The 55,309-nt window shown below is 71.5% G+C and carries 57 protein-coding genes and 1 riboswitch (2 of these 58 cut by a window edge); of the genes, 18 read left to right on the forward strand and 39 right to left on the reverse strand.

Annotated features, from left to right (window positions below; genetic code table 11):
* Positions 1–551 carry the 5' portion of a glutamine amidotransferase gene (locus LQF12_RS10970; RefSeq protein WP_231052972.1) on the reverse strand. Its footprint begins 235 nt before the window's first position, so 551 of the gene's 786 nt are visible here — the first part of the coding sequence; its start codon is at positions 549–551; its stop codon lies off the left edge, out of view.
* A 103-nt stretch (positions 552–654) separates the two neighbouring features.
* Between LQF12_RS10970 and LQF12_RS10975 the strand changes: the two genes are divergently transcribed.
* The 3 genes from LQF12_RS10975 to ybaK are packed head-to-tail and all read left to right on the forward strand — an operon-like array spanning position 655 to position 4,816.
* Complete coding sequence (locus LQF12_RS10975) at positions 655–3,198, forward strand: DEAD/DEAH box helicase (protein ID WP_231052973.1); 2,544 nt, start codon at positions 655–657, stop codon at positions 3,196–3,198.
* The gene (locus tag LQF12_RS10980) at positions 3,195–4,274 is read left to right on the forward strand and encodes a DUF2510 domain-containing protein (RefSeq protein WP_231052974.1); all 1,080 of its coding nucleotides are present in this window, start codon (positions 3,195–3,197) and stop codon (positions 4,272–4,274) included. Before LQF12_RS10975 ends, LQF12_RS10980 begins: the two co-directional genes overlap by 4 nt.
* Positions 4,271–4,816 (forward strand): Cys-tRNA(Pro) deacylase, encoded by a 546-nt coding sequence (gene ybaK / locus LQF12_RS10985; protein WP_231052975.1) that lies wholly within the window; start codon positions 4,271–4,273, stop codon positions 4,814–4,816. Before LQF12_RS10980 ends, ybaK begins: the two co-directional genes overlap by 4 nt.
* Here ybaK and LQF12_RS10990 read toward each other — a convergent pair.
* On the reverse strand, positions 4,760–5,149 hold the full coding sequence (locus LQF12_RS10990) for a YccF domain-containing protein (protein ID WP_231052976.1): 390 nt from the start codon (positions 5,147–5,149) through the stop codon (positions 4,760–4,762). The genes ybaK and LQF12_RS10990 overlap by 57 nt on opposite strands.
* A gap of 32 nt (positions 5,150–5,181) precedes the next feature.
* Here LQF12_RS10990 and LQF12_RS10995 point away from each other — a divergent pair, with 32 nt between their 5' ends.
* From LQF12_RS10995 to trxA, 3 genes are read left to right on the forward strand one after another with little or no spacing between them, the layout of a single operon-like run.
* On the forward strand, positions 5,182–5,781 hold the full coding sequence (locus tag LQF12_RS10995) for a pentapeptide repeat-containing protein (protein WP_231052977.1): 600 nt from the start codon (positions 5,182–5,184) through the stop codon (positions 5,779–5,781).
* Positions 5,778–6,476, forward strand: a complete 699-nt coding sequence (locus tag LQF12_RS11000) for a YggS family pyridoxal phosphate-dependent enzyme (protein ID WP_231052978.1) — start codon at positions 5,778–5,780, stop codon at positions 6,474–6,476. The genes LQF12_RS10995 and LQF12_RS11000 overlap by 4 nt, the downstream gene beginning before the upstream one ends.
* A gap of 52 nt (positions 6,477–6,528) precedes the next feature.
* Complete coding sequence (gene trxA / locus LQF12_RS11005; RefSeq protein WP_231052979.1) at positions 6,529–6,909, forward strand: thioredoxin; 381 nt, start codon at positions 6,529–6,531, stop codon at positions 6,907–6,909.
* Between the two features lie 12 nt (positions 6,910–6,921).
* Here trxA and lplAB read toward each other — a convergent pair whose 3' ends face one another.
* Together lplAB and cimA are read right to left on the reverse strand one after the other, a co-directional pair.
* A complete protein-coding gene (gene lplAB, locus LQF12_RS11010; protein ID WP_231052980.1) occupies positions 6,922–7,971 on the reverse strand; it encodes a lipoate-protein ligase LplAB in 1,050 nt (349 codons plus the stop codon).
* A gap of 17 nt (positions 7,972–7,988) precedes the next feature.
* Positions 7,989–9,632 carry a citramalate synthase gene (cimA, locus tag LQF12_RS11015; RefSeq protein ID WP_231052981.1) on the reverse strand — a complete coding sequence of 548 codons (1,644 nt, stop codon included), beginning with the start codon at positions 9,630–9,632 and terminating at the stop codon, positions 7,989–7,991.
* 155 nt (positions 9,633–9,787) lie between these two features.
* Here cimA and LQF12_RS11020 point away from each other — a divergent pair, with 155 nt between their 5' ends.
* On the forward strand, positions 9,788–11,413 hold the full coding sequence (locus LQF12_RS11020) for a bifunctional 3'-5' exonuclease/DNA polymerase (RefSeq protein WP_231052982.1): 1,626 nt from the start codon (positions 9,788–9,790) through the stop codon (positions 11,411–11,413).
* A gap of 1 nt (position 11,414) precedes the next feature.
* Here LQF12_RS11020 and LQF12_RS11025 read toward each other — a convergent pair whose 3' ends face one another.
* From LQF12_RS11025 to LQF12_RS11040, 4 genes are all read right to left on the reverse strand, one after another.
* Complete coding sequence (locus LQF12_RS11025) at positions 11,415–12,527, reverse strand: branched-chain amino acid aminotransferase (protein WP_231052983.1); 1,113 nt, start codon at positions 12,525–12,527, stop codon at positions 11,415–11,417.
* A 99-nt stretch (positions 12,528–12,626) separates the two neighbouring features.
* A complete protein-coding gene (locus LQF12_RS11030) occupies positions 12,627–13,730 on the reverse strand; it encodes a branched-chain amino acid aminotransferase (RefSeq protein WP_435531183.1) in 1,104 nt (367 codons plus the stop codon).
* 100 nt (positions 13,731–13,830) lie between these two features.
* The gene (locus LQF12_RS11035) at positions 13,831–14,871 is read right to left on the reverse strand and encodes a 3-isopropylmalate dehydrogenase (RefSeq protein WP_231052984.1); all 1,041 of its coding nucleotides are present in this window, start codon (positions 14,869–14,871) and stop codon (positions 13,831–13,833) included.
* A 44-nt stretch (positions 14,872–14,915) separates the two neighbouring features.
* Positions 14,916–15,404 (reverse strand): ASCH domain-containing protein, encoded by a 489-nt coding sequence (locus LQF12_RS11040; RefSeq protein ID WP_231052985.1) that lies wholly within the window; start codon positions 15,402–15,404, stop codon positions 14,916–14,918.
* A gap of 58 nt (positions 15,405–15,462) precedes the next feature.
* Here LQF12_RS11040 and LQF12_RS11045 point away from each other — a divergent pair, with 58 nt between their 5' ends.
* Positions 15,463–15,843, forward strand: a complete 381-nt coding sequence (locus LQF12_RS11045) for a DUF4870 domain-containing protein (RefSeq protein ID WP_231052986.1) — start codon at positions 15,463–15,465, stop codon at positions 15,841–15,843.
* Here the strand turns inward: LQF12_RS11045 and LQF12_RS11050 are convergent, their stop codons facing one another.
* The 9 genes from LQF12_RS11050 to ilvD (LQF12_RS11090) form a co-directional block, all read right to left on the reverse strand.
* Positions 15,844–16,461 (reverse strand): hypothetical protein, encoded by a 618-nt coding sequence (locus LQF12_RS11050; RefSeq protein WP_231052987.1) that lies wholly within the window; start codon positions 16,459–16,461, stop codon positions 15,844–15,846.
* A gap of 99 nt (positions 16,462–16,560) precedes the next feature.
* The gene (gene ilvC / locus LQF12_RS11055) at positions 16,561–17,589 is read right to left on the reverse strand and encodes a ketol-acid reductoisomerase (protein ID WP_231052988.1); all 1,029 of its coding nucleotides are present in this window, start codon (positions 17,587–17,589) and stop codon (positions 16,561–16,563) included.
* 42 nt (positions 17,590–17,631) lie between these two features.
* Positions 17,632–18,156, reverse strand: coding sequence for an acetolactate synthase small subunit (gene ilvN / locus LQF12_RS11060; protein WP_231052989.1), 525 nt, complete (start codon positions 18,154–18,156; stop codon positions 17,632–17,634).
* Between the two features lie 11 nt (positions 18,157–18,167).
* Positions 18,168–20,003: an acetolactate synthase large subunit gene (locus LQF12_RS11065; RefSeq protein WP_231052990.1), complete on the reverse strand. Its 1,836-nt coding sequence runs from the start codon at positions 20,001–20,003 to the stop codon at positions 18,168–18,170.
* A 250-nt stretch (positions 20,004–20,253) separates the two neighbouring features.
* Positions 20,254–20,916, reverse strand: a complete 663-nt coding sequence (locus LQF12_RS11070) for a 4a-hydroxytetrahydrobiopterin dehydratase (RefSeq protein WP_231052991.1) — start codon at positions 20,914–20,916, stop codon at positions 20,254–20,256.
* Between the two features lie 49 nt (positions 20,917–20,965).
* The gene (locus LQF12_RS11075) at positions 20,966–21,403 is read right to left on the reverse strand and encodes an SRPBCC domain-containing protein (RefSeq protein ID WP_231052992.1); all 438 of its coding nucleotides are present in this window, start codon (positions 21,401–21,403) and stop codon (positions 20,966–20,968) included.
* 91 nt (positions 21,404–21,494) lie between these two features.
* Positions 21,495–21,905, reverse strand: coding sequence for an SdpI family protein (locus LQF12_RS11080; protein WP_231052993.1), 411 nt, complete (start codon positions 21,903–21,905; stop codon positions 21,495–21,497).
* Positions 21,902–23,620 (reverse strand): dihydroxy-acid dehydratase, encoded by a 1,719-nt coding sequence (gene ilvD / locus LQF12_RS11085; RefSeq protein ID WP_231052994.1) that lies wholly within the window; start codon positions 23,618–23,620, stop codon positions 21,902–21,904. The genes LQF12_RS11080 and ilvD (LQF12_RS11085) overlap by 4 nt, the downstream gene beginning before the upstream one ends.
* Positions 23,617–25,476: a dihydroxy-acid dehydratase gene (gene ilvD, locus LQF12_RS11090; protein ID WP_231052995.1), complete on the reverse strand. Its 1,860-nt coding sequence runs from the start codon at positions 25,474–25,476 to the stop codon at positions 23,617–23,619. Before ilvD (LQF12_RS11090) ends, ilvD (LQF12_RS11085) begins: the two co-directional genes overlap by 4 nt.
* Before the next feature lie 181 nt (positions 25,477–25,657).
* Here ilvD (LQF12_RS11090) and LQF12_RS11095 point away from each other — a divergent pair, with 181 nt between their 5' ends.
* Together LQF12_RS11095 and LQF12_RS11100 are read left to right on the forward strand one after the other, a co-directional pair.
* Positions 25,658–26,131 carry an aromatic ring-opening dioxygenase LigA gene (locus LQF12_RS11095; RefSeq protein WP_231052996.1) on the forward strand — a complete coding sequence of 158 codons (474 nt, stop codon included), beginning with the start codon at positions 25,658–25,660 and terminating at the stop codon, positions 26,129–26,131.
* On the forward strand, positions 26,128–26,781 hold the full coding sequence (locus LQF12_RS11100) for an alpha/beta hydrolase family protein (protein ID WP_231052997.1): 654 nt from the start codon (positions 26,128–26,130) through the stop codon (positions 26,779–26,781). Before LQF12_RS11095 ends, LQF12_RS11100 begins: the two co-directional genes overlap by 4 nt.
* On the opposite strand, the gene LQF12_RS11105 is transcribed toward LQF12_RS11100, so the two are convergent.
* Genes LQF12_RS11105 through gatC form a run of 9 tightly spaced genes read right to left on the reverse strand, consistent with a single transcriptional unit; the run spans position 26,762 to position 33,856 of the window.
* The gene (locus LQF12_RS11105) at positions 26,762–27,541 is read right to left on the reverse strand and encodes a DUF4097 family beta strand repeat-containing protein (protein ID WP_231052998.1); all 780 of its coding nucleotides are present in this window, start codon (positions 27,539–27,541) and stop codon (positions 26,762–26,764) included. The two genes, LQF12_RS11100 and LQF12_RS11105, sit on opposite strands and share 20 nt — an antisense overlap.
* Position 27,542: 1 nt before the next feature.
* Positions 27,543–27,698, reverse strand: a complete 156-nt coding sequence (locus tag LQF12_RS11110) for a hypothetical protein (RefSeq protein WP_231052999.1) — start codon at positions 27,696–27,698, stop codon at positions 27,543–27,545.
* Positions 27,699–27,709: 11 nt separating this feature from the next.
* Complete coding sequence (locus LQF12_RS11115; RefSeq protein ID WP_231053000.1) at positions 27,710–28,195, reverse strand: toxin-antitoxin system HicB family antitoxin; 486 nt, start codon at positions 28,193–28,195, stop codon at positions 27,710–27,712.
* Positions 28,196–28,248: 53 nt separating this feature from the next.
* Positions 28,249–28,827 carry a hypothetical protein gene (locus LQF12_RS11120; RefSeq protein ID WP_231053001.1) on the reverse strand — a complete coding sequence of 193 codons (579 nt, stop codon included), beginning with the start codon at positions 28,825–28,827 and terminating at the stop codon, positions 28,249–28,251.
* A complete protein-coding gene (locus tag LQF12_RS11125) occupies positions 28,824–29,954 on the reverse strand; it encodes a glycerate kinase (RefSeq protein ID WP_231053002.1) in 1,131 nt (376 codons plus the stop codon). Before LQF12_RS11125 ends, LQF12_RS11120 begins: the two co-directional genes overlap by 4 nt.
* Positions 29,951–30,520, reverse strand: a complete 570-nt coding sequence (locus LQF12_RS11130; RefSeq protein ID WP_231053003.1) for a GNAT family N-acetyltransferase — start codon at positions 30,518–30,520, stop codon at positions 29,951–29,953. Before LQF12_RS11130 ends, LQF12_RS11125 begins: the two co-directional genes overlap by 4 nt.
* Before the next feature lie 20 nt (positions 30,521–30,540).
* Positions 30,541–32,031, reverse strand: coding sequence for an Asp-tRNA(Asn)/Glu-tRNA(Gln) amidotransferase subunit GatB (gene gatB / locus LQF12_RS11135; RefSeq protein WP_231053004.1), 1,491 nt, complete (start codon positions 32,029–32,031; stop codon positions 30,541–30,543).
* Entirely contained in the window at positions 32,028–33,560 is a 1,533-nt protein-coding gene (gene gatA, locus LQF12_RS11140; RefSeq protein WP_231053005.1) for an Asp-tRNA(Asn)/Glu-tRNA(Gln) amidotransferase subunit GatA, read from the reverse strand. Before gatA ends, gatB begins: the two co-directional genes overlap by 4 nt.
* Entirely contained in the window at positions 33,557–33,856 is a 300-nt protein-coding gene (gatC, locus tag LQF12_RS11145; RefSeq protein WP_231053006.1) for an Asp-tRNA(Asn)/Glu-tRNA(Gln) amidotransferase subunit GatC, read from the reverse strand. The genes gatA and gatC overlap by 4 nt, the downstream gene beginning before the upstream one ends.
* A gap of 38 nt (positions 33,857–33,894) precedes the next feature.
* Here gatC and LQF12_RS11150 point away from each other — a divergent pair, with 38 nt between their 5' ends.
* Complete coding sequence (locus tag LQF12_RS11150; RefSeq protein ID WP_231053007.1) at positions 33,895–34,740, forward strand: DinB family protein; 846 nt, start codon at positions 33,895–33,897, stop codon at positions 34,738–34,740.
* Here the strand turns inward: LQF12_RS11150 and LQF12_RS11155 are convergent.
* The gene (locus tag LQF12_RS11155; protein ID WP_231053008.1) at positions 34,737–35,624 is read right to left on the reverse strand and encodes an AraC family transcriptional regulator; all 888 of its coding nucleotides are present in this window, start codon (positions 35,622–35,624) and stop codon (positions 34,737–34,739) included. The two genes, LQF12_RS11150 and LQF12_RS11155, sit on opposite strands and share 4 nt — an antisense overlap.
* A gap of 105 nt (positions 35,625–35,729) precedes the next feature.
* On the opposite strand from LQF12_RS11155, the gene LQF12_RS11160 reads away from it, so the two are divergent.
* The 5 genes from LQF12_RS11160 to LQF12_RS11180 are packed head-to-tail and all read left to right on the forward strand — an operon-like array spanning position 35,730 to position 44,349.
* Positions 35,730–39,098 carry a DUF5107 domain-containing protein gene (locus tag LQF12_RS11160; protein WP_231053009.1) on the forward strand — a complete coding sequence of 1,123 codons (3,369 nt, stop codon included), beginning with the start codon at positions 35,730–35,732 and terminating at the stop codon, positions 39,096–39,098.
* A 49-nt stretch (positions 39,099–39,147) separates the two neighbouring features.
* The gene (locus LQF12_RS11165) at positions 39,148–40,470 is read left to right on the forward strand and encodes an ABC transporter substrate-binding protein (protein ID WP_231053010.1); all 1,323 of its coding nucleotides are present in this window, start codon (positions 39,148–39,150) and stop codon (positions 40,468–40,470) included.
* Entirely contained in the window at positions 40,467–41,411 is a 945-nt protein-coding gene (locus LQF12_RS11170) for a carbohydrate ABC transporter permease (RefSeq protein ID WP_231053011.1), read from the forward strand. Before LQF12_RS11165 ends, LQF12_RS11170 begins: the two co-directional genes overlap by 4 nt.
* Positions 41,408–42,283, forward strand: a complete 876-nt coding sequence (locus LQF12_RS11175; RefSeq protein ID WP_231053012.1) for a carbohydrate ABC transporter permease — start codon at positions 41,408–41,410, stop codon at positions 42,281–42,283. Before LQF12_RS11170 ends, LQF12_RS11175 begins: the two co-directional genes overlap by 4 nt.
* Complete coding sequence (locus tag LQF12_RS11180) at positions 42,280–44,349, forward strand: alpha-galactosidase (protein ID WP_231053013.1); 2,070 nt, start codon at positions 42,280–42,282, stop codon at positions 44,347–44,349. The genes LQF12_RS11175 and LQF12_RS11180 overlap by 4 nt, the downstream gene beginning before the upstream one ends.
* Here the strand turns inward: LQF12_RS11180 and LQF12_RS11185 are convergent.
* The 10 genes from LQF12_RS11185 to LQF12_RS11230 form a co-directional block, all read right to left on the reverse strand.
* The gene (locus LQF12_RS11185; protein WP_231053014.1) at positions 44,306–44,572 is read right to left on the reverse strand and encodes a type II toxin-antitoxin system RelE family toxin; all 267 of its coding nucleotides are present in this window, start codon (positions 44,570–44,572) and stop codon (positions 44,306–44,308) included. The genes LQF12_RS11180 and LQF12_RS11185 overlap by 44 nt on opposite strands.
* A complete protein-coding gene (locus LQF12_RS11190) occupies positions 44,569–44,844 on the reverse strand; it encodes a type II toxin-antitoxin system Phd/YefM family antitoxin (protein WP_231053015.1) in 276 nt (91 codons plus the stop codon). Before LQF12_RS11190 ends, LQF12_RS11185 begins: the two co-directional genes overlap by 4 nt.
* A 67-nt stretch (positions 44,845–44,911) precedes the next feature.
* Positions 44,912–45,763 carry a 5-oxoprolinase subunit C family protein gene (locus tag LQF12_RS11195; protein WP_231053016.1) on the reverse strand — a complete coding sequence of 284 codons (852 nt, stop codon included), beginning with the start codon at positions 45,761–45,763 and terminating at the stop codon, positions 44,912–44,914.
* Positions 45,763–46,359: a 5-oxoprolinase subunit B family protein gene (locus LQF12_RS11200; RefSeq protein WP_231053017.1), complete on the reverse strand. Its 597-nt coding sequence runs from the start codon at positions 46,357–46,359 to the stop codon at positions 45,763–45,765. Before LQF12_RS11200 ends, LQF12_RS11195 begins: the two co-directional genes overlap by 1 nt.
* Positions 46,356–47,093, reverse strand: coding sequence for a 5-oxoprolinase subunit PxpA (locus LQF12_RS11205; RefSeq protein ID WP_231053018.1), 738 nt, complete (start codon positions 47,091–47,093; stop codon positions 46,356–46,358). The genes LQF12_RS11200 and LQF12_RS11205 overlap by 4 nt, the downstream gene beginning before the upstream one ends.
* Positions 47,090–47,989 carry a hypothetical protein gene (locus LQF12_RS11210; RefSeq protein ID WP_231053019.1) on the reverse strand — a complete coding sequence of 300 codons (900 nt, stop codon included), beginning with the start codon at positions 47,987–47,989 and terminating at the stop codon, positions 47,090–47,092. Before LQF12_RS11210 ends, LQF12_RS11205 begins: the two co-directional genes overlap by 4 nt.
* 31 nt (positions 47,990–48,020) lie before the next feature.
* On the reverse strand, positions 48,021–48,812 hold the full coding sequence (locus LQF12_RS11215) for an ECF transporter S component (protein WP_231053020.1): 792 nt from the start codon (positions 48,810–48,812) through the stop codon (positions 48,021–48,023).
* On the reverse strand, positions 48,809–50,365 hold the full coding sequence (locus LQF12_RS11220) for an ABC transporter ATP-binding protein (RefSeq protein ID WP_231053021.1): 1,557 nt from the start codon (positions 50,363–50,365) through the stop codon (positions 48,809–48,811). The genes LQF12_RS11215 and LQF12_RS11220 overlap by 4 nt, the downstream gene beginning before the upstream one ends.
* The gene (locus LQF12_RS11225) at positions 50,362–51,378 is read right to left on the reverse strand and encodes a CbiQ family ECF transporter T component (protein ID WP_231053022.1); all 1,017 of its coding nucleotides are present in this window, start codon (positions 51,376–51,378) and stop codon (positions 50,362–50,364) included. The genes LQF12_RS11220 and LQF12_RS11225 overlap by 4 nt, the downstream gene beginning before the upstream one ends.
* On the reverse strand, positions 51,378–52,013 hold the full coding sequence (locus LQF12_RS11230; RefSeq protein ID WP_231053023.1) for a hypothetical protein: 636 nt from the start codon (positions 52,011–52,013) through the stop codon (positions 51,378–51,380). Before LQF12_RS11230 ends, LQF12_RS11225 begins: the two co-directional genes overlap by 1 nt.
* An 88-nt stretch (positions 52,014–52,101) precedes the next feature.
* A riboswitch (adenosylcobalamin-variant (AdoCbl-variant) riboswitch) is annotated at positions 52,102–52,175 on the reverse strand.
* A gap of 72 nt (positions 52,176–52,247) precedes the next feature.
* Here LQF12_RS11230 and LQF12_RS11235 point away from each other — a divergent pair.
* Entirely contained in the window at positions 52,248–52,802 is a 555-nt protein-coding gene (locus tag LQF12_RS11235; protein ID WP_231053024.1) for a cob(I)yrinic acid a,c-diamide adenosyltransferase, read from the forward strand.
* Between the two features lie 19 nt (positions 52,803–52,821).
* On the opposite strand, the gene LQF12_RS11240 is transcribed toward LQF12_RS11235, so the two are convergent.
* Both LQF12_RS11240 and LQF12_RS11245 read right to left on the reverse strand, forming a co-directional pair.
* A complete protein-coding gene (locus LQF12_RS11240) occupies positions 52,822–53,829 on the reverse strand; it encodes a sugar phosphate isomerase/epimerase family protein (protein ID WP_231053025.1) in 1,008 nt (335 codons plus the stop codon).
* A gap of 27 nt (positions 53,830–53,856) precedes the next feature.
* Complete coding sequence (locus LQF12_RS11245) at positions 53,857–55,032, reverse strand: Gfo/Idh/MocA family protein (RefSeq protein WP_231053026.1); 1,176 nt, start codon at positions 55,030–55,032, stop codon at positions 53,857–53,859.
* 109 nt (positions 55,033–55,141) lie between these two features.
* Between LQF12_RS11245 and LQF12_RS11250 the strand changes: the two genes are divergently transcribed.
* Positions 55,142–55,309, forward strand: partial view of an ROK family transcriptional regulator gene (locus tag LQF12_RS11250; protein ID WP_231053027.1) — the 5' portion only. The gene runs 996 nt beyond the window's last position; 168 of the gene's 1,164 nt are visible here — the first part of the coding sequence; the start codon lies at positions 55,142–55,144; the stop codon falls past the right edge of the window.

Below are 55,309 nucleotides of genomic sequence, written 5' to 3' on the forward strand. Positions count from 1 at the left end.
TACTGACCGGGTCCGAAGCGGTACATCTGCACCGGGCACGCCGGTGAGGTGGCCAGCACGACGGCGCCCGGCGGCAGGGTCGTGCACGCCTCCTTGTGCCCCACGTAGGCACGGAAACGCTCGGGCAGCCCCGCCAGCAGCGGGTCCTGCCGACCGGCCCCGGTGAGGGAGATCTCGACTGCGGCGGTGTCCTCGGCGTAGGTCGCATCGACCAGGCCGCCGGCCCAGCGACCCACGATTCCCACGCCGTAGCACAGGCCGAGGAACGGGATCTCGTAGCGCGCGACGTCCTCCAGCACCTCCAGCAGGGTCGCCTCCACGCTGCGCTGCACCGGGGACTTCTCGTGCTCGGGGGTGCTCACCGTGAACGGGCTGCCGCCGAGGATGATCCCGGCGAAGCGGCGCACGTCGCCGACCGGCTCGCCCCGGTCGAGCCGGATCCGCACCAGCTCGGCCTCGCTCAGCCCGGTATGGGCCAGCACGCTCGCGTACTCGGCATCCGCCGCCACCTCGTGGGTGCGCGACGCCAGGAAGCACAGCGGACGGGTCATGGTGGCAGTATCCCCCAGCGTCCGCCTCCGGGGCATGCCGCCGGATGCGATGTTCAGCACCCGGACACCCTGAGACACCGGACACCCTGAGACAATCAAGCCGATGACACTCACCCTGCCCCCGGACCCCGCCGACGACGACGCACTCGTCGAGGCCTTCACCGACTGGGCGGCCGGGCGAGGGCTGAGCCTGTACCCGCACCAGGAGGAGGCGCTGCTGGAGCTGGTGACCGGCTCGCACGTCATCTGCTCCACCCCCACCGGGTCGGGCAAGTCCCTGATCGCCGTCGCGGCCCACTACGTCGCACTGGCCCGCGGGCTGCGCACCGTGTACACCGCACCCCTCAAGGCCCTGGTGAGCGAGAAGTTCTTCGACCTGGTGGACATCTTCGGCGCCGACCAGGTCGGCATGGTCACCGGGGACTCCTCGATCAACGCCGACGCGCCGATCCTGTGCTGCACCGCCGAGATCCTCGCCAACCGCGCCCTACGTGCCGGCAGCGAGACCGATGCCGGCCAGGTGGTGATGGACGAGTTCCACTTCTACGCCGACCCCCAGCGCGGGTGGGCCTGGCAGGTGCCGCTGCTCGAGCTCACCGGCACCCAGTTCCTGCTGATGAGCGCCACGCTCGGCGATGTCAGCTACTTCGCCGAGGATCTCACCCGCCGCACCGACCTGCCCGTCGCGGTGATCGCCAACACCGAACGCCCGGTGCCGCTGACCTACACCTACTCCACCGAACCGATCACCGAGATCATCACCGAACTGCTCGGCACCCACCGCACCCCGGCCTATCTGGTGCACTTCACCCAGGCCGCCGCCGTCACCCAGGCCCAGGCGCTCACCTCGGTGCAGGTGGCCTCCAAGGCACAGAAGGCACGCATCGCCGAGGCCCTGGGGGATGTCACCTTCGCCAAGGGCTTCGGCTCCACGCTCTCGCGGCTGCTACGCAGCGGCATCGGGGTCCACCACGCGGGGATGCTGCCCCGCTACCGCCGACTGGTCGAGCGCCTGGCCCAGGCCGGGCTGCTGCCGGTGATCTGCGGCACCGACACCCTCGGGGTGGGGATCAATGTCCCCATCCGCACGGTGGTGCTGACCGGGCTGACGAAGTACGACGGCGTGAAGTCCCGCCACCTGAGCGCCCGGGAGCTGCACCAGATCGCCGGGCGAGCGGGCCGGGCGGGCTACGACACCGTCGGCGAGGTGATCGTGCAGGCACCCGAGCACGTGATCGAGAACGCCAAGGCGCTCAAGAAGGCCGGCGACGACGAGAAGAAGAAGCGCAAGATCGTCCGCAAGAAGGCCCCCACCGGGGTGGTGAACTGGACGGACAAGACCTTCGAGCGGTTGCGTGACTCCGAGCCGGAGCCGCTGACCTCCCAGTTCTCGGTCTCCCACGCCATGGTGCTGGGGGTGCTCGCCCGGCCTGGGGACGCGCTGCCGGCGATGCGGCGGCTGCTGACCGAGAACCACGACTCCCCCACCGATCGCAATCCGCACGTGCGCCGGGCGATCTCGATCTACCGCACGCTGCGGCAGGCGGGCCTGGTGGAGCGCCTGCCCGCGCCCGACGCCGAGGGCCGCACCGTCCGGCTGGTGGGCGAGGTGCCGGACGACTTCGCCCTGAACGCGCCGCTGTCCCCGTTCGCGCTGGCAGCGCTGGAGCTGCTCGACCCCGAGCACCCGGACTTCGCCCTCGACGTGGTCTCGGTGATCGAGTCCACTCTGGAGGACCCGCGGCCGCTGCTGATCGGGCAGCAGAAGGCAGCCCGCGGCGAGGCGATCGGTGCGATGAAGGCCGAGGGCATGGACTACACCGAGCGGATGGACGCGCTGGAGGAGATCACCTACCCGCGCCCGCTCGCCGAGCTGCTCACCGCCGCGCTGGCGGAGTTCCGCACCACCAACCCCTGGGTGGACGACTACGAGCTGAAGCCGAAGTCGGTGGTGCGCGAGATGGTCGAGCACGCGATGACCTTCTCCGAGCTGATCTCGCGCTACCAGCTCGCGCGCAGCGAGGGGGTGGTGCTGCGCTATCTCACCGACGCCTACAAGGCGCTGCGGCAGGTGGTTCCCATGTCGATGCGCACCGAGGAGCTGGCCGATCTGATCGAGTGGCTCGGCACCTCGGTGCGGCAGATCGACTCCTCGCTGCTGGCCGAGTGGGAGGCCCTGCAGGCCGGGCACGCGCTCGAGGAGGACCCCGACGGCGCAGCCTCCGAGGAGGAGGCACGTTTCGGTCCGGGGCCGGACGCCCCGGTCACCGCGAACCCGCGCACGTTCCGTGCGCTGGTGCGCAACGCCGTCTTCCATCGGGTGGAGCTGGCCGCCCGACAGGCCCACGCGTCCCTCGGTGCCCTGGACGCCGGGATCGGCTGGGACGCCGAGGCCTGGGCACAGGCGATGGACGGCTATTGGGACGAGTACGACCACCTCGGCATCGGGCCGGAGGCACGCTCGGGCGGGATGGTCACGATCACCCCCGAGGGCGAGAGCTGGCAGGTGGAGCAGGTGCTCGACGATCCCGAGGGCGACCGTGACTGGCGGCTGCGGGTGACCGTGGATCTGCCCGCGAGCGCCGAGGCGGGCAGGGTGGTCCTCTCCGCGGTCGACGTCGGCCCGGCCCGTACGATGGCCGGGTGAACGAGCAGGCACCGGGCTGGTATCCCGACCCCTCCGGTGAGAACCAGGAGCGGTACTGGGACGGGGACTCGTGGACGGAGTACTACCGGCCGCTGCTGCCGGCCGCCCATGAGCCGAGCGGGGCCGAGTCGGCGCACGAGGACTATCCCTACCTGGAGTCGGTGACGCGCAAGCGCCCCGACGTCATGGTCAGCCCGGGCACCCCCGGCGGGTGGCAGACCTCGGCGTGGGGCACGCCCGACGAAGGGCGCACCTCCGGCGGCACGAAGGTGTTCGGAAGCGGGGTGCGCGGAACCCCCGGTGGGGTGGCCGCCGTCGCCTCACTGGTGGTGCTGGCGCTGCTGCTGATCACTGGCATCGGCTGGTGGGCGCTCGCAGGCCGCCGCGAGCCGGATGCTCCCACCCCCGGCCCGGGCGGCGGGTCCGGCGGGGCGAGCACTGGCACGCTGATGCTCGGTGAGGAGACGTCCGCGCAGGTCGCCTCCGGGAGCCGGTGGGAGGGTGAGCTCGCCGTGGAGACGCCGGCGGTGCTCTTGCTGGACGTGCGCACCGAGTCCGGGGCGGAGGATCTGCAGGTCGTGGTCACCGACGCCGCTGGGAACGAGGTCGCCGCCGGCGACGACCGCGGGCGGGAGCTGGCCGAGGAGCTGGCGGGTTCGTCACTGGACCCCTTCGTCGCCGTCTCGCTGGATCCCGGTGAGTACACGGTGGCCGTGACCGAGCTGGACGGGATGGCGAGCGACTTCGCGGTGAGCGCCACCGAGGTGACCGATGAGGTGGCGCTGGACCAGGAATCGACCGTCTCGGTCCCCGCCGGTGGCCCATGGGTCGGCTCGGTCGAGCTCCCGGACGCGGGCGAGTACGTGGTGGACGTGCAGGACACCGGGACCGGTGACCCGGTGCTGCTCACCCTCGACGGCGAAGGGCGGGTGCGCAGCAACGACGACCGTGATCCCGACAACGAGGATCGCGATCCGCTGCTGGAGTCGGAGTTCGCGGCCGGCACCCTGGTGCTGATCGTGACGGAGTGGTCCGGCGAGGCCACCGACGTGACCGTGACCGTCAGCGGGTCGTGACCACCCCCGCGACCCTGGGCCTGGACCGCGCCGGGGTGGACTACCGGACCCATCCGTACACCCACGATCCGGCGAGCGGACTGAGCTACGGCCTGGAGGCAGCGGCCGCGCTCGGTGTGCCGCCGGAGATGGTGTTCAAGACGCTGGTCGCGGAAGTGGACGGGCTCCGGGCAGCACGGGGGCTGGCGGTGGCGGTACTCCCGGTGACGGCGACCCTGGACCTGAAGGCGCTCGCGCAGGCGCTCGGACACAAGAAGGCGGTGATGGCGGACCCGGCTGCGGCGCAGCGCTCCAGCGGGTACGTCACGGGCGGCATCTCCCCGATCGGCCAGCGAACGGCGCTGCCCGCCGTCGTGGACTCATCAGCCGAACAGTGGGAACGAATCTACGTCTCCGGTGGCAGGCGCGGCTTCGACATCTCGCTAGCCCCGGCTGATCTGGTGAGGGTTACCGACGCCCGACTGATCTCGATCGCGAGGACTCGCTCAACTCGCGAACGGTCGGTGCGTCTCGACGATCTCCCGCCCGAACGGTGTCAGTGAGATCGGGATGAGCTTGAGGTTCGCCCAGCCCATCGGGATGCCGATGATCGAGATGAACAGCGGGATCGCGGTGATGATGTGCTCGATCACCAGCCACCAGCCGGCCACGATGAACCAGATGATGTTGCCGATGGTCGAACCGGCTCCGGCATCCGACCGGCGCACCACCTCGCGGCCGAACGGCCAGATCACGTAGCTCGCCATCCGGAACGAGGCGATGCCGAAGGGGATGGTGATGATCAGGATGCAGCAGATCACCCCGGCGAGGGCATAGCCCAGCGCGAGCCAGAAGCCAGCGAAGACCAGCCAGATGATGTTCAGGAGCGTACGCACGCCCCCACTGTAAGCGCGTCTACGCTGGAGACGTGGAACCGGATGAGCTCTGTGGCGCGACGCTGACCAGGCAGGACCTCGACGGCGCCGTCTGGATCGGCGCCGAGATCGACGAGCTGGAGTTGGACGAGTCCACGCTGCGACGCCTGCGCGCCGCCGAGGGCACCTGGGAGCGCTGCACGTTCACCGACTGCGACTTCAGCGGCTCGGACCTGGCGGGCCTGACCAGCCGGGACGTCGGCCTGATCCGGGCCACCCTCGACGGCGCCCGGCTCACCGGGTCCTCCTGGTTGCGTTCGCGCTGGCGGGACGTCCACGCCACCGACATCGTCGGCGACCTGCTCTCCGCCCACAGCGCCACCTGGACCGATGTCACGCTCACGGGTGCGAACCTGCGTCAGGCCGACTTCACCGGCGCGGCCCTGCAGCGCGTGCGCTTCATCGACTGCGACCTGAGCCAGGCACGCTTCGCGGGCCTGCGCGCTCAGCAGGTCACGATGTCGGGCTGCCGCCTGGACGGCATCACCGGGGTCGACGCGCTGCGCGGGGTCACGATGACCACCGACGACGCCGTCGGCGCCCTCGGAGCGTTCGCCTCCCACCTGGGCATCACGCTGGAGAGCAGCCGATGACGGCGATCGCTGCCTCGATCGACCAGGTGCGCTCCCGTATCGCCACCGCCGCGCGGGAGGCGGGGCGGGACCCGGCCGAGGTGCAGCTGCTGCTGGCGGTCAAGCGGGTGGAGGCCGCCCGCATCCGCGAGGCCTTCGACGCCGGCGCCACCCTCATCGGGCAGAACCGCGCCCAGGAACTCGTCGCCACCGAGCCCGACCTCGTCGATGTGCCCCACGAGACCCACGTCATCGGTCACCTACAGTCGAACAAGGTCAACCAGGTGATGCGCTGGGCGAACTGCGTGCAGTCGGTGGACTCGAGCAAGCTCGCCGAGCGCCTCGACCGTGCCGCGGCAGCCCGCGAACGCGACCTGGACGTGTTCATCCAGGTGAACACCTCGGGCGAGGAGACCAAGTCGGGGGTGCCACCGGAGCAGGCGGGCGAGCTGGCCGCCGTCGTGGGGTCGCTGCCGCACCTGCACCTGCGGGGCCTGATGACCATCGGGGCCAACTCCCCCGACCCGGGTGAGGTGCGCGCGAGCTACACCGCCCTGGCGCACGCCAGGGACGCCGTCGTGAGCTCGGCAGACCCGGGCACGGGCGAGGCGCGGGAACTGTCGATGGGGATGTCCGGGGACCTGGAGATCGCGATCGCCGCCGGCGCGACGATGGTCCGGGTGGGGACCGGGGTGTTCGGGAGCCGGAATACCTGATCGCATGCCGTGTTGGCATTGATAGGACGTCCCCGATCAAGGAGAAGTAGCAGTGCCCACCATCGACGTGACCACCGAGACCTTCGAGCAGACCGTCAGCACCAACGACATCGTGCTGGTGGACTTCTGGGCCGAGTGGTGCGGACCGTGTAAGCAGTTCGCCCCGATCTACGACCAGGTCTCGGCCCAGCACCCGGACGTGACCTTCGCCAAGGTCGACACCGAGGCCGAGCAGGAGCTGGCCGCCCAGGCCGGCATCCAGGCCATCCCCACCCTGATGGCCTTTCGCGACGGGATCCTGCTGTTCAACCAGTCCGGCGCCCTGCCCGCCAAGCAGCTCGAGCAGTTGATCGGCCAGGTCAAGGAGCTCGACATGGACGAGGTCAAGGCCAAGGTCGCCGAGCAGCAGGCCGAGGGCCAGCCCAGCGAGTGAGCCTCGCGCGCGTCAGGGCACGCGCGCGATCCAGTCCGGGTCGGAGAACTTGCCGACGGCGAGTTCTCCGGCCCGGGCGATCTCTTCCTCCCGCAGCTCCCCCTCGACGGTGTCGTAGCGGGAGCGGAAGTACTCCTTCATCGACTCGATGATCGCCTCGCGGGTCATCCCCGTCTGCCGGCGCATCGGGTCCACGCGCTTGTTCGCGCTCGCCGTGCCCTTGTCGGAGAGCTTCTCCCGGCCGATGCGCAGCACCTGCAGCATCTTGTCGGCGTCGATGTCGTAGGACATCGTCACGTGGTGCAGCACGGCGCCGTTCGCGAGCCGCTTCTGCGCGGCGCCGCCGATCTTGCCGGCCGGTGAGGAGATGTCGTTCAGCGGTACGTAGTTCGCCTCGATGCCGAGGTCACGCAGAGCGCCGATGATCCAGTCGTCCAGGAACGCATACGACTGCTCGAAACTCAGGCCCTCCACGAGCGACCCGGGCACGTACAGCGAGTAGGTGATCGCGTTGCCGGGCTCGACGAACATCGCTCCCCCGCCGGAGATGCGCCGCACCACCTGCACGCCGAGCTCCTGGGCGGCGGCGCTGTCGATCTCGTTGCGCAGCGACTGGAACGAGCCGAGGATCACGCACCGGCCGGCCCACTCCCAGATCCGCAGCGTGGGGCCGCGCCGTCCGGCGCCGACCTCCTCCAGCAGCACCTGATCCAGGGCGAGATTGAGCGTGGGCTCGGACGGGCCCGGGTGGACGATCTCGAAGGTGTGGTCGTGCCAGCCGGTCGCACGTCCCAGCGCCCGGCGCACCGCGATCGCCACGGCCTGTGGGGTGAATCCGATCATGTGAGCATCGGCGGTGGCGCGCTCGACCATGGCGGACATGTGCTCGACCGTCACGTCCTTGGGCAGACCGGCCAGCGCGGCGTCGATCTTCTCCAGCGCAGCGTCGGGCTCGAGGAAGAAGTCACCGCTGATGTGCACGTGGGCCAGGCGGTCCTCGACCACCTCCACCTCGGCCGCGACCAGCTTGCCTCCGGGGACCTTGTACTCGCCTCTGCTCACCGTTCCAGCCTACGGCGTCAGGCGGGCTGCGCGGGCTCCGCGCCGGCGTGCAGCAGGCCGTAGACCAGTCCGTCCACGAGCGCCTCCCACGAGGCCTCCAGCAGGTTCGCGCCCACACCGACCGTGCTCCAGGAGTGCTGGCCGTCGGTGAGCTCGATCAGCACCCGGGTGATCGCATCGGTGCCGTGCGCGGAGTCGAGCAGACGCACCTTGTAGTCGATCAGCTCGATGTCCTCGATCTGCGGGTACGCCGTGGTCAGCGCCTGGCGCAGCGCGTGGTCGAGCGCGTTCACGGGACCGTTACCCTCACCGGTGCTCACCACCCGTCGGTTCCCGGCGTGGATCTTCACCGTCGCCTCGGCCACGTCCCGCATCACCCCGTCGGGGCCGGCGCTGTGGTCGACGATGGCCCGCCAGGACTCCGTGCGGAAGAACGCGGGGCGCTCACCGGTGATCTCCTCGCGCAGCAACAGCTCGAAGGAGGCGTCTGCGGCGTCGTAGGTGTACCCATTCGCCTCGGCGTCCTTGACGCGGGTGGTGACCCGCCCGAGCAGGTCGGACTGACCGGTGAGGTCGAAGCCCAGCTCGCGGCCCTTGAGCTCGATGCTGGCACGCCCGGCCATGTCCGAGACCAGCATCCGCATGTCGTTGCCGACCTTGCGCGGGTCGATGTGCTGGTACAGGTCCGGGTCGATCCGGATGGCACTGGCGTGCAGGCCGGCCTTGTGGGCGAAGGCGCTGGAGCCGATGTAGGGCTGGCGGGCGAAGGGGGCGATGTTGGTGACCTCGCTGATCGCGTGCGCGATCCGGGTGACCTCCTCCAGTCCGCCGCCGGAGAGGGTGCGCAGGCCGAGCTTGAGGTCGAGGTTGGCGACGACCGCCAGCAGGTCCGCATTGCCGGTGCGCTCCCCGTAGCCGTTCACCGTGCCCTGCACGTGCCGGGCGCCGGCGCTGACGGCGGCCATCGAGTTGGCCACGGCGCAGCCGGAGTCGTTGTGGGCGTGCATGCCGAGGATGTGCCGGGACGGGTCGGTCCCGGCGCGCACCTCGCTGACGATCTCGTGCACCCACTCGGGGAGCATGCCGCCGTTGGTGTCGCACAGGGCGACCACCTCGGCGCCGGCCTCGAAGGCGGTGGTCACGGCCTGCATCGCGTAGCCGGGGTCGAACCGGTAGCCGTCGAAGAAGTGCTCGGCATCGAGCACCACCCGGCGACCCTCGCCCACCAGGTAGGAGATGGTGTCGGCGATCATGGCGAGGTTCTCCTCGCCGGTGGTGCGCAGCGCCCGCTCCACGTGGCGGATGTCGCTCTTGGCCACCAGGGTGACGGTCGGTGCCTCGGAGTCCAGCAGCGCGCGCACCTGGGTGTCGCGGTGCGCCGTCGTGCCGGGCTTGCGGGTGGAGCCGAACGCCGCGAGTTCGGCATTCTTGAGGTCCAGGTCCTTGGTGGCGCGCGCGAAGAACTCGGTGTCCTTGGGAATCGCTCCCGGCCACCCACCCTCGATGAACGTCACCCCGAGCTCGTCCAGCATCGGTGCGATGGCGAGCTTGTCCGCGACGGTGAGGTTCATGCCCTCCTGCTGGGCGCCGTCGCGCAGGGTGGTGTCGTAGACGTGCACGGCAGCGCCGTGATCGTCCTCGGGGCTTCGTGCGGTGCTCATGGTCGTGACTTCCTGGCGATGGGTCCGGCAACAAAAAGACCCCCCGGGGTTCGGGAGGTCTGCGCGTTCACGTGGTGAACGCGCTAGCCGATAATCAGGGCGCTGGTGAGCGTCATGTGCTCATCATGGCACATCGGCCGCCGTAGGCTCGGCAGGTGGAGATCCTGGTGCACCCCGCCGGTGAGCAGACCGTGCACCTTCTCGAGCTGGGGACCGAGCAGCGCCCGACGGCGCAGGTCACCCACCCACGCGCCGACCTCGCCCGGGTGGTGGCCCGCCACGAGCGGGAGCAGTCCGTGCGGTGGGTCTGGGCCGACACTGCCGCGCTCGTCCCGGAACTCATCGATGCCGGGGTGCGGGTCGGGCGCTGCCTCGACCTGCGGCTGTGCCGGGCGATCCTGGCGCATGCGGCGCCCGGACGGGACTGGCCGGACCTGGGCTGGACGGCCGTCACCGCTGCGGCCCCGCCCGGCGAGGTGGTGCCCCCGACCCTGTGGGAGGAGACCGCGACGACGCAGACGCTCTCCCTGGCGGAGGTGCTCGCCGAGCGGGAACTGCAGCAGGCGGCCGTCGCCGCCGGTGCCGGCCCGGAGCGGATGCGGCTGCTCCTGGCCGCGGAGTCCGCCGGCGCGCTCGTCGCGGCCGAGATCGCCGCCGATGGCCTGCCCTGGGACCGGGCGGTGCACGAGGAGCTCCTCACCGAGATGCTCGGGCCACGACCCGCCGCCGGGGCCCGGCCGGCGCGGCTGGAACGCCTCGCCGGGCAGGTGCGCGAGCATCTGGCGGCCCCGACCCTCAACCCCGACTCCCAGCCCGACCTGCTCCGCACGCTGCGCCGCTCCGGGCTCGACGTGCAGAGCACCTCCAAGTGGGAGATCGGGAGACTCGACCACCCGGTGGTGGCGCCGCTGCTGGAGTACAAGAAGCTCGCGCGGCTGCTCAGCGCCAACGGCTGGGGGTGGCTGGACCACTGGGTCCTGCCCGGGACCTCACCGGACCACCGGCACCGCTTCCGGCCCGACTACGTCCCCGGCGGGGTGGTGACCGGGCGGTGGGCCACCAGTGGCGGCGGTGCCCTGCAGTTGCCCAAGTCGCTGCGCCGGGCGGTCCGGGCCGATCCCGGCTGGCGGCTCGTGGTGGCCGATGCCGCGCAGATCGAACCGCGGGTGCTGGCCGCGATGGCCTCCGACGACGCCCTGGCCGCCGCCGGTCAGGCCGGCGACCTCTACCAGGGACTGGTCGACCGCGGCATCATGGCCACCCGGGCGGAGGCGAAGGTGGCGATGCTCGGGGCGTTGTACGGGGCCACCACGGGCGAGGCCGGGCGCCTGATGCCGCGGCTGATACGCGCCTACCCCCGCGCCACCGCCGTCGTGGAGGAGGCCGCCCGCACCGGGGAGGCCGGAGGGACGGTCCACACCTGGCTCGGCCGGACCACTCCCCCGCCCCCGCCGAGCTGGCGTGAGCGCCAGAGCGGGCGGGACAGGGGGCGCTTCACCCGCAACTTCGTCGTCCAGGGCACGGCAGCGGAGTGGGCCTTGTGCTGGATGGGCGAGATCCGCCGTCGCCTTGCAGCCCTGGCCCCCTTGCCCGAGCGGGCGCACCTGGTGTTCTTCCTGCACGACGAGGTGATCGTGCACACACCCGCGGACATGGCCGACCAGGTGGCCAGCGAGATCCGCGCTGCCGCCACCGAGGCCGGAAGGCTGCTGTTCGGCGCCACGGCGGTGGCGTTCCCGCTCGACGTCGCGATCGTGGACAGCTACGGCGAGACGGACTAGGTCAGGCCAGGCGCCGCATCCACCCGTAGGGGTCCTCGATCCGCCCGTACTGCAGATCGGTGAGGTGCTGGTAGAGCCACTGCGTGACCGGGCCGGCCTCGCCCCCGGCGACGGTGAGGTCGAAGGCGGTGCTCTTGAGCGTCCCGATCGGCGTGACCACCGCCGCGGTCCCGCAGGCGAAGATCTCCCGGATCCTGCCCGAGGCGATCTGCTCGGTGATCTCGGCCAGGCTGATCTGGCGCTCGTGCACCTGCCGGCCGTCGTCGGCGAGCAACTGCAGGATCGAGCGCCGGGTCACGCCCTCGAGGATGGTCCCCGTCAGTTCCGGGGTGTGCACGGCGCCGTCGTCGGTGACGATGAAGACGTTCATCCCGCCGAGCTCCTCGAGATAGGAGTTCGTGGCGGCGTCGAGGAAACACACCTGCGCGCAGCCGTGCTCGACGGCCTGCTGCTGCGGGAGCAGGCTCGCGGCGTAGTTCCCGCCGCACTTGGCCGCCCCTGTGCCCCCCGGCCCGGCCCGGTGGTAGCCCTCGGCCACCCAGATCGAGACCGGCTGGAAGCCGGAGGTGAAGTAGGGCCCGGACGGGGAGGCGATGAGCAGGTAGTCGACCTGCCGGGCCGGGCGCACCCCGAGGAAGGGCTCGGAGGCGAACATGAAGGGCCGCAGGTACAGGCTCGACCCCGCCGAGCTCGGCACCCACTCCATGTCGGTGGCCACCAGCGCCTCGATCGAGGCCAGGAAGTCCTCGGCCGGGAGCTCGGGCAGCGCGAGCCGGCGAGCGCTGGCCGCGAACCGCGCCGCATTGGCCTCGGGCCGGAACGCCCAGACCGAGCCGTCCGCGTGGCGGTAGGCCTTGAGGCCCTCGAAGATCTCCTGGGCGTAGTGCAGCACCGCGGCCGCAGGATCGAGGCTGATCGGCGCGTAGGCCTCCACCCGCTGGTCGTGCCAGCCGGCGTCCGCGCTCCAGACGGCGTGGGCCATGTGGTCGGAGAAGACGGTGCCGAAGGCGAGGTGCTCCAGCGCGGCCGTGCGCTCGGCGAGCGTGCGCGGATGGGAGGAGGGGCGCACCTCGAACGTCGACAACGCCGCTTCGCTGGACACTTCGCTGCTCATGTTCGTTCCTTCGCGTGCCTCGCCGTGCCGGTGCCGGCACGGACTTCTCTGACTAGACGGTACCGCTGGTGTCACGGCCGGCGGCGGCGCCGGCGGGACTCACGCCAGGCGGCGCAGCCATCCGTCCACGTCTGCCGTCGTACCGTACTGAATCCCCGTGAGCTTGTCGTGCAGGGCGGTGGTGAGCGGGCCGGGCCGGCCGTCACCGACGGTGACGTCGAAATCGGTCCCGGCCAGCCGGCCGATCGGGGTGATCGCCGCGGCGGTGCCGCACGCCAGCAGCTCGGTCACCACCCCGCGCTCCACCCCGTCGAGGACCTCGGCCAGTGGGAGGGAGCGCTCGAGGACCTCCCGGCCCTCCTGGCGGAGCAGGTCGATCACCGAGCGGCGCGTGACCCCGGCGAGGATGGTCCCGGAGAGCTCGGGCGTGTGCACGCTGCCATCGGCCATGACCACCAGCACGTTCATGCTGCCGATCTCCTCCAGGGTGGTGCCGGTGGCGGCGTCCAGGAAGCAGACCTGGTCGCAGCCGTGCGCACGTGCCTGCTGCTGGGGACGCAGGCTCGCCGCATAGTTGCCACCACACTTGGCCGCGCCCGTCCCGCCCGGGCCGGCGCGGTGATGCCCCTGGTCCACCCAGATCGAGACCGGGGCGAAGCCCTCGCCGAAGTACGAGCCCGCCGGCGAGGCGATCACCAGGTAGTCCACCCCGGCGGCCGGGCGCACCCCGAGGAAGGCCTCGGAGGCGAACATGAAGGGCCGCAGGTACAGGCTCGTGCCAGGCCGGTGCGGGACCCATGCCTCGTCGGCGCGCACCAGGGCCTCGATCGAGCCGAGGAAGTCCTCCTCGGGCAGCTCGGGCAGGGCCAGGCGCCGGGCGCTGGCCGCGAACCGGGCCGCGTTCAGCTCCGGCCGGAATGCCCACACCGAGCCGTCGGCGTGCCGGTAGGCCTTGAGGCCCTCGAAGATCTCCTGCCCGTAGTGCAGCACCGCGGCCGCCGGGTCCAGGCTCAGCGGGGCATAGGCCTCCACGCGCCGGTCGGTCCACCCGGTCTGCGGCGTCCAGCGGGCGCGCGCCATGTGGTCGGTGAAGCGGGTGCCGAAGGCGGGTGCCTCGAGCACCCGTTCACGCTCGGTTGCTGGGCAGGGTGCGGGGCTGGGGTGCACCCGATAGTGCACCGCCGTAGGGAGTGCTGTCGTCAACGGAGTGGGCCCTTCCACCTGGTCTGGATGTCGTCGGCCCCGGTAGGGGCAGGTGGGAGCGGGCGCTGGGGCTGGCGGTTCTCGCTGGCCGGGCGCCGGCTCAGCCGGCTACTCGGGCGACCAGGGCATCGCCCACCGCAGCGGTCGAGCGCGGGCCGCTGCGCTCGGCGATGTCGGCGGTCACGGCCGCCTCGATCCGCTGCGCCTGCTCGGTCAGCCCGAGGTGGTCCAGCAGTAGCGAGACCGAGAGGATCGCCGCGGTCGGGTCGGCCTTCTGCCGGCCGGCGATGTCCGGCGCGGAGCCGTGCACCGGCTCGAACATCGAGGGGAACGTCTTGTCCGGGTTCACGTTGCCGGAGGCGGCCAGGCCGATGCCACCGGTGATGGCGGCGGCGAGGTCGGTGATGATGTCGCCGAAGAGGTTGTCGGTCACGATCACGTCGAACCGCGAGGGGTCGGTGACCATGAAGATCGTCGCGGCGTCCACGTGCAGGTAGTCCACGCTGACATCGGGGAACTCCGGGGCGACGGCGTCCACCGTGCGCCGCCACAGGTGGCCGGCGTGGACGAGCACGTTGTGCTTGTGCACCAGGGTGAGCTTCTTGCGCGGGCGGGCCTGGGCTCGGGCGAAGGCGTCGCGGACCACGCGCTCCACACCGTGCGCGGTGTTGACGCTGACCTCGGTGGCGATCTCGTGCGGGGTGCCCACCCGCAGCGCGCCGCCGTTGCCGACGTAGGGGCCCTCGGTGCCCTCACGCACGACGACGAAGTCCACCTCTCCCGGGGCGGCCAGCGGGGAGGGCACCCCCGGGAACAGCCGGGAGGGGCGCAGGTTGACGTAGTGGTCCAGCGCGAAGCGGAGCTTGAGCAGCAGGCCACGCTCGAGCACACCGGAGGGCACGGTCGGGTCGCCGACGGCGCCGAGCAGGATCGCGTCGTGGGTGCTGATGGCGGCGAGGTCGGCGTCGGTGAGGGTCTCCCCGGTCGCGTGCCAGCGGGCGGCGCCGAGCTCGAAGTCGGTCCGTTCGACGCTCACATCGGTGCCCGCGAGCACCGCGTCGAGGACCTTGAGACCCTCCGCGGTCACCTCCGGGCCGATCCCGTCACCACCGACAACTGCGAGCTTGATCGTGCGTGCCATACCGTCGATGGTAGAACGACGTATCACAGGTCGGACATTGCGTCTCAGATAGTGGCCGGTTGGGTGGCCTTCTCCACCGGCGGGAACACCAGCACGATGCGCTCCAGGATGACCTCCTCGCGCTCGGTGGCACCGAGCACTTCCCGCTGATTCCGGCGCCAGGAGTCCGCGTCGGGCTCGCCCTCGCCCCGGGCATGGCGGTCGTCGACGTCGGCGAACGGCAGCACGCGCACCTCCACGGTGCGGATCAGGGCCACCGGCTCCTCGTGCCCGTCGAGCACGATGGCCAGGTCGCCCACCTCAGGTGGGGGGACGCCGTCGGGAAGCTGCGAGCGCAGCGTGCTCAGGGCGGTACGTTCCCCGCTGAGCACCTCCTCGGCCATGCTCTGGGCCAGGTGCGGCTCGGGCGCGAAGGCGAAGGCCGGTGGCGGTAGCGCTCCGAGACGGTGCTGCCCGACGAACGGCTCCAGCCAGGCCACCCGGCCACGAAGGCGGGCGCGCTTCCAGAAGGCCTCGATCTGTGACGACTCCATCGGGCCATCCTCCCCCATCGGCGGATGGCATGCTGGTGCCACCGACATCGGAGGACTCATGACCGCCCAGCGCCCCGCCGCTCCGTCCGGCGACGATCGCACCCTCGCGATCCTGGCCCACCTCTCCCCCATCATCGCCATGATCGTCAGCGCCGGGTTCGTCTCGATCCTCGGGCCGCTGCTGGTGTGGCTGATCTGGCGGGGCCGGGGGACGCTGGTGCGCAACGCCGCCGCGAGCTCGTTCAACTTCCACATCACGGTGTGGATCTCGATCGTGATCGGCTGGATCCTGGTCCTCACGATTGTGCTGCTGCCGGTCGGGCTGGTGCTGATCTTCCTGCCGGGCCTGGTCCAGATCATCCTGTCGATCGTCGGGGCGGTCCGGGCCGGTCGCGGCGAGGTGTACTCCTACCCGTTCCAGCTGCGCATCCTGAACTGATCAGAACCCGCCGGTGAGGCGCAGCCCCAGCAGCACCAGGCACAGCAGCCAGGAGACGATGGCCGTCCAGAACAGGGCGGTGGCGCGCAGCGCGGTGGTGGCGACCATCGGCGGGACGAACCAGCGAGCCCGGTTCAGCTCCTCGATCCGGCCGGTGAGGTAGTCCGGGATCGTCACCACCCGCCACAGCGAACGCAGCCGCCGGAAGAACCGGAGCCCGCCCTTCTCGGCCAGGTTCTTGAGCCGGTCCAGGACCTCGTCGCGCATCTCCAGCAGGTCCACCAGCCGCACGAACTCGTCGGTGAGGGCGCCGGTGTCGGCCACCGCGGACACGTACCGGTGGATCCGGATACACCACAGCACCACGATCGCGATGCCGGCCGCGGCGAGCAGGATCAGCACGATCCGCTCCCAGCCATCACCCGTCGCCGCGAGGGCGATCGTGGCCAGCAACGGCAGCACCGGCACCAGGCCGACGGCGTAGGCCGGGAACCGCAGGATCCGCACCGCCCGCCGCACGATCGGGGCGAGCGTGCCCACCGAGGCCCTCGTGCTGCGCGAGAGCACGGTCTCGCGCTGGGCAGGCGGGACGGCCGGCTGGTCGGCGGGATCGGTCATGGCGCCGATCGTAGCCGCCGGACATCGCACACACCTGCGGCAGCCTGACCCACCCCGGTGGATACGTCAGACTGCCGCAGATGTGTCAGACGGAGGGGGTCAGCGCCCGGCGCTACCCTCGACATAGTCAGCGTCGGTCTCCTTCATCCACGAGAACATCTTCCGCAGCTCGCGGCCGGTGGTCTCGATCGGGTGCTGCTCGCCCTTGGCGCGCAGCTCCTTGAACTCCGGGGCGCCGGCGTCCTGGTCGGCGATGAACCGCTCCGCGAACGCACCGGACTGGATGTCGGCGAGAACCGCCTTCATGTTCTCCTTCACGTTCGGGTCGATCACCCGCGGGCCGGAGACGTAGTCGCCGTACTCGGCAGTGTCGGAGATCGACCAGCGCTGCTTGGCCAGGCCGCCCTCGACCATCAGGTCCACGATCAGTTTGAGCTCGTGCAGCACCTCGAAGTAGGCGACCTCGGGCTGGTAGCCGGCCTCGGTCAGGGTCTCGAACCCGTACTGCACCAGCTGCGAGGCGCCGCCGCAGAGCACGCTCTGCTCACCGAACAGGTCGGTCTCGGTCTCCTCGGTGAAGGTGGTCTTGATGCCGCCGGCGCGCAGGCCGCCGATGCCCTTGGCGTAGGACAGGGCCAGGTCCCAGGCGGTGCCCGAGGGGTCCTGCTCGACGGCGACGATCACCGGCACGCCGCGGCCGTCGGCGTACTCGCGGCGCACCAGGTGCCCGGGGCCCTTGGGGGCGACCATGATGACGTCCACGGTCTCCTTGGGCTTGATGTAGCCGAAGCGGATGTTGAAGCCGTGGCCGAAGACGAGGGTGGCGCCGTCGGCGAGGTTCGGGGCGATGTCCTCGGTGTAGATGTGGCGCTGGACCTGGTCCGGCGCGAGGATCACGACGACGTCGGCCTCGGTGACGGCCTCGGCCACGGGCAGCACGCGCAGCCCTTCGTCCTCGGCCTTCTTCTGCGAGGCCGATCCCTCGCGCAGTCCGACGCGCACGTCCACGCCGGAGTCGCGCAGGTTCAGCGCGTGGGCGTGACCCTGGCTGCCGTAGCCGATGACGGCGACCTTCTTGGCGGCGATCAGGGACAGGTCGGCGTCGTCGTCATAGAACAGCTCAGCCACAGTTTTCTCCTTCTGGTTTTCTTGGCGAAGTTCGGTGCCCGCTCACGCGGTGCGGTTGATGCGCTCCAGCGCCCGGTCGGTCATGGACTTGCCCCCGCGACCGATGGCCACAGCGCCGGACTGGACGATCTCACGGATACCGTACGGCTCGAGCGAGGCCAGCAGCGCCTGCAGCTTCTCCTCACCGCCGGTGGCCTCGATGGTGACGGCCTCGGGGGTCACGTCGACCACGTGCGCCCGGAAGAGCTCGACGACCTGCAGCACCGCGGTGCGGGAGACGTCGTCGGCCTTGACCTTGACCAGCAACAGCTCACGCTGGACCGAGGCGTGCGGGGCCAGCTCGACGATCTTGAGGACGTTGACGAGCTTGTTGAGCTGCTTGGTCACCTGTTCCAGCGGGTTGGACTCCACGTCCACCACCACGGTGATCCGGGAGATCTCGGGGTGCTCGGTGGGTCCGACCGCCAGGGAGTGGATGTTGAAGGCGCGGCGGGCGAACAGGGCCGAGACGCGGGTGAGCACGCCGGGCTTGTTCTCCACCAGCACCGAGAGGGTGTGTCGGCTCATCGTCTCGCTCCTCACTCGTCCCGCTCGAAGTCGGGAGTGATGCCGCGCGCGTACTGGATGTCGTCGTTGCTCACGCCGGCAGCCACCATCGGCCAGACCATGGCGTCGCGGCTGACGACGAAGTCCACCACCACCGGGCGGTCGTTGATCTCCTCGGCCTGCCGGATCGTGGCGTCGACGTCGGAGACCTTGTCGCAGCGCAGACCGACGCACCCGTAGGCCTCGGCCAGCTTCACGAAGTCCGGGATTCGCACCGTCTCGTGGCCGGTGTTGAGGTCGGTGTGGGAGTAGCGGGAGTCGTAGAACAGCGTCTGCCACTGCCGCACCATGCCGAGCGAGGAGTTGTTGATGACCGCCACCTTGATGGGGATGCCCTCGATCGCGCAGGTGGCGAGCTCCTGGTTGGTCATCTGGAAGCAGCCGTCCCCGTCGATCGCCCACACGGTGGCCTCCGGGCGGGCGACCTTGGCACCCATCGCCGCGGGCACCGAGTAGCCCATCGTGCCCAGGCCGCCCGAGTTCAGCCAGGTGCGTGGGTTCTGGTAGCGGATGAACTGGGCCGCCCACATCTGGTGCTGACCCACGCCGGCGGCGAAGATCGTCTCCGGACCGGAGATCTCGCCCAGCCGCGAGATCACGTGCTGGGGGGCGAGGAACCCGTCCTCGGTGGGGGTCCACCCCAGCGGGTAGGTCTCGCGCAGGTTGTCGAGGCTGGACCACCATGCAGCCAGGTCGGGCTTGCCGTGGTGGGCCTGCTCCTGTGCGAGCTCGGCCACCAGGTCGGCCAGGACCTCCTTGAGGTCGCCCACGATCGGCACGTCGGCGAAGCGGTTCTTGGAGATCTCCGCCGGGTCGATATCGGCGTGCACGACCGTGGCACCGGGGGCGAAGCTGTCGAGGCGACCGGTGACCCGGTCGTCGAAGCGTGCCCCGAGCGCGACCACGAGGTCGGCCTTCTGCAGGCCGGCCACGGCGGCCACGGTGCCGTGCATCCCGGGCATGCCCAGGTGCTGGGGGTGGCTGTCGGGCAGCGCGCCGCGCGCCATCAGGGTGGTGACCACCGGCGCACCGGAGAGGTTGGTCAGCTCCAGCAGTTCGGGTGAGGCGCCGGCGCGGATCGATCCGCCACCCACGTAGAGCACCGGCCGGCGGGCCGTGGCCAGCAGCCGGGCTGCTTCCTTGATCTGCTTGATGTGGGGCTTGGTGATGGGCCGGTAGCCGGGGATGTCCAGGTGCGCGGGCGGCCAGCTGAACGTCGTCTGGGCCTGCATGGCGCTCTTGGCGATGTCGACCAGCACCGGTCCGGGCCGGCCGGTGCTGGCGATGTGGAACGCCTCGGCGATCCGCGCCGGGATGTCGGCCGGGTCGGTGATGAGGAAGGAGTGCTTGGTGATCGGCATGGTGATGCCGACGATGTCGGCCTCCTGGAAGCCGTCGGTGCCGATCAGCGACTCGGCCACCTGACCAGTGATCGCCACCATCGGCACCGAGTCCATGTTGGCGTCGGCGATGGCGGTGACCAGGTTCGTCGCACCCGGGCCGGAGGTGGCCATGCAGACCCCGACCTTGCCGGTGGCGGCGGCGTAACCGGCGGCCGCGTGGCCCGCGCCCTGCTCGTGCCGGACGAGGATGTGGCGCATGCTGGAGTCGAACAGCGGATCGTAGACCGGCAGGATCGCCCCGCCCGGGATACCGAAGACGGTGTCCACGCCGACGGACTCGAGCGACCGGACGACCGACTGGGCGCCGGACATGGTCTCTCCCGCGACCGCCCCGGCGTCAGCCGGCGCGAGCGCCGGCTTCGGGGGCTGCGGTCGCGGCGGCGTGGGATGTGGCACGTTGGCCATCTGATCCTCCTGCGTTCTGCGGGTCCGTGGACTGGCGTGGACAAGGAAAAACCCCTCGCCCGGAATGGGATCGAGGGGTGCGCGCTCGGCGGAAGTCGTCGTCGTTCAGACGGCCGCGCGAGCGCGCCCGGTAAGTACGACGACGAGGGAATCCGTGAACATGGGTCGATCCTAGCCCGCTCCCAGCGCTCCCGTCACAATGCGAACCCTACCATCTCACATGTTGGTCTCTCAGTTCACATGATGACACTCAGGCAGAAGGTGCGCGGCCGAACGCGGTGCACACGCACGCCTCGTTGCCCTCGACATCGGCCAGGACCCAGAACGCGGGCGCGTGGCCGTCCGAGACCATCACCCCGCCGGCGTCGAGAGCGGCCTGGATCCGCGCCTCGGCGACGTCGCGTGGCACGTCCACGTCGAGGTGGATGCGGTTGCGCTGCGGTCGTTCGGCGTCCATCTGCTGGAACCACACGTCCGGGTGCCGCCCCTGTGGGTCGGTGAGCGCGTCGGCGTCCCCGGGGACGTCGTCGTAGGCGAGCACGGCGCGCCAGAACGGCAGCACCGCGTCCCGGTCGAGCGCATCGATGGCGATCTCCAGGGCGCTGCATCCGCTGGGTTCGGCGCGCACCTCCTCCTGGCGGGCGAGCTCGCTGATCCGGCGGGCCAGGGTGACGTCGCGCTCGGTGAGTCCGCCGGCGTCGTGGGAGGTGGTCACGACCTGCACGTCCGGGTAGCGCAGCGTGAGGTCGGGGTGGTGGTTCAGCTCATCGGCGATCTGTGCGATCCGCCCGACCAGGCGCGAGCCGACGGCGAACGATCCGGTCGCGAAACTGGTACGGAGGGTAGCGCGGACCACCCGCCAGTCCTCGAGCCCGTCGTAGTCGGCCACGGCTTCGGCGCTGAGTGTCTCCATCGCCCCATCGTGCTCCTGCGAGCCGGCCCGGGCAACAGCGGCACCCGGCTCAGTCCGGCGGGCGCGGGTCGATCTCGCTCATCTCGGCGAAGACATCGAGCTGGTCGGCCCAGAGGGCGAACGCGGCCCGGTCCGGGGCGTTCTGCTCGGTCCATCCGCCGTGGGTGACGTGCAGGTCGCTGCCACCCTCGCTGCGGTCGACGAAAACCGCCGTGACGGTGCTCGGCTCCCCCGAGGTGTGAGCGTAGGAGAGGGTGTGCCGCAGCCGCCGTCCCTCCTCGTACTCGAGCACCTCGCCCCAGTCCTCCTCCCGGCCGCCGGTGTGGCGTGCCAGCACCCGGCCTCCGGCCCGCGGCTGGATCACCAGCCGCTCGAACGTCTCGGGATCATCGGACCAGGCGGGCGGCCACCACCGGCCGCTCGCGTACACCGCGAAGGCGTGCGCGGCATCGGCGGCCAGGGGCACCCGCACCTCGATATCGCTCATGCTGCCATCGTGCGGGCGAGGCGTGGACGGGGCAAGTCCACGCGCACGCGCTGACCTCTCGCGGATCGCCGGTGGCCCGAGCTTCGCGTTCTCACGCAGACGGCCGATCCGCATCCCCACGGGCCCGTTCGCCGACAGCCCGCGCAGCACGTTGTCCACGCGCTGCCGAACCGATCACGGCGACCAGGACCAGCGCGGTGCCACCGAGGAGCACCGCTCCCAGCAACCAGGCGTTGTCCAGCTCGAGCCACGCGAGCACAGCCGTGACCGCACCGGTCAGCGCGCAGAGCCAGCCACCGAGACGCATCAACGGCTCCCCGGCCCGGTGTGCCGCCAACCACGCCTCGTCCGAAGCCAGGGTCGCAGCGGTGCGGATTCCGGCGATCTGGTTCCGTCCGATCCTTCCCTGGGCAGCACGTCGCGCCACCACCACGATCGCCACGCCGGCGGCGACCAGCAGCAACCCCGTCGCGCTCAGCGCGGCGGAGTCCGCCGCGGTCATCCCAGCACCGCACCCTTCGACGCCGTGCCCACGAGCTTGGAGTACTTGGCGAGCACACCCCGGTGGAAGCCGTGCGGCACCGGCTCCACACCCTCGGCCCGGCGGCGCTCCAGCTCCGGTTCGTCGACCAGCAGGTCCAGCGTCTTGTTCGCCACGTCGAGGCGGATCGGGTCACCGTCGCGGACGAAGGCCACCGGGCCGCCGTCGACGGCCTCGGGTGCCACGTGCCCCACGCACAGGCCGGTGGTCCCACCGGAGAACCGGCCATCGGTGAGCAGCAGCACGGACTTGCCCAGCCCGGCGCCCTTGATCGCGCCGGTGATCGCCAGCATCTCGCGCATCCCCGGCCCGCCCTTGGGGCCCTCGTGCCGGATCACGACGACATCGCCGTCGGTGATCGTGCCGTCCTCCAGGGCGGCCAGTGCCGCCTGCTCCCGCTCGAACACCCGGGCCGTGCCCTGGAAGACCGACTCGTCGAACCCGGCGGACTTGACCACCGCCCCCTCGGGGGCGAGGGAGCCGTGCAGGATCGTGATCCCCCCGGTGGGGTGGATCGGGTTGTCCAGCGCCCGCAGGATCTTCCCGTCCGGGTCCGGCGGGGCGATGTCGGCGAGGTTCTCGGCCACCGTCCGCCCGGTCACCGTCAGGCAGTCCCCGTGCAGCAGGCCGGCGTCCAGCAGCGCCTTCATGACCACCGGCACCCCGCCGATCCGGTCGACGTCGTTCATGACGTACCGGCCGAACGGCTTGAGGTCTCCCAGGTGCGGCACCTTCGAGGCCACGCGGTCGAAGTCGGCGAGCGTCAGCTCGACCTCGGCCTCGTTGGCGATGGCGAGCAGGTGCAGCACGGCGTTGGTGGAGCCGCCGAAGGCCATCACCACGGCGATGGCGTTCTCGAACGCCTCCTTGGTCATGATGTCGCGCGTCGTGATCCCCCGACGCAGCATCTCCACCACGGCCTCACCGGAGCGGTGGGCGAAGTTGTCCCGGCGCCGGTCGGCCGAGGGTGGTGCGGCCGAGCCGGGCAGCGACATCCCCATCGCCTCGGCCACCGAGGCCATCGTGTTCGCGGTGTACATCCCGCCGCAAGCTCCCTCGCCGGGGCAGATGGCCCGCTCGATGCGGTCGACATCCTCGGCCGACATCCGGCCGCGCTGGCACGCCCCCACCGCCTCGAAGGCGTCGATGAGGGTGACGTCCTTCTCGGTACCGTCGGAGAGCTTGACCCAACCGGGCATGATCGAGCCGGCGTAGAGGAACACGCTGGACAGGTCCAGCCGGGCGGCGGCCATGAGCATCCCGGGCAGCGACTTGTCGCAGCCGGCCAGCAGCACGGACCCGTCGAGCCGCTCGGCCATCATCACGGTCTCGACGCTGTCGGCGATCACTTCGCGGGAGACGAGGGAGAAGTGCATCCCCTCATGCCCCATCGAGATCCCGTCCGAGACCGAGATGGTGCCGAACTGCAGCGGGTAACCGCCGCCGGCGTGCACGCCCTCCTTCGCGCCCTGCGCGAGCCGGTCCAGGGAGAGGTTGCACGGGGTGATCTCGTTCCACGAGCTGGCGATCCCGATCTGCGGCTTGACCCAGTCCTCGTCGCCCATGCCCACCGCGCGCAGCATCCCGCGGGAGGCGGTCGCCGAGAGCCCGTCGGTGACGGCGCGGCTGCGGGGCTTGATGTCCGGGCTGTCCGAGGTGTCCGAGATGTCGCTCATCCCCTCACTCTAGACAGATCCCGCACGGCCCCACGATCGGCCGAGGTGGCCATCGCGGCGTACGCGCGCAGCGCCGGGGAGACGTAGCGATCGCGCTCCACCGGCTGCCACGGATGCTCGGAGGCCTCCATCTTGGCGCGGCGGTCGGCGAGCACCTGCTCGGGCACGTTCAGCCTGATCGCGCGGGAGTCGACGTCGATCTCGATCTCGTCACCGTCCTCGACCAGCCCGATCAGCCCGCCCGCGGCGGCCTCCGGGGAGATGTGGCCCACCGAGATCCCGGACGAGCCCCCGGAGAAGCGACCGTCGGTGATCAGCGCGCACACCTTGCCCAACCCGCGGCCCTTGATGAACGACGTCGGGTAGAGCATCTCCTGCATACCAGGACCGCCCGCCGGGCCCTCGTAGCGCACGACGACGACGTGCCCGGGCTGGACCTGCTTGGTGAGGATCTTCTCGACGGCCTCGTCCTGGGACTCGCAGACCAGCGCCTTGCCCACGAAGTGGAAGACGTCCGGGTCGACGCCAGCCGTCTTGAAGACGGCCCCGTCCTCAGCGAGGTTGCCGCGCAGCACCGCCAGCCCACCCTCGACGGTGTAGGCGTGCGCGAGGTCGCGGATGCAGCCCCCCGCGGCGTCGACATCGAGCGACTCCCACCGGTTCGAGGTCGAGAACGCCTGGGTGGTGCGCACCCCGCCCGGGGCGGCATGGAACAGCTCGATGGCCTTCTCCGTCGCGCTCCCACCGCGGATGTCCCAGTCGGCGAGCCACTGCGTCAGCGTCGGGGTGTGCACGCTGGTCACCTCGCGCTCCAGCAGCCCGGCACGGTCCAGCTCACCCAGCAGCGCGGGAATCCCGCCCGCCCGATGGACATCCTCCATGTGGTAATCGGGGTGATTCGGCGCCACCTTCGACAGGCACGGGACGTTCCGGCTGATCTCCTCGATGTCGGTCAGGTCGAAGTCGACCTCGCCCTCCTGGGCTGCGGCGAGCACGTGCAGCACCGTGTTCGTGGATCCGCCCATGGCCACGTCCAGCGCCATCGCGTTGCGGAAGGCGGCCTTGGTGGCGATGTGACGCGGGGCCGCCGAATCGTCCTCGTCGTCGTAGTAGCGCTTCGCCAGCTCGACGACGGTGCGCCCGGCGTTCAGGAAGAGTTCCTTCCGGGCGGCGTGGGTGGCGAGCACCGAACCGTTGCCCGGCAGCGAGAGTCCGAGCGCCTCGGTGAGACAGTTCATGGAGTTCGCGGTGAACATGCCCGAGCAGGACCCGCAGGTCGGACAGGCGTTCTCCTCCACCTGGGCCAGGGCCTCGTCGGAGACGTTCTCGTCGGCGGAATAGTTGATCGCGTTGACCAGGTTGAGGCTGGTCTTCGCGACGCCGTCGGCCACGATCGCCTTACCGGCCTCCATCGGGCCGCCGGAGACGAAGACCACCGGGATGTTCAGCCGCAGCGCCGCGTTGAGCATGCCGGGGGTGATCTTGTCGCAGTTGGAGATGCACACCAGCGCATCGGCGCAGTGCGCGTTCACCATGTACTCCACCGAGTCCGCGATCAGATCGCGGCTGGGCAGGGAGTACAGCATCCCCCCGTGGCCCATCGCGATGCCGTCGTCGACGGCGATGGTGTTGAACTCCTTCGCCACTCCCCCGGCCTCCTGTACGGCGGAAGCCACCAGATCGCCCATGTCCTTGAGGTGGACGTGACCCGGGACGAACTGGGTGTAGGAGTTAGCGATCGCGACGATCGGTTTGCCGAAGTCTTCCGAGCCCATCCCGGTGGCGCGCCACAGCGCCCGGGCGCCGGCCATGTTGCGGCCGTGGGTGGAGGTGCGCGAACGCAGCGGACGACTCATCGCAGGTCACTCCTTATGCAGCTGACGGCGCAGAGCTACGCCGGCCAGCACGATACGACGCCCCTGGGAGAGGGCGCGGCGCCTGTCCGGAAGGTGGGCGGGACCTAGGGCCCAGAAGCAGGTGGTGGTGACGCGGGACCATAGATACGTCAGCAAGTCAGACACCACCAGGGAGCAGATCATGACCACCTCGACCCGCAGCGGTTCCTTCATCAAGGCTGTCGGCATCACCTCGTTCGTGCTCGGCCTGATCTTCGTCCTCGCCGGGGTGGGCACCTGGGCGATGGTCTCGAGCCAGCTCGCCGACGAGGAGATCACGGTGGCCGAGGATGCCCGGTGGTTCGGTGGTTCGCAGGTGCGCGGACCCCTCACCGCCTTCGCCCAGGCCGACATCATCAACACCCACGCGCTGCACGCGACCGAGGGGCGCACCTACGCCGAGCTCGGGGCCGCCATGCAGGGGGTGGACCCGGAGTCGGAGGAGCACGCCGAGCTCTCCGCCCAGCGGCAGACGGTGATGAACGCCTCGTTCCTGCGGGCCTCACTGTTCACCTCGGTGGTCGCCTTCGGCGTGGCGGCGCTGGTGATCGGGCTCGGCACCGTGCTGGCCCTGACCGGAGTAGCGATCCGGCGGCTGGCTACCCTGACCAGGTGAGTCAGCGGATCGAGGACGTCGAGGAAGCACTGATCGACACGGCCCACGGGATCGCCCGGGTGCACCACCACCCGGCCGCGAGCCCGTGGGCCGCTCTCGTGCTCGGGCACGGCGCCGGGGGTGGGGTGGGCGCGGCGGACCTGCAGGCCGCGACCTCGGCAGCGCTGACCGCCGGCGTCAGCGTGGCGCTGTGCGAGCAGCCCTACCGGGTCGCGGGGCGGCGTGCGCCGGCCCCCGCGGCCCAGCTCGACGCAGCCTTCGGGCAGGTCGTCGCCGAGGCCCGGCGCCGCTGGTGGCCGGAGCTCCCGGTGCTGACCGGGGGTCGCTCCTCCGGCGCGCGGGTGGCCTGCCGCACCGCCGACGACGCCGGAGCCTCCGGGGTCATCTGCCTCGCCTTTCCGCTCCATCCCCCGGGCAAGGCCGGTGACCCGTCGAAGTCACGGCTTCCCGAGCTCGACGGCGCGGATGTGCCGGTGCTGGTGATCCAGGGTGAGAGCGACCCGTTCGGCATGCCGCCCGAGGCGCCGGGGAGGACGCTGGTACGCCTGCGGGGGAACCACTCACTGACGAGCGACCTCCCCGGGGTGCGGGACGCCGTCGGGGCGTGGCTCGCGGAGCGCAAAGTGGCCCTCAGGCGCGGCGGACGCTGACCTTCCCGCTCACCGAGCGCAGCCGCAGCGCGACCGTCTCGGCGCCCTCCTCGGGGGCGTCGCCGGGTTCGAGCTCACTGCGCACCGTGCCCGAGACCGTGGAGCAGTCCAGCATGGCCGCCGTGCCACGGGCGACACCGACGGCGATATCACCGGAGGCGGTCTTGGCCGTGATCTCCCCGTGCGCCACGTGGCGCACGAGGTGGTTACCCGAGCCGCTCTTGAGAGCGGCCCACTCCCCGAGCGTGCCGACGATGACGTCACCGGATCCGGAGGAGGCCTCGATCGTGCGGACTGCCTCGGCGGTGATCCTGCCCGAGCCGGTCCGCAGCCGGGCCTCGTCCGCCTCGGTGAGCGTGATGGCCCCGGAGCCGGTGGTCGCCCGCACGCTGGCGGCGGTTCCCACCGCGACGTCACCGGAGCCACAGGTGGCCTCGACGGCCCCCAAGTCACCGGTGGTGCGGATGCTGCCTGAACCGGTCTCCAGCACGGCGTCGGTCCGGGCCGGGATCGTCACCGCAACGCCCATCTTCGCTCCGCCGAAGGAGGTGAAGAAGCCGGTCCGGGCGAGGGGCGCCTCGATCTCGAGCCGGCCGTCGACGAGCTCCACCCGGACGCGGGCGGCGAGATCGGGGTTGCCGGTGAACGTCACGGTCGCGGCGTCGGTCTCGGTCACCGTCACGCTGATGTCGCTGGAACGCATGCGCACCAGCAGCCGGATCGGGCCGTCGACGGGGAAGGTGCGCTCGCGCGAGGTCATCTCAGAGTCCTTCCGGGCGCGGGCGGCGCGGCGGGTCGTAGGCGGTGACGTTCTCGTCCGCGGCTCCCCGGCGGCGAGCGAGATGGCGGTGCGGGCGATCGAGCGGCCCGCCCATGCGGCGGGCGGCGATGGCGTCGAACACGTCGTCGTGGAACATGGGGTCTCCGTTCAACGGACCCAGCCGGTCATACGCCGGCCGGGGAAGCGGGCAGTGGTGTCGGTGGCGGGACCGGTCAGGGCGTGCTGGACGGCGCGCACCAACCAGGAGTTGACGCTGACGCCGTCGCGGGAGGCGGCTGCGTCGACGCGGGACTTCAGCGAGTCGGGAACCCGTAGCGTGATGCGGGTGGTGGAGCCGTCATCCTCCGGCGGGTCGGGAGGGGTGGGCGGGGCCGGCGGCGGCTCGGCCGAGGGTTGCTGCTCGACCACGATCTCCGGGCCACCGCCACGAAGCCGGACGTCCACGACGACGCCATCCAGACGCAGCGTGACGTCAGCCGCGACGTCGGAGGCCAGCTCCATGAGGGTCAGGCGAAGGGCCGGCTCCAGCGTCTGCGCGAGCCGCTCCGACGCCTCGCGCACCTCCGGGGCGGACGACTGCGCAGCATTGTCGAGCGCCTGCTGCAGCGAAGCCAGATAGCCGTTGAGTTCCATGACGCCATGTTGGCATCACTATGATGTCATAGTCAAGGCGTACTGACGTCAACTCAGCCGTCCTCCACGGGGAGCTCGATCTCGGCGCCTCGGGGGCCCTCGAGGAGGATCGAGTCCGGCACGTCCTGATCGGAGGTGCGCGTCTCGGTGAGATCCTGCACGGCGATTTGGTCGGTCAGCACGTCGATCCCGGGCCACCGGTCCAGCTCGGAGAGGTCGTAGCCGAGGGGGACCACGTACATGGCGAATGCGTGCTCCTGGCCCCGCATCTGGAGCGTCGTCCCGCGGTCGGCGAAGGGTTCCGGCTCGCCGCACCAGCTTGACGACATCTTCGCCGGCGCCGAGGACAGCGTCACGCACAGGCGGTCCTGCTTGCGATAGGAGTACGCCGTCAGCTCACCGGCGGATCCGACCTCGCGCACCGTGTCCGGCTCGGCACCTTCCACCGTCACACGTAAACCATCGATCTCTGGCGGCTCCACCGTCGCACCGGCCGAGAAGTCCCAGACGCCATCCCATCCGGGGCTGGGATCGGTGCACCCGGCTAGTCCGAGTGCCACCGCCCCGAGAACGGCGGCCGGCACCAGAGCGCCCGTCCGTGACCTGCGGCGTCCGTGGCTCGTTCCCCTCATCCGCCCACCGTAGGAGCGAGGGCAAGGCCGACGGCGCGCTCGACCAGCTCCCCGGCATGCGCGAGGCAGCGCTGCACATCCGGTTCCAGATCCAGCAAGGCATGGACGGCATCGATACCGTGAGCCCGGGCCGTCCCCTCCTCGACCGTGCACCGGCCCACCACGGCCACCACCGGCACCCCCGCCGCCCGGGCTGCTGCGGCCACGCCCACCGGCGCCTTCCCGGCCAGGGACTGGGAGTCCATGCTCCCTTCCCCCGTGATCACCAGGTCCGCACCACGGAGCTGCTCGGCGAAGCCCACCATCTCGAGCACTGCCTCGATGCCGGAGCGACGGGTGGCCCCGAGCAGGACCATCGCGCCATAACCCAGCCCGCCGGCGGCGCCTGCACCGCCGGCGCCCGCGATCTCCCGCGCCCGCGGAGCGCCGGTCTCCACCAGCACCTCCACCCAGCGCGTGAGCCCTGACTCCAGGTCAGCCACCGTGGCAGCATCGGCGCCCTTCTGCGGCCCGAACACCGCGGCCGCACCCTGCTCACCGAGCAACGGCGAGGTCACGTCAGCTGCGAGGACTACCCGCAGTCGGCTCACGCGCGGATCCAGTCCGCTCAGGTCCACCCGTGCCAGGTCCGCCAGGGCCGCGCCTCCCCGGGCGAGCAGTGCGCCCGAGCCATCCCGCAAGCCGACTCCCAACGCCCTCGCCAGGCCGGCTCCGCCGTCGGTGGTGGCACTTCCCCCGAGCCCGAGCAACACCTCGGTGGCACCGTGGTCCAGGGCGTGCCGGATGAGCTCGCCCACCCCCTCGGTACCGGCCGTGCGGGCACTGCCGGCATCCGGCGGCACCTGGTCCAGGCCCGCAGCCGAGGCCATCTCCACGACGGCGTGACTCCCCCGGCGCGCATAGGTCGCCGCCACCGGAGCGCCCAGGGCGCCCGTCACCTTCACCTCGACGGGGGCGTAGCCCGCGGCGAGCGCCGCGGCCACGGTGCCTTCCCCGCCGTCCGCGATCGGTATCTGCACCACCTCGGCGGCAGGGTCCACGCGGTGGATCCCGGCGGCCAGGTGACCGGCCACCTGCGCGGCGCTCAGCGACCCCTTGAAGGAGTCGGGCGCCAGCAGGATCCTCACGCCCAGGTCGCCTTGGCGCGGGGGTACTCGTCCTCCAGCATGCTCATGACCAGTGCGTCCGCGAACCGCTCGCCGTCGGCGAGCACCTCCCGCCGGCGACCTTCGGGGACGAACCCGAGACTCTGGTAGAGCGCGGCAGCGCGGGGGTTGATGCTCAGCACCTCCAGCCCGACCCGGTGCAGCCCCAGCCCCGGATCCGTCCCGAACGCGAAGTCGAGCACCAGCATGATCGCCTCGCGCCCGTACCCGCGGCCGCGGTGGCCGGGCAGGGTGAGCGAGCGGACCTCGGCGTGGCGGGCCACCGGATCGACATGTTCGAGGCTGATGCGGCCCAGCATCTGCTCGCCGTCGACGGTCGTGGCCCAGTCGAACCGGCCCTCCCGCTCGGCGGCGCCGGCGGCCCACCGGGAGACCTCGTCCCGGCTGAACTCCCGCGTGAGACCGGCCATCCGACGCCCCTCGGGGTCGGTCAGCCCGTCGTGGAGCGGGTCGGCGTCCTCGGCACGGATCGCCCGCAGCGTGACCATCTCCCCGGTCAGTACCGGCGGGGTCCAGCTCACGTCCATGCCGTGCCCTTCCTCGCCCCTCAGGAGAGGCGCTCCTGCACCAGCTCCCGTACCCGGCCGGCGTCGGCCTGCCCGCGGGTGGCCTTCATGACCGCGCCGATGATGACACCCATCGGGCCCAGGTTGCCGGAGCGGATCTTCTCGGCGATGTCGGGCTGATCGGCGAGGGTGGCGTCGATGGCCTCCAGCAGCGGGCCGTCGTCGGAGACCACCTCCAGGCCGCGAGCGGCGACGACCTCCTCCGGTGTCCCCTCACCGGCGAGCACTCCTTCGAGCACCTGCCGGGCGAGCTTGTCGTTGACCCGGCCGGAGTCGACCAGTGCCTGCAGCTCGGCGACCGATTGCGGGGTGACCGCGAGGTCGGCGAGCTCGACCCCGCCGGTCTTGGCGATGCGGGAGAGCTCACCCATCCACCACTTGCGGGCGGCGGCGGGAGCGGCGCCCGCGGCCACGGTGGCTTCGATCAGGTCGAGCGCGCCCGCGTTGACCACGTCGCGCATCTCCTCCTCGGCGAAGCCCCACTCGGTCACCAGCCGCCGACGGCGCAGGGCCGGCAGCTCCGGCAGGCTCGCCCGGATCTCCTCCACCCATTCCCGCGAGGGTGCCAGCGGCACGAGATCGGGCTCGGGGAAGTAGCGGTAGTCGTCCGCGTCGGACTTGATGCGTCCCGCGGAGGTGCTGCCGTCGGTCTCATGGAAGTGGCGGGTCTCCTGCACGACCGTGCCACCGGCGTCCAGGACGGCGGCCTGCCGGGAGACCTCGTAGCGCACCGCGCGTTCGATGGAGCGGAAGGAGTTGACATTCTTGGTCTCGGTGCGGGTCCCGAGCGGCGAGTCCGGGCTCGGACGCAGGGAGAGGTTCACGTCCGCACGGACGTTGCCGCGCTCCATCCGGGCCTCGGAGACGCCGAGGGTGCGGAAGATGTCCCGGAGCGCCGAGACGTAGGCGCGGGCCACCTCCGGAGCGCGAGCGCCGGCCCCGGTGATCGGCTTGGTGACGATCTCCACCAGCGGGATCCCGGCCCGGTTGTAGTCCACCAGGGAGTATTCGGCCCCCTGCAGCCGCCCGGTGGCACCGATGTGGGTGTTCTTGCCGGCGTCCTCCTCCATGTGGGCGCGCTCGATCTCCACCCGGAAGATCTCCCCGTCCTCGAGCTCGACGTCGAGATAGCCCTCGAAGGCGATCGGCTCGTCGTACTGGGAGGTCTGGAAGTTCTTCGGCACGTCGGGGTAGAAGTAGTTCTTCCGGGCGAACCGGCAGTACTCGGCGATCTGGCAGTTCAGCGCCAGGCCGATCCGAATCGCGTACTCCACGGCCGTGCCGTTGACCACCGGCAGGGCGCCGGGCAGCCCCAGGGAGACCGGGGTCACGGCGCTGTTCGGCTGGGCGCCGAAGTGGGCCGGGGCGTCGTCGAACATCTTCGTGGCGGTGCCCAGCTCGACGTGCACCTCGATGCCGAGGACGGGGTCGAAGCGGGCGATCGCGTCGTCGTAGTCGACCAGCGTGGTCATCGGGTCACCTCTGCGGTCGTGGCGGGAGTGAGATCCGGTGCGTGCGCGAGCACGGGTGCACCGGACCCGGCGAGCAGACGCGTCTCGAGGGCGGCCCCGACCCGGTAGAGCCGGGCGTCCTCGCGCGCGGGTGCCAGGATCTGGAAGCCCACCGGGAGGCCATCGTCGGAGAGCCCGCTCGGCAACGACAGGCCAGGGATACCGGCGAGGTTGGCGGGGATGGTGGCGACGTCGTTGAGGTACATCGCCATCGGGTCGTCCACCTTCTCCCCGAACCGGAACGCCGTGGTCGGAGCGGTCGGGGAGACCAGCACGTCGGCGGTCTCGAAGGCGGCCGCGAAGTCACGCTGGATGAGGGTGCGGACCTTCTGCGCCGAGCCGTAGTAGGCGTCGTAGTAGCCGGCCGAGAGGGCGTAGGTGCCCAGGATGATGCGGCGCTTGACCTCGGCGCCGAAGCCCGCGCCGCGGGTGGCGGCCATGACGCGCTCGGCGGTCACCGGCCCCTCGTCCGGCAGCACCCGCAGGCCGAACCGCATCCCGTCGAACTTGGCCAGGTTGCTCGAGGCCTCCGAGGGCAGGATCAGGTAGTAGGCCGCCAGCGCAGCGGAGAAACTGGGGCAGGAGACCTCCACCACCTCGGCGCCGGCCTGCCGCAGCTGGTCCAGGCTCGCCTCGAAGCTGGCGCGCACGCCGGGCTGGTAGCCCTCGCCCCCGAGCTCGCGCACCACGCCCACGCGCACCCCCGTCAGGTCACCGGCGGCGCCGGCGCGGGCGGCGTCGGCGTAGTTGGGCGCCGGCTCGGGCAGCGAGGTGGAGTCGCGCGGGTCGTGCCCGCCGATGACGTCGTGCAGCAGCGCGGAGTCGAGCACGGTCCGCGAGCACGGTCCGGCCTGGTCGAGGCTGGAGGCGAGGGCGATCAGGCCGTAGCGCGAGACCGAGCCGTAGGTGGGCTTGACGCCCACGGTGCCGGTGACGGCGGCGGGCTGACGGATCGAGCCGCCGGTGTCGGTCCCGATCGCCAGTGGCGCTTCGTAGGCGGCCACCGCGGCTGCGGAGCCTCCGCCGGAGCCACCCGGGATGCGCTCGAGGTCCCACGGGTTGCGGGTGGGACCGTACGCCGAGTGCTCGGTGCTGGAGCCCATCGCGAACTCGTCCATGTTGGTCTTGCCCAGGATCGGCATCCCGGCCGCGCGCAGCTTCTCCACCAGGGTGGCGTCGTACGGCGGGATCCAGCCCTCGAGGATCTTCGATCCGGCGGTGGTCACCTGGTCCTTGGTGACCACGACGTCCTTGACGGCGATCGGCACGCCCGCGAGCTCGTGCAGGTCCTCGCCGGCGGCGCGGCGCGCGTCCACCTCCGCGGCGGTGGCGAGCGCCTCGGTGGCGTTGACGTGCAGAAAGGCGTGCACGGGGCCGTCGACGGCAGCGATGCGGTCCAGGTGCGCCTGGGTGGCCTCCACGCTGGTCACCTCGCCCGAGCGCAGGCGGGAGACGAGGTCGGCGGCGGTCAGGCGGGTCAGGTCCGTCACTGCTCCTCCCCCAGGATCTGCGGCACCGCGAACTGGTCGTCCTCGGCCTGTGGGGCCTGCGCCAGGATGTCCGCCAGCGGCAGGGTCTGACCCACCACGTCCTCACGGAGCACGTTCGTCAGCGCGATGGGGTGACTCGTGGCGGGTACGTCGTCTCCGGCGGCCTGCGAGACGGTCGCCACGGACTGGACGATCACGTCCAGGTCCCCGGCCAGCCGGTCGGTCTCCTCGGGCGTGAGGTCGATGCGGGCCAGAGCGGCCAGGCGCGCGACCTCGTCTGCGTTGATGGTGGACATGGCGGCGAGTCTACCGACGCCCCAGTACCGTGGATCCCATGCCGGAGACCAAGGACTGGACGTGGGTGCTGGACCGGCGGTGCCCGCAGTGCGGGGCCGAGGCCGGGGCCCTCGAGCTCGCTCAGATCCCGGCCGCGGTGCGCACGCAGATCCAGGTCTGGCCGGTGGTGCTGCGCCGCGAGGACGTGGTGTCGCCGCCCGCGCCGGGTATGTGGTCCACGCTCGAGTACGCCGCCCACGTGCGCGATGTGCTGGAGGTCTTCGACGCCCGGCTCACCACCGTGCTCACCGAGGACGATCCGGTCTTCGAGGGCTTCGACCCCGATGCCGCCGCCCTCGAGGGCGGGTACCGCGAGCTCGACCCGCAGACGGTCGGAGCGCAGATCCTGGCTGCCGGTGAGTCGCTCGCCGCCCGGGTGGAGGGCGTCACGGCGGAGCAGGCGGAGCTGCGGGGCACCCGCGCGGACGGTGCCGAGTTCACCATCACCTCCCTGATGCAGTACCTGCTGCACGATCTGGTGCATCACGCGTGGGATGTCACCGAGGGGCGGCCGGACGAGGACGAGGACGAGGCGGCCGAGTCCGATACGCCCGGCCCACCGCCCCTGCAGGCGTTCGCCCACCGCCATCGGCGGGTACTCGGCATCCTGCTGGGGATCGCCGCGCTCGCGCTGGCGCTCGCCTACGTCTTCGCCGCGCCTCCGGAATCGGATGCCGGGCCCGTCCGGGAGGCCATCGTGCGCTGGAGCGTGCCCGGCTGCTGGGCGCTGATCTCGGCCGCGGGTGCGTGCTGGGCGTTCGACGTCCGTCAACAGGTCAGGAACGTGATCGCCTACGCCGCGGTGGCGTGCTGGCTGGTCTACCTCGGCGCGCGGCTGCTCTAACTGATGTGCTCGGCCCGCGAGGCCTTGCGGAAGCTCGAGGGACTGATGCCGTTGACGGCACGGAACTGCCTGGAGAAGTAGAACTCGTCCTGATAGCCCACGGCGCGGGCCACCTCGGCGACGCTTCGGCTGGTGGTCACCAGCATCACCCGGGCCCGGGCCATCCGGGTGCGGGTCAGGTAGTCCAGCACTCCTCCCCCGGTGGCCTGGCGGAACAGCGCCGCCAGATGGGAGGTGCTCAAGCCCACGTGCGCGGCGACGTCGGGCACCCGCACCGGCTCGTCGAGGTGATCGAGCAGGAACTCTCTGGCTCGCTGGACGGGGCCTGCCTCGTCCCGCGGGCCGGCCGAGCGGTCGGCACCGAGCTGAGCGAGCACATGCCACGCCGCGCCGGCGGCCGCCATCAACGACGGCGTCGTCTCATCGCGCTCGAGCGCTTGCACGGTCTGCTCGACCAGGTGCACCACCCGCGCGGGATCGTGCAGGTCCACCACCTCCTGCCGGGAGTCGCCGACGATCGGCGCAAGGAGTTCACCGAGGTCGGCTCCCGTCGCGTGGAACCACCACAACGTCCACGGGTCGCGCATGTCGGCCCGGTACAGGTGCGGGGCCCCAGGAGTGAGCACGAGTGCCTGGCCGACGCCGATGCCGATCGTGGCGCCGTCGATATCGCACCACCCCCGCCCGTCCGTGCACACGAGCACCACTGCCTCACGCGCACCGTGGGGCCGGGACCGGCCGTGGTTGGCGGCGTGGGGGAAGTAGCCCGCGTCGGTCACCAACAGCCGGGAAGTCAGTCCCGCCTGCGTGGCCCGAGCGACGAGCGGACGAGGCAGCACCTGCATCCGCTGACCCGCGAATCCGTCCTTGGTGTAGGCCGCCATTCCCCCAGTGTGCCTCACTATCGACATCCCACCACAGTCGAATCGTCCAGGAAGTCCAGGCGATCGGACATTCCGGGAGATCGCGCGCCGTCCTAGCGTCGAGACATGTTCACTGAGGAACCGACGCTCTCCCTCCCGGACCGCCCGACCGACCTGGTCGAGGCTCCGGTCGCCGCCTGGCGTGAACCGCTGCCGTTGCGCACCTACCACCCGGCGGCGCCTTCCGACCTGCCCGCCTACCTGGACGCTCGCGTCTACCAGGGCTCCTCCGGCCGGGTCTACCCGCTGCCGTTCCACGACCGGATCGAACCGGAGCCGACCGCCCATCGCTGGGATGCGATCCACCTCGAGAATGCCTGGGTGCGGCTGGTGATCCTGCCCGAGCTGGGTGGCCGTGTGCACCTGGCTTTCGACCGCACCTCCGGCTCCGAGCTCTTCTACAACAATCCGGTGATCAAGCCGGCGCTGGTGGGCCTGGCCGGTCCGTGGATCGCGGGCGGGATCGAGTTCAACTGGCCCCAGCACCACCGCCCCGCCACCTACCTGCCCACCGACAGCCACATCGAACACGAGGCGGACGGGTCGGTGACCGTGTGGTGCTCCGACCACGACCCCTTCGACCGGATGAAGGGGATGCACGGCATCCGCTTGCGCCCGGACAGCTCCGCGATCGAGCTGCGGGCCCGGCTGTACAACCGCACCTCGTTCACTCAGACCTTCCTGTGGTGGGCCAACGTCGCCGCCCGCACCCACCGGGACTTCCAGTCCTTCTTCCCCGACGACGTGACCGTGGTGGCCGACCACGCCAAGCGGGCCGTCACCGCCTTCCCTGCCGCCGACCGCCCCTATTACGACATCGACTACCCCGGCCGCCGCCGCGAGACCTTCACGGCCGCGGACGGCACGGTCGTCCCCGGCGACCGGATCGACTGGCCGGACAACATCCCGGTGCCCACCTCCTACATGGTCACCCACTCCGAGCACGACTTCTTCGGCGGCTACGACCACGCAACCGGCCTGGGATTCGTGCACGTGGCCGACCGGCGCATCGCCGTCGGGAAGAAGCAGTGGACCTGGGGCGAGGCCCCGTTCGGGCGTGCCTGGAACCGCAACCTCGCCGACGGTCATGACGCTGACTCCGCCTACGTCGAACTGATGGCCGGGGTGTTCACCGACAACCAGCCGGACTTCGCCTTCCTCGCCCCCGGGGAGACGAAGGTGTTCACCCAGGTCTGGTACCCGTTGCGTGATATCGGGCCGGTCACCGAGGCCACCGAGGATGCGGCCCTGCGCGTCCAGCGCACGGGTGAGGTGCTGAACATCGGCGCGATCACCACGACCACCCGGTCCGGGGCCGTGGTGGAGGTTCTCGATGCCGCCGGGACCGTGCTGGCAGCCCACCAGCGGGACCTGGACCCGGCCACGCCTGCCAGCGTGGAGGTCGGCGCCGGCAGCGCGGCGAGCGTGCGGGTGCGCCACGGCGAGCAGGTGCTGGTCAGCCAGCACCTCGGTTCAGGTTCCGCGACCACCGCAGCCACGGAGGAGATCCACGCGGCCACCGAGCCGCCGGCGCCCGAGAGCGTGGGCACCGTCGAGGAGCTGCTCGAGATCGCCGGTCACCTACGCCAGTACCGGCACGCCACCCGCTCGCCCGAGCCGTACTGGGCCGAGGCCCTGCGCCGCGAGCCGGGTCATGCCGGAGCGAGCACCGCCGTCGGGATCGCGCGGCTGCGCCAGGGCCGCCTGGCTGAGGCCGAGGCGCACCTGCGCACCGCCGTGGACCGCCTGACGGCCTACCACCCCACTCCCAGTGACGCGACGGCGCTGTACCACCTGGGCCTGACCCTCTCACTCACCGGCCGGCCGGACGAGGCCTATGACCTGTTCGCCCGGGCCTCCTGGAACCGGCCGTGGCGGGCGCCGGCCGGCTTCGAGATGGCACGCCTGGACGCTGCCGCGCACCGGGACGCCACCGCTCTGCACCGAGTGGCGGACGTCCTGCGAGCCGAACCCGACCATCTGCAGGCCCGGACCCTGCAGGCGGTGCTGCTGCGGCGCACCGGCGCGCCCGAGGCCGCCGACGCCGCACTGGCCCAGCTACAGGAACTGGACCCGCTGCACTGGTTCTCGCGCGACGTCGCCGGCGAGCCGCTGCACACCGACGCCCAGACCTGCCTGGACGTGGCACTCGAGCATGCCGCCGTCGGCTCCACCGCCGAGGCGCTCCGCGCGCTGGAGACGGCGCTTGAGCTCGACCCCGAGCGGGCGCTGGGGCAGCCCGCGGTGAGTGCGCTGGCACTACTGCACCGCGCGGACCTGCTCGAGCGCACCGGGGACGAGACCGGAGCCGCCCAGGCCCGCCAGGCCGCGGCGGCCGCCGACCGCACCTGGTGTTTCCCCGGACGGCTCGAGGACGCCCTCATGCTCGAGCGCACCGTCGCGAACCACCAGGACCCGGTGGCGCAGGTGCTGCTAGGGCACTGGCTCTACGCCGTCAACCGCCGGGACGAGGCACTGAGTGCCTGGCAGGCCGGTGCGCGCGAGGCCGGAGACGCCGTGGTGCACCGCAACATCGGCCTCGCCCTGGCCACGGCGGGCGAGGACCACGATGGCGCCCGTTCGGCCTACGACCGGGCGCTCGCGCTGGCTCCCGGGCACCCGCGGATCCTGCGCGAGCGGGACCAGCTCGACCGGCGCCGGGGCGCGCCCGTGGCCGAGCGGCTGGAGGCGCTGCAACAGGCTGACCAGGCCGTGTCCGAGCGCGACGACCTCGCTGCCGAGCTCGCCCATCTGCTCGTGTGCTCCGGCGAGGCCGGCGCCGCGCGTCGCCTCCTGACCGGGCGGCAGTTCCAGCCCTGGGAAGGTGGCGAGGGAGAGGTACTGCGGGTGTGGGAACGCACCTGCGCCGCCCTGGCGCGTGTGGCCCTGGCCGCCCATCGCCTCGAGGAGGCCGCCGACCGGGTGGCCGAGGCGCTCATCCCGCCGGCGAACCTCGGCGAGGACCGTCACCCGCTGGCCACCACCGCCGGGCTGCAGCTGCTGGCCGGCGACGTCGCAGCCGCGGCCGGGCGTCAGGAGGAGGCCGAGCGCGCCTGGTCCGTCGCCGCGGACCAGGTGGGCGACTTCCGCTCGATGAGCGCCAGCCGCCACAGCGAGGCGACCTATCACAGCGTGCTGGCGCTGCGCCGGCTGGGCCGGGCGGAGGAGGCGCAGGCGCTGACCACGGATCTGCGCGGTTTTGTCGACGAGCTGGCGGTCAGCACTCCGGTGATCGACTACTTCGCCACCTCGTTGCCGGAGATGCTGCTGTTCCCACCCGACCTGATCGAGCAACGCGACGTCCGCGTGCAGGTGCTGCGTGCCCAGCTGGACCTGCTCGACGGCCACGACCACGCCGCCCACCGGCGCCTGACCGAGGTGCTGGCCGCGGTGCCCGACCACCCCGATGCCCACGACCTGCTCCCCGGAGCCTGATTTACCCATCCATCACTATGCGCCGCACGGCGCGCAGGAGGTTTCGACGATGAATACCACCACCCGCACCAGTCCTCTCTCCCGGCGAGGGTTCCTGCTCGGAGCCGGAGCCGTCGGCACCAGCGGGCTGCTCGCCGGCTGCATCGGCTCCGACGGCGGCGGCGAGGAGACCGCCGATGGCGGCGGGACCGCTGACGGCGGCGGTTCCACCGGGATGATCACCCTCCAGAACTCCCAGTCCGACCCGGCCCCGCGGGAGGCGCAGGAGACCCTGATCGCCGAGTACCCGGGCGAGGCGGAGATCAACACCGTCGCCAGCGAACAGTTCCGGGCCCAGCTGTCCACCTATCTGACCTCCGCGAACCCGCCGGACGTGCTGACCTGGTACGCCGGGTCAGTCGCGCGCGACTATGCCGCCGAGGGCCTGTTGCTCGACGTCTCGGACATGTGGGAGGGCGAGGGCGTCTGCGCGAACTTCTCCGACGCCCTGCGTGAGCTCTCGACCGCCGAGGACGGCAGTCAGATCTTCGTGCCGACCAACTACTACTGGTGGTCGGTCTTCTACAAGAAGTCTGCCTTCGAGGAGTGGGGCGTGAGCGCACCGGAGACCTGGGAGGACTTCCTCGCGCTGTGCGAGGAGCTGCAGGGCATGGGCGTGAACCCGCTGGCCAACGGCATCGGTTCCACCCCGTGGATGGCCTCGGGCTGGTTCGACTACCTCAACCTGCGCATCAACGGTGCCCAGTACCACCGCGAGCTGCTCGCCGGTGAGCACGCCTTCACCGACCCGGAGGTCGAGGCCGTGCTCGAGGAGTACACCAAGCTCATCCCCTACTTCGACCCGAACATGGTCTCCTACTCCTACCAGGAGGCGGTCACGCCGATGGTGCAGAACGAATCGGCGATGTACCTGATCGGCGCGTTCGTGACGCAGTTCTTCCCCGAGGACCAGCGCGAGGACCTGGACTTCTTCTCGGTGCCACCGATCAACCCGGACGTGCCCAGCGCGGAGGAGGCCCCCACCGACGGCTACTTCGCCTCCTCCGGCACCGACGATCCGGAGGGGACCAAGGAGCTGCTCGCCTACCTCGCCTCCGCACAGTCGCAGCAGACCTTCATCGAGGTCTCCGGATCCTCGAACCTGCCGACCAATCCCGACGTCGACGCCTCCGGGTTCTCCCCGTTGGTGCAGAAGGGCATCGAGCTGCTCAACAACACTGAGGAGATCACCCAGTTCTTCAATCGCGACTCCTCCGATGCGCTGCAGGCCACCGCTGACGACGCCCTCACCCGGTTCCTTGCCGACCCCTCCGACATCCCGGGCATCCTCGAGGGATGGCAGGCCGCCGCGATGCAGGTCTGGGACCAGTGACGGCGACAACCACCGCCACCTCGTCCTCGACTCCGGCGCCGCCACGGGCGCCCCGGCCGCCGTGGGTCAGAGCGCTGCGCCGGGTTCCGGTGGTGGTGTGGCTGTTCCTGCTGGTACCGCTCGCCGTCGAGGCGTTCTGGGTGTTCTGGCCTGCGTTGAACTCGTTCTCGCTCTCCTTCACCCGCTGGAACGGGATCGGCGCGGCCGAACCGGTGGGGCTGGGCAACTACGAGGCCCTGCTGGCCGACCCGACCTTCCAGACGGCGCTGCGCAACAACGTCATCTGGGCGGTCGGATTCGGCGGGCTGTCGGTGGCGATCGGCCTGGCGCTGGCGGTGGCGCTGAACCGGCCCGGGCGCGGGATCGGCCTCTACCGGGCGGCGATCTACCTGCCGATGGTCTTCTCCCTCGCCGTCACGGGCCTGTTCTGGCGGGTGCTGTACTCCCCCGACGGGCTGGTGAACTTTTCCCTCGCGACCGTCGGGCTCAGCAGCCTGGAGCGGCAATGGCTCGCCGATCCGGACGTCGCCCTCTACGCCGTGCTGGTCGCGGCGGTGTGGCGCCAGGTCGGCTACATCATGGTGCTCTACCTCGCGGGTCTCAAGGGGGTCGACCCTGCCCTGGAGGAGGCGGCGGCCATGGACGGCGCGAACCGATGGCAACGGTTCTCGCGCATCGTGATGCCGCAGCTGCGCAGCGTCAACGGTGTGGTCTTCGCGGTGACGGTGATCGACTCGCTGCGCACCTTCGACATCGTCTGGGCCATGACCCGAGGGGGTCCCTACAACTCCACGCACCTGCTCAGCACGTACATGTTCGAGCAGGGCTTCACCCTGGTGAACCTGGGGTACGGGTCGGCGATCGCGGTGGTGATCTTCGCGCTGGCGATCGTGTTCATCATCAGCTACCTCGTCCGCTCCATCCGGCAGGAGGACTCATGACTGCACCCGTGCAGACTGCCCGAGCCGCGCGCCCGAGCACGCGCCGCCGACCGAGCACGCAGCGCTCGCCCTTGTTCCACGTCCTGATGATCCCGTTCACCCTCCTGTGGGTGGCGCCGATGGTCTTCGTGGTCGCGGTCGCGCTGCGCCCGTTCTCCGACATCATCGCCCGCGGCCTGAGCGCGGTGCCGACCGGGGTGAGCTGGGAGGGCTTCCAGACGGCGCTGACCACCGGCGGCATCGGTGTGGCGTTGCGCAACTCGGTGATCGTGACGGTGGTCGCGGTGGTGCTCTCGCTCTTCCTGGCTTCGTTGGCTGCCTACGCCTTGAGCCGGTTCCGGATCCCGGGGCGGACCGTGATCCTGCTGCTGATGCTGGCCGGCAACCTGCTGCCTCCGCAGATCCTGCTGATCCCGGTGGCGAAGATCACCGAGGCACTGGGGATCTACGACACCCTGTTCGCACTGATCATCGTGCAGGTCGGGTTCGGGCTGGGGTTCTACACCTTCGTCCTGCACGGGTTCATGCGCGGCCTGCCGAACGAGGTGTTCGAGGCCGCCCGGATCGACGGGGCGGGCCCGGTGCGCATCTATGCACTGATCGTGCTGCCGCTGGCCCGGCCCTCCCTGGCCGCGTTGACGGCCCTGGCCACGACGTGGGTCTTCAACGACCTGATCTGGGCGATGACGGTGCTGCGCACGGAGGGCAACTTCCCGATCACGGCGGCGCTGCTCAATCTCCAGGGCGGGTTCGTCAGCCAGTGGAACGTGGTGGCCGCCGGCGCGGTGATCGCCGCGATCCCCACCGCGGTGGTGTTCTTCATCTTCCAGAAGCAGTTCGTCTCCGGACTGCTGGTCGGCGCGAACAAGTGAGAGTCCCGACGGCGACCGGTGCGCTGGTCTTCGAGGTCACCGAGGCAGGGCTCGCCCTGCAGCAGTGGGGTCCCGACGGCGGCCCACGCCCCCCGGTGCCGGATCGCGTGCCGTTCCGGACCCGTCCCGACGTCATGCCCACGCTGCTCACCGCTGCCGGCACGCGGCACGTGCACCGGGGCGAGCTGCTCGTGCAGCGCCCGGACGGGCGGACCGGGGTACGCCTCGTCCCGGGTGGGACCACGATCGGCGAGGACGGGACGCGGACCCGGCTGGCCGCCGTCTGGCAGGGCGAGGGCCTCGAGGTGGTGGTCCACGTCGAGAGCGACACCCGGCACGACGCGGTCGCGCAATGGGCGCAGGTCAGCAACACGAGCGAGGAGCCGCTGTGGCTCACGAGGGCGTTCGGCGGCGCGTGGGACCTGCCGGTAGGACCGGGGGCGCGGGTGGGCGCCCTGGTGGGCGAGTGGAGCCGGGAACTGACGCCGGTCACGATCGACCTGCCAGCGGGCACGGTCGCACTCGGCAGCCGCCAGGGCGTCTCCTCCCACACCTATGCGCCGGCGGTCACGCTGGCCCCGCGGAAGGGCGAGGGCGCGTATGCGGTGGCGCTGGCGTGGAGCGGCTCCTGGTCGATGACCGTGGACGCCACGCCCTTCGCCGATCGGGTGCGCGTGGGCGGCGGCAGCGACGACGAGACCGGCGTGATCCTGCTGGAGCCGGGGTCCTCGTTCGTCACGCCCCGCACCTACGCGATCCGCAGCGACAGCGTGGACAACCTGCCGCGGGCGTGGCACGCGTTCCAGCGGCTCGAGCTGCGCCGGGACTCCTCCGCCCACCACCACCCGGTGGTCTACAACTCCTGGTACGCCACCGAGTTCGACGTGCAGGTGGACCACCAGCTGGCGCTGGCCGCACGGGCGGCGGGGCTCGGCGCCGAGGTGTTCGTGCTCGACGACGGCTGGTTCCGCGGGCGCACCAGCGACCGGTCCGGGCTGGGCGACTGGCAGGTGGACCACGCGAAGTTCCCCGACGGGCTCGCTCCGCTGATCGAGGGCGTACGGGCGCACGGTATGCGGTTCGGCCTCTGGGTGGAACCGGAGTGCGTCAACCCCGACAGCGACCTGTTCCGGACCCGCCCGGACTGGGTCTACCGGGCGGGCGACCGGCCGCTGGTGACCTCCCGGAACCAGTACGTCCTCGACCTGGGCCAGCCCGAGGTGGAGGCGTTCGTGGCCGCGATGCTCCGCGAGCTGCTCGGCGGGCACGACATCAGCTACCTGAAGTGGGACATGAACCGGCCCGTCAGCGACGGCGGCCGGCCCGGTGATCCGCACGGCGGCGAGTGGTCGGGCCAGCACACCCGCGCCTACTACCGGCTGCTGGAGCTGGTGCGCGCGGAGTTTCCGCACGTGACCTTCGAGGCGTGCGCCTCAGGTGGCGGACGCACGGATCTGGAGGTGCTGCGCCGCAGCGACGTGGTGTGGGCCAGCGACGAGACCGGCCCCCGGGATCGGCTGGCCATCCAGCACGGCTTCCTGTCGGCCTACTCGGCGAGCTGGTTGAGCTCGTGGGTGACGGACGAGCCGGACCTGCTTGATACCGCCGATAGCCCGGTCAGCCTGACCTTCCGGTTCCTGGTGGCCATGTGCGGGGTGCTGGGCGTGGGTGGGGACCTGCTGAGGTGGCCGGAGCAGGATCGGGAGCTGGCGGCCGCACTCGTGACGACCTACCGGCAGATCCGCGAGGTGGTGCTCGACGGTGAGGTGTATCGCCACGGCGACCCGGCGGATCCTCAGTACGCCGTGGAGTACCGGACGCCGGAACGGCGGGTGGTGATGGTCTTCACCCGCGGCGGGCACCGGGAACCGGTGCGGCTGCCCGGGCTCTCGGGTGGTGAGCAGCTGCAGACGCTGGGGCCGGACGGGGCGCTGCACGAGGCCGGCGCTGTCACCACGGCGCAGGTGACCGACGGCCTACGGGCGCCGCATCACGCAGCGCGTGACGCCGATCTGCTGGTGATCACCGGGGCCGGTACACATCGGCTCGATGCGCCACACGGATGACGAGCAGCTCCGATGTCGCAGCGTCGAGCGAGAAGATGACGCGGTAGTCGCCGCGACGGGCGGATCGGAACCCCTCCAACTCACCACTCAGCGCCTTGCTCATCCGTTCCGGGTTCGCCGGCAAGGTGACCGTGATGAACTCCACGACGGCGCCGACAATCCTGGGTGGCAACCGATCGAGCCCACGCACCGCACTGGGCGCGAACTGGACCTCCCACGTCATCGGGGCGGCAGACCGTACCGCGCCCGGACGTCGTCGGCACTCATCGTGGACTTCTCCTCGACCGACCGCTGCGCTTCCGCGATGTCCTCCCGGATGCCGGGCTGGGAGAGCCAGAAGATCGTCTCGCGGAGCGAGTCGAGGTCGTCCTGGCTGATGAGCACGGCGGCACCGCGCCCGTGCCGGGTGATGCGCACGATCTCGTGCTCGGTCTCGACCTCGTCGAGGTAGGCCGAGAGTTTGTCCTTCGCCTCGCTCAACGTCACCGTCTTCATCGATCCAGAATACCCTCATGCAAGGCCTTTGAGTAGCCATACTTCTGGCCATCTACTGTTCGGACTACTACCAGCCGCGGTGTCGGAACCTGAACTGTTGCCCGGGCCGCACCTGTGCCGCAGCATCGGCGGCGGCCTCGGTGAGCACTCCGATCACCGGGTAGCCACCGGTCACCGGTTGGTCGGGCCCGAAGATCAGCGGCTTCCCGTCCGGCGGCACCTGGACACTGCCCCGCACCACGCCCTCCGATGCGAGTTCCCCGGCCCGTGCCCGGTCCAGCACCGGCCCGTCCAGGCGCACGCCTACCCGGTCACCGGTGTCGGTCACGGTGTAGGGCTCAGACAGGAACGTCTCCACCGCCGCGTCGGTGAACCAGTCCCGCCGCGGCCCGGGCAGCACGTCCAGCAGATATGGCATGTGCGCCGGCCCGTGCTCGGCGCCGATCGTCGGTACCGGACCGGTGACCGCACCGTCCACGGCCAGCACGTCCCCGGCCTGCACCGGCGGCGGCCCGAGCCCGGAGAGCACGTCGTGACTGGCCGAGCCGAGCACACGCGGCACGTCCAGACCGCCCCGGACCGCCAGGTAGCTGCGCAGCCCCCACGGCGGCGCACGTAGCACCAGTTCGGCGCCGGCCGGGAGTGCGATCACCGCCCCAGGTGGATGCACCCTGTCGTCGGCGCGCACCGGCGCCGGCGCACCGGCAAGGGTCACCAGCACCTCCTGCTCGGCCCGCAGGTGCAGCCGGCCGAGCATCACCTCCAGGGCGGGGGCGCCGTCGGGGTTGCCGAGCCTGCGGTTGGCGGCCATCAGGGCGCCGCGGTCGGCGGCACCGGAGGGGCTCACCCCGGACGCGGCGTGACCGGGGCGGCCGAGATCCTCGATCAGCACCAGCCCGGCGTCGAGCACACGCAGCATCAGCCCACCTCGCGGAACCGGACCCGGGCGCCCGCCTGCAGCAGTGCGGGCGGCTCCACCTCGGGGTCGAAGAGCACGGCGCCGGTGTGGCCCAGCAACCGCCAGCCTCCCGGGGAGGATCGCGGATAGACGGCGGCCTTGTCCCCCGCGATCGCGACCGCACCGGCGGGTACCGAGGTGCGCGGGGTGTCCAGACGGGCCACGTGCAACGCCGGATCCAGTCCGGAGAGATAGGCGAAGCCGGGCGCGAACCCGAGGAAGTCGGCGGTGTAGGTGGCACCGGTGTGCCGAGCGATCACCTCGGCGCGGGTGAGGCCGGTCAGCCGGGCGACCTCGTCGAGGTCCTCGCCGTCGTAGCGCACGTCGATCACCACCTCCTCGCCCACCTCGGCGGTGGAGGCCTCGTCCAGGGGGAGGCCGGCGGCCAGGGCACGGACGCCGTCGGGATCCTCGCTGGTGACGAGTACGGTGCGCGAGGCCGGCACCACGTCGATCACGCCGGGAGCGCCAGCGAGCGCCCGCGCGAGGGCGTGCGCGGCCCGCTGGTCGGCCACCTCGAGCAGCACGGCCCGCTCACCGCACGGCAGCACCCTCATGTGAACGGCTCCGGACTCAGGCCGGCCGCATCGAGGACGGCCCGCACCCGACGGGCGATGGCGACGGCGCCGGGGGTGTCCCCGTGCACGCACAGGGTGCGCACGTCCAGGTCCACGGGGGAGCCGTCGCTCGCCGCGATCGCACCGGTGCGGACCAGGGCCGCGACCCGGTCGGCGATGAGGTCGGCGTCGTGGAGCACCGCACCGGGTTCTGACCGGGGCACGAGCTTGCCGTCGGGGCTGTAGGCGCGGTCGGCGAACCCCTCGGCCACGGTGGTCAGGCCCGCGTCACGCGCACGCTCGAGCAGCAGGCTCCCCGGCGCCCCGACAACCGCGAGGTCCGCGTCCGCGGCGACCGTCACCACGGCGCGCACATGCCCCGGATCGGCCGCGTGGTATAGGGCGCCGTGCGGCTTCAGGTAGGTCACCTGCCCCCCGACGGCGGTGGCCGCCTCGACCAGGTCGCGGACCTGGGCGCGCAGGTGGGCGGTGAGGCTCTGCTCGTCGATGGCGACCGGGCGCCGTCCGAAATTCTCCCGGTCGGGGTAGGCCGGGTGCGCGCCGATCCGCACACCCCGGGCGAGGGCGGCACTGCAGGTGGCGAGCATGGTGTCGGGGCCTCCGGCGTGCCCGCCGCAGGCGATGTTCGCGCTGGTGACCACCGCGAGCATGGCGGCGTCGTCGCCGACGCCCTCGCCGAGGTCGGCGTTGAGGTCGAGCGCACGTGTGCTCATCGTTCGGGTGTCCAGCCGCAGTGGGAGACGAAGTCCGGATCCTGGTCCTGCACGTAGGTGACGAAGTCCCACCCCTCGACCGACGCGCTCATCCACGAACCGTCGGAGGTCTCGTCCTCGAGCCCGGTGGCGACGATCACGGGCGGCACCTCCGGCGAGGCGGCCTCCAGGCCGGGGGCCACGCTGACCTCATCGGGGTTCTCCCCCGGACCGCTCATCGGCAGGCACGCGCCGCCCCACGAGGGGAACGGATCGGTCTGGACCAGCCACGGGGTGCCGGCATCGTCGCGCTCGATGCGCACCATCCGCGTGACCTCGATCGTGGCGCCGTCCGCGCAGCCGGATTGCCAGGGCATCTGCGCCTCGGTGATCCGCACGCCGATGCCGCTCAATGCCGGGCTGATCTGGCGCACCTGGGTGGAGCACTCGCCCGAGGTCGCCACGGGGAACGGGTACTGGGTGAGGCGCTCGCCGTCGTTGAGCCAGGCGAACCAGGAGGTGCTCGCGCTCGGCTCGTCCTCCCCGCTCGTTTCCGCCTCGAAGGTCAACGGCGCGAGGACGTCCTGGTGCTCGTCACCGTCCAGGTCGACGTACAGGACCTCCTCGACGTCGGTGAGATAGCGCCCCGGGCCCGCGCGTTCACCGGTCGCCTCACCGTCGACGAGCTGCACCGTCTCGGGCTCGTGCCAGACATCTGCGGCCGTCCAGACGGCGTCGGCGAGATCGATGCTGCGCGGATCGAAGGGCTCCGGTTCTGGTTCTGGTGCTGCCGTCGTAGGTGTCGCGGTGGGGGGCGCTGCGGTCGGGGGCACTGCCGGGCCCGACGGTTCGCTCGTGCAGGCGCCGGTCGCCAAGACGGCAACGGTGAGCGCGATGAGGACAGCACCGCGGCGCATCACGCTCCCCTTTCCGTCGTCCAGGCATCGCTCAGCCTACGTCGCTGAACACCGCACGCCGGGCTGCCCGCCGCAGTGTCACCAGCACGGCGTGTCCGACCACGGCGATCCCGACGACGGTGGTCGCGGCGCGGGTGAGGTCCCATGGCAACGATGTCACCATGCTGTAGGTGAGGAACCGGGCGAGGTTGTCGGCCAGCGGGCCGCCCGGCACGAAGGAGAGCTCGGTGGCGGAGCCGAGCAGGAAGGGCCAGAACGAGAGGTTCATGGCCACCCCGAACAGGACCGAGGCCACGGCGCCGTAGAGCGCGAGCATGACCAGCTCGGTGACCGGACCGACCCTGCGCGGCAGCAGTCCCGCGCCGAGGCCCACCCAGGCCGCTCCCAGCATCTGATACGGCAGCCACGGCCCCACCCCGCCGGTCAGCAGCGCAGAGGCGAACAGCGTGGCGCCACCCAGCAGGAAGCCGAAGCCGGGCCCGAACACCCGGCCACCGAGCACCAGCAGCACGAACACGGTCTCCACTCCCCCGGTCCCGGCGGCGATCGGGCGGATCAGCGCCCCGACGGCGGCCAGCAGGCCGAGCATCGCCACCGCGCGGGTGTCCATCCCGCCGTCGCTGACGGCGATCGCCACCACCAGCAACGAGGATGCGAGCACCGCACCGAGCACGATCGGGGCAGCCGCCTCGTCGCTGAGCGCGGCACCGACGTCCAGCAGCAGCGGCCACGCGAACGCGAGCACACCCACCATGCTCACCGCCACCAGCGCGACCGCGAGCCGCGGCGAGAGCGGCACCGCCGCCGTTCGCGGTTCGCTCACGAGTCCCCCTGGGCCAGCGCTGCGCTCACCTCGGCCACCGTCAGCCAGCGCTGCGGACTGAGTACCTTCGCCACCTGCGGGGCGAGCAGCGCGGAGTCGGCCAGCACCTCCCGCACCGGACCGTCGGCCACCACTGAACCGTCAGCGAGCTGCACCACCCGATCGGCCACCTGGGCCACGAACTCCACATCGTGGCTGGCCACCACCACGGCGTGACCGGTGCCGGTGAGCCGGTCCAGGGCCGCGGCGAGATGCTCCTTGGCGGCGTAGTCCAGGCCGCGGGTAGGCTCGTCCAGCAGCATCACCCGGGGGCTGCGCGCCAGCTGGATCGCCACCGCGAGCGCCAGGCGCTGCCCCTCGGAGAGGTCGCGCGGGTTGGCGTCCTCGTCGATCCCGGGGACGAGCGCGTCCAGCAGTGAACGGGTGGTCCCGGGCTGCGCTCCGGCGTCGGCATCGGCGGTGCGGCACTCGGCCGCCACGGTGAGCAGGTAGAGCAGGTCCTCCGGGGACTGCGGCACCAGGGCCGCCTGCTCGTGGCCACGCACGCGGCCGCTCGCGAGCTGCTGCGCGCCGGCGAGGGCCCACAGCAGCGAGGACTTCCCGGCCCCGTTGCGCCCCATCACCGCCGTGACCTCGCCGGCGCGGATCTGCAGGTCGACGTCGTCCACGGCGACGGTGTCGTCGTAGGCCACCCGCACCCGCTCGGCACTCAGGGCCGCCTCCCCGGGTTCACGCGTGGGAAGCGCGGCTGAACCGAGACTCTCGCGCAGCGGTACGCTGCGCCGTCGTGCCTCCCGCACGGTGAGCGGCACCGGCTGCCAGCCGGCCACGCGGGCCAGCTGCACCACCGGCGGTGCCACGGCGGCGGTCGCGAAGACCTCGGCGGGGTCGCCGGCGTGAGCGCGGCCGCCGTCGAGAGAGATCACGGCGTCGGCGAAGCCGACCACCCGTTCGAGCCGGTGTTCGGCGAGCAGCACGGTCACCCCGGCGTCGTGCACGAGCCGTGCCAGGGCGGCCAGCACGTCCTCCGCGGCTCCCGGGTCGAGGGCGGATGTCGGCTCGTCGAGCACGAGCACGCGCGGCTGCGCGGTCAGCACCGCCCCGATAGCGACGCGCTGCTGCTCCCCGCCGGAGAGGGTGTGCAGGCCCCGGTCGCGCAGGTGGGCCAGCCCGAGCAGGTCGGCCACCTCCTCCACGCGGCGGCGCATGAGGGCCGGGGGGACGCCGAGCTGTTCCATCGTGAAGGCGAGCTCGTCCGCCACGGTCTCGGTGATGAAGGTGGCCTGCGGGTCCTGCCCGACCACCCCGACCGCGTCGGCCAGGTCCCGCGGCTGGTGGGTGCGGGTGTCCCGCCCGGCGACCCGCACACGGCCGCCGACCTGCCCGCCGGTCAGGTGCGGCACCCGCCCGCTGACGGCGCCCAGCAGGGTGGACTTACCCGAACCGGTGGGCCCCACCACCAGGCACAGCTCCCCCTCGGCGACGGCGGCGCTCACCTCGGTCAGCACCGACTCGCGGCCGTAGGCGACGGTGAGGTTCTCGATCTCGATCATGTGGCCTCCGACAGGGTGGGGGCGGCGAGCGCTGCGGCGGTGAGGACGCCGAGCAGCATGGCGTCGGTGCCGGCAGCACGACCGGCCAGGGCGATCACGAGCGCGACCGCGCCGGTCCCGGCCACGAGCCAGGCCCTCAGGCCCCAGGGCAGCGGCCGGTAGCGGGTCCGCACCACCGCACGGGAGGCGAACACCGACGCTGCAGCTGCGACGGCAGCACCGCCGATCAGCACCGCGAGGCCCAGACCGCGGGGAGCGCTCGCATCGAGCAGGGCGTAGGTTCCGGCGACCGCGGCGACCAGCGCGATCGTCACTCCCACGGTGACCCCGCGGCGGCCACCGCGGCCCGGATGCACGCGGCCGTACCCGCGCGAGTCCATGGAGGCGGCCAGCTCGAGCGCCTGGTCGAGTGCCCCGGCGAGCACGGGGATCAACCGGGCCGAGAACGCGCGCAAGCCGCGCCGGGGCGTCCCGCGCAGGCCCTGCGCCCGGCGCACCCGGGCGATCGCGGTGATCAGCTGCGGTGTGACCGAGACCGCGATCACGGCGGCGGTGCCGAGGTGGTGCAACGAGCCGGGCAGGCACCGCAGCGCCAGGCGCGGGTTGGCGATGGCGTTGACCGCGCCGAACGTGATCACCAGGGTGGCCAGGGACAGGCCGGTCAGCGCGGCGCTGGTCAGGCCATCGGCGTGCACGGGCCCCAGCAGCGAGAGGTTCGTGAACCAGCCCGGCAGCTCGATCTGCGGCCATACCCACAGCACCGGGCTGGAGTCAGGCAGACCGACCACGAGGTGGAAGCCGACCCGCACCGCCACGATGATCACGCCGAGCGCGATCGCGGCCGGGAACGCCTTCGCCCACGGCGAGTCCGCCCGGCACGCCACCCCCACGAGCAGCACGGCCAGCAGGATCAGCACCGTGGCTGCACCGGCAGGCAGTCGCACGACGGCGACCGTCACCCCGGCCGCCCAGGCCCACCAGGCCAGGGGGTGGGTGAGGGCCGCCGTCCTCATCAGCGACGCGAGCGACGGCGCAGCACCAGGGCGATCGCGACCACGAGGACGATCCCGATCACCACGGCGAGGATCGGCAGCACCGGGGTGGCGGGCTCGTCTGCGCCCTGGTCGGTGCTCTGGTCGGCATCATCGACCGGCTCGGCCACGGCGAGCGCGTCGGCCGGAGCGATGCCCGGGCCCTCGGAACCGTCGAAGTAGCGCCAGCCCTCGAGGGCCCCGGGGGCGGGATCGGCCTCGTCGGCGCCGACCTGGTAGCTGGTCCACTCGCCCTCGGCCTCGGCGCTCCAGTAGGACCAGTAGTTGCCGTCGAACTCCTCCGGGCAGGGGTCGGGCAGGCCGTCGATGGTGCAGATGAGGCCGGGCTGGGAGTCCTCCGGGGTGAATCCGGCCGATTCCAGCGCCTCGCGGCCGGTGGCCGGGTCGCCCTCGGCGCAGCCGACCTCGATGTCGCCACCGACGTCGGTGAAGTCGACCACGACGCTCACGCCGGCGCCCTCAGCACAGGCGGCGCCGACAGGCGCGGAGGTGGCCTCGGCCCCGGCGGAGGGGGCGCCGAACGCACCGGCGAGGGACGCCGTCGTGAGGGCCGCGGCAGCGGCGAGGGCCGGGAGGGAACGGAGGGTGAGCTGCACGGTGGGTGCCTTTCGCAAGGGACGCGAGCACGCCACGGCCGGCAGCCGGGGGCACCACCCGCAGTCCACGACGGGTCGAGTATCGAGGTCCTGGGCAGGTGATCCGACTCTCACGGTTGCGGGACAGCGCCGGAGTTGCACCGGCTTCCCCTGGGTCCAGGACTGAGAGCCCAAGTATGGCGGTTCGCGGCCGGGGTGGGCGAATGCTGAGCAATGCTGGGCCATGCTGGGGCGATGAGGATCTACACGCGCACCGGCGATGACGGCAGCACGGGTCGGCTCTACGGCGGGCGGATCGCCAAGACCGATCCGGTGATGGAGACCGGTGGGGACGTGGACGAGGTGGTCGCGCTGCTCGGGGTGGCTCGCGCGGCGTGCGACTCGCCGATCGCGGAGACCCTCCTGCGGCTGCAGCGCGAGCTGTTCGTCCTCGGCGCCGATCTGGCGGCAAACCCCGACCACCGGGACCGGCTCGAGCCGGGGGTCTCGCTGGTGAGCGAGGAGATGGTCACGGGCCTGGAATCGCTCATCGACGCACTCGTCGAGGCCCGCCCGCTGAAGCCGGTGTTCGTGATCCCGGGCGCCACGGCCACCGGTGCTGCGCTGGATCATGCGCGGGCGGTGGCGCGGCGTGCGGAACGCCACGCCCTCGCGGCCCGGGAGGCGGGAGCGCCGGTGAGCACGGTGGTGAGCCCTGCCGTCGGGCACTACCTGAACAGGCTCTCGGACCTGCTGTTCGTGCTCGCCCGGCACGCCGCCGGGGAGACGGAGGAGCCCACCACCCGCTGAGCGGGTGGTGGGCCCGGGCTCAGCGCGTCGAGAAGGCCGCGTCGAAGGCGGCCTCGGAGGGCTCGTACTTGCTGAGGGTGCGCACGAACTCCAGCGCCTCCGGGGCGCCGACGAGCCGGTCCATACCGGCGTCCTCCCACTCGACCGAGAGGGGGCCGTCGTAGCCGATGTGGTTGAGGGCGCGGAAGGCGTCCTCCCACGGCACGTCGCCGTGGCCGGTGGAGATGAAGTCCCAGCCGCGCCGCGGGTCGGCCCAGGGCAGGTGCGAGGAGAGCCGGCCGTTGCGGCCGTTGTTGATGCGCACCTTGGTGTCCTTGCAGTGCACGTGGAAGATCTTCTCCGGGAAGTCGAGCAGGAATCCGACCGGGTCGAGCTGCTGCCAGACCATGTGGCTCGGGTCCCAGTTGATGCCGAAGGACTCGCGGTGACCGATGGCCTCGAGGGTCTTGACGGTGGTCCAGTAGTCGTAGGCGATCTCGCTGGGGTGGACCTCGAGGGCGAACCGCACGCCCTGCTCCTCGAAGACGTCCAGGATCGGGTTCCACCGGTCGGCGAAGTCCTGGTAGCCGGCCTCGACGAGCTCGTCCCGCACCGGCGGGAACATCGCCACGTACTTCCAGATCGACGACCCGGTGAAGCCGGTGACGGTCTTGACCCCGAGTCGCTTGGCGGCGCGGGCGGTGTTCTTGAGCTCCTCCGCGGCCCGCCGGCGCACGCCTTCTGGGTCACCGTCGCCCCACACCGAGTCGGGCAGGATGTCGCGGTGGCGCTCGTCGATCGGGTCGTCGCACACCGCCTGACCCTTGAGGTGGTTGGAGATCGTCCAGACCTTGAGGTTGTTCTTCTCCAGGATCGCGAGCTTCTCGGCGACGTAGTCGTCGTCGGTGGCGGCGCGGTTGGGGTCGAGGTGGTCGCCCCAGCAGGCGATCTCGAGGCCGTCGTAGCCCCACTCGCCGGCCCGCCGGCACAGCTCCTCGAACGGCATGTCGGCCCACTGGCCGGTGAACAGGGTGATCGGTCGTGCCATGGGGGTGCTCCTTGTCAGGCGGGATGCTCAGGCGGGGACTTCTGTCCAGGTGCTGTTCTCGGCCGAGGACCGCTCGACGGCGTCGAGCACACGCTGCACGCGCAGTCCGTCGGCGAAGGACGGTTCGGGCTGGGTGTCCGCGGCGAGCGCGGTGATCAGGTCGACCACCTGGTGGGTGAACCCGTGCTCGTACCCGAGGCCGTGCCCCGGGGGCCACCAGGCGGCGATGTAGGGGTGCTCACCCTCGGTGACCAGGATGGTGCGGAACCCGTTCGTGCGCGTGCCTTGGCGGGCGTCGAAGTACTGCAGCTCGTTGAGGCGCTCCAGGTCGAAGGCGAGCGAACCCTGGGTGCCGTTGATCTCGATGCGGAGCGCGTTCTTGCGGCCCCACGCGAATCGAGTGGCCTCGAAGGTGCTGATCGCGCCGCCGGAGAGGCGTGCCAGCCAGATCGCGGCGTCGTCGACGGTGACCGGCCCGCGCTCGGTGCCCCCGACGCCGGCGATACCGACGCGCTCGGTCTCGACCGGCCGTTCCTTGACGAACGTCTCGGTCAGGCCGGCCACCCCGGTGATGTGCTCGCCGGTGATGAACTGGACGGTGTCGGCGATGTGGGCGCCGATGTCGCCGAGCGCGCCGGAGCCGGCGACGTCCTTCTGCAACCGCCAGGAGAGCGGCGCCTCGGGGTCGGCCAGCCAGTCCTGCAGGTACTGGGCGCGCACCTGGCGGATCTCGCCGAGCTCACCCTCGGCGATCAGCTGGCGGGCGAGCTGGATGGCGGGCACGCGGCGGTAGGTGAAGCCGACCATCGCCTTGGCGCCGTTCGGCGCCTTCTCTGCGGCGGCGGCCATCTGCTCGGCCTCGGCCACGGAGTTCGCCAGCGGCTTCTCGCACAGGACGTGCTTGCCGGCTTCCAGTGCGGCGATGGCGATCTCGGCGTGGGTGTTGCCGGGGGTGCAGATGTCGACCAGGTCGACGTCGTCGCGCGCGATGGCGGTGCGCCAGTCCGTCTCGGTGTGGGCCCAGCCGAGCGTGTCCGCCGCGGCGGCCAGGTTCTCGGGGTTGCGCCCGCAGATCAGGTGCTGCACGGGCCTGCGCGGCAGGTCGAAGAACCGGGGGGCCACACGCCACCCCTGGGAGTGGGCGGCGCCCATGAAGGCGTAGCCGATCATCGCCACGTTCAGCGGCGGGGACTGGGTGCTCATCGGTGAGATCTCCTCGGGCCGTGCGTTCTCGGACGGTGCGGGTCCACGGTATCGGGACTTCTGCCGGGAGTCGAGCAAAAGTCACCTGTCCCCGGCTACGGTGGGATGCGTGTCCTCGTCTCCGCAGCTGCTGCAGGTGCTCCGCGACGGCGTGCCGCGCACCCGGGCCGACCTGGTGGCCGAGACGGGCCTCGCCCGCTCGACCGTGACGCTGCGCCTGGATGCACTGCTGCGCACCGGGCTGGTGCGCTCGGAGGCCGGGACGTCCACCGGTGGG

The organism is Ruania suaedae (genome assembly GCF_021049265.1).
Lineage (GTDB): Bacteria > Actinomycetota > Actinomycetes > Actinomycetales > Beutenbergiaceae > Ruania > Ruania suaedae.

Bases quoted from the DNA above. Each gene is read 5' to 3' on its own strand.
- LQF12_RS10975 (WP_231052973.1), top strand. From the start codon at position 655: ATGACACTCACCCTGCCCCCGGACCCCGCCGACGACGACGCACTCGTC.
- LQF12_RS11000 (WP_231052978.1), top strand. From the start codon at position 5,778: ATGACGGCGATCGCTGCCTCGATCGACCAGGTGCGCTCCCGTATCGCC.
- cimA (WP_231052981.1), bottom strand. From the start codon at position 9,632: ATGAGCACCGCACGAAGCCCCGAGGACGATCACGGCGCTGCCGTGCAC.
- LQF12_RS11025 (WP_231052983.1), bottom strand. From the start codon at position 12,527: ATGAGCAGCGAAGTGTCCAGCGAAGCGGCGTTGTCGACGTTCGAGGTG.
- LQF12_RS11035 (WP_231052984.1), bottom strand. From the start codon at position 14,871: ATGGCACGCACGATCAAGCTCGCAGTTGTCGGTGGTGACGGGATCGGC.
- LQF12_RS11040 (WP_231052985.1), bottom strand. From the start codon at position 15,404: ATGGAGTCGTCACAGATCGAGGCCTTCTGGAAGCGCGCCCGCCTTCGT.
- LQF12_RS11045 (WP_231052986.1), top strand. From the start codon at position 15,463: ATGACCGCCCAGCGCCCCGCCGCTCCGTCCGGCGACGATCGCACCCTC.
- LQF12_RS11050 (WP_231052987.1), bottom strand. From the start codon at position 16,461: ATGACCGATCCCGCCGACCAGCCGGCCGTCCCGCCTGCCCAGCGCGAG.
- ilvN (WP_231052989.1), bottom strand. From the start codon at position 18,156: ATGAGCCGACACACCCTCTCGGTGCTGGTGGAGAACAAGCCCGGCGTG.
- LQF12_RS11065 (WP_231052990.1), bottom strand. From the start codon at position 20,003: ATGGCCAACGTGCCACATCCCACGCCGCCGCGACCGCAGCCCCCGAAG.
- LQF12_RS11070 (WP_231052991.1), bottom strand. From the start codon at position 20,916: ATGGAGACACTCAGCGCCGAAGCCGTGGCCGACTACGACGGGCTCGAG.
- LQF12_RS11075 (WP_231052992.1), bottom strand. From the start codon at position 21,403: ATGAGCGATATCGAGGTGCGGGTGCCCCTGGCCGCCGATGCCGCGCAC.
- LQF12_RS11080 (WP_231052993.1), bottom strand. From the start codon at position 21,905: ATGACCGCGGCGGACTCCGCCGCGCTGAGCGCGACGGGGTTGCTGCTG.
- ilvD (WP_231052994.1), bottom strand. From the start codon at position 23,620: ATGAGCGACATCTCGGACACCTCGGACAGCCCGGACATCAAGCCCCGC.
- ilvD (WP_231052995.1), bottom strand. From the start codon at position 25,476: ATGAGTCGTCCGCTGCGTTCGCGCACCTCCACCCACGGCCGCAACATG.
- LQF12_RS11095 (WP_231052996.1), top strand. From the start codon at position 25,658: ATGACCACCTCGACCCGCAGCGGTTCCTTCATCAAGGCTGTCGGCATC.
- LQF12_RS11105 (WP_231052998.1), bottom strand. From the start codon at position 27,541: ATGACCTCGCGCGAGCGCACCTTCCCCGTCGACGGCCCGATCCGGCTG.
- LQF12_RS11110 (WP_231052999.1), bottom strand. From the start codon at position 27,698: ATGTTCCACGACGACGTGTTCGACGCCATCGCCGCCCGCCGCATGGGC.
- LQF12_RS11115 (WP_231053000.1), bottom strand. From the start codon at position 28,195: ATGGAACTCAACGGCTATCTGGCTTCGCTGCAGCAGGCGCTCGACAAT.
- LQF12_RS11120 (WP_231053001.1), bottom strand. From the start codon at position 28,827: ATGAGGGGAACGAGCCACGGACGCCGCAGGTCACGGACGGGCGCTCTG.
- LQF12_RS11130 (WP_231053003.1), bottom strand. From the start codon at position 30,520: ATGGACGTGAGCTGGACCCCGCCGGTACTGACCGGGGAGATGGTCACG.
- gatB (WP_231053004.1), bottom strand. From the start codon at position 32,031: ATGACCACGCTGGTCGACTACGACGACGCGATCGCCCGCTTCGACCCC.
- gatC (WP_231053006.1), bottom strand. From the start codon at position 33,856: ATGTCCACCATCAACGCAGACGAGGTCGCGCGCCTGGCCGCTCTGGCC.
- LQF12_RS11150 (WP_231053007.1), top strand. From the start codon at position 33,895: ATGCCGGAGACCAAGGACTGGACGTGGGTGCTGGACCGGCGGTGCCCG.
- LQF12_RS11155 (WP_231053008.1), bottom strand. From the start codon at position 35,624: ATGGCGGCCTACACCAAGGACGGATTCGCGGGTCAGCGGATGCAGGTG.
- LQF12_RS11160 (WP_231053009.1), top strand. From the start codon at position 35,730: ATGTTCACTGAGGAACCGACGCTCTCCCTCCCGGACCGCCCGACCGAC.
- LQF12_RS11165 (WP_231053010.1), top strand. From the start codon at position 39,148: ATGAATACCACCACCCGCACCAGTCCTCTCTCCCGGCGAGGGTTCCTG.
- LQF12_RS11175 (WP_231053012.1), top strand. From the start codon at position 41,408: ATGACTGCACCCGTGCAGACTGCCCGAGCCGCGCGCCCGAGCACGCGC.
- LQF12_RS11185 (WP_231053014.1), bottom strand. From the start codon at position 44,572: ATGACGTGGGAGGTCCAGTTCGCGCCCAGTGCGGTGCGTGGGCTCGAT.
- LQF12_RS11190 (WP_231053015.1), bottom strand. From the start codon at position 44,844: ATGAAGACGGTGACGTTGAGCGAGGCGAAGGACAAACTCTCGGCCTAC.
- LQF12_RS11195 (WP_231053016.1), bottom strand. From the start codon at position 45,763: ATGCTGCGTGTGCTCGACGCCGGGCTGGTGCTGATCGAGGATCTCGGC.
- LQF12_RS11200 (WP_231053017.1), bottom strand. From the start codon at position 46,359: ATGAGGGTGCTGCCGTGCGGTGAGCGGGCCGTGCTGCTCGAGGTGGCC.
- LQF12_RS11205 (WP_231053018.1), bottom strand. From the start codon at position 47,093: ATGAGCACACGTGCGCTCGACCTCAACGCCGACCTCGGCGAGGGCGTC.
- LQF12_RS11210 (WP_231053019.1), bottom strand. From the start codon at position 47,989: ATGCGCCGCGGTGCTGTCCTCATCGCGCTCACCGTTGCCGTCTTGGCG.
- LQF12_RS11220 (WP_231053021.1), bottom strand. From the start codon at position 50,365: ATGATCGAGATCGAGAACCTCACCGTCGCCTACGGCCGCGAGTCGGTG.
- LQF12_RS11225 (WP_231053022.1), bottom strand. From the start codon at position 51,378: ATGAGGACGGCGGCCCTCACCCACCCCCTGGCCTGGTGGGCCTGGGCG.
- LQF12_RS11235 (WP_231053024.1), top strand. From the start codon at position 52,248: ATGAGGATCTACACGCGCACCGGCGATGACGGCAGCACGGGTCGGCTC.
- LQF12_RS11240 (WP_231053025.1), bottom strand. From the start codon at position 53,829: ATGGCACGACCGATCACCCTGTTCACCGGCCAGTGGGCCGACATGCCG.
- LQF12_RS11245 (WP_231053026.1), bottom strand. From the start codon at position 55,032: ATGAGCACCCAGTCCCCGCCGCTGAACGTGGCGATGATCGGCTACGCC.